This window comes from Pseudomonas sp. KH_046_1 (assembly GCF_057839025.1).
Genome location: NZ_CM174481.1, coordinates 4185476 through 4243146 on the forward strand (window position 1 = coordinate 4185476; position 57671 = coordinate 4243146).

The window sequence follows — 57671 nt, forward strand, 5'->3', positions numbered from 1 at the left end:
CGCACGCCGAAACGGAACTCGCCCTCGCCCACCGGGCGCAGATCGACGTTCAGCGGGAAGTGCACGAAGTTGGCGAAACTCACCTCGTTGCCGGCAATGCGTCCCGGCATCAGGTTGATCGGCGGCTCGGAGAACAGCTCCGCCGCCAGCACCGTTTGCGGCTGGTGATAGACCGAGGCGGACTGACCGCTCTGGATCACCCGGCCTTCGTGAAGAATGGTGGTGGTGCCACCCAGGGCCAGGGCTTCGTTGGGCTCGGTGGTGGCGTAGATCGCAATCGTGTGGCGCGCCTTGAACAGCTCGCGCATTTCCTGGCGCAGTTCTTCGCGCAACTTGTAGTCTAGGTTGACCAGCGGCTCGTCGAACAGGATCAGCTCGGCATCCTTGACCAGCGCCCGGGCCATGGCCGTGCGTTGTTGCTGACCGCCGGAAAGCTCCAGCGGATAGCGCTTGAGAAACTTCTCGATGCGCAGCATCTTCGCGGTTTCCAGCACCTTGTTCTGGATGACTTCGCTGGATACACCGGCCTGACGCAGCGGCGAGGCGATGTTGTCGAACACCGTCATGGTCGGGTAGTTGATGAACTGCTGATAGACCATCGACACATTGCGCAGGCGCACGGGGCGTTGGGTGACGTCGACGCCGTTCATCAGGATGCGGCCGCTGTCGGGCTTGTCCAGACCGGCCATCAGCCGCATCAGGCTGGTCTTGCCGGACAAGGTGCGCCCCAGCAAAACGTTGAAGGAACCGGGTTCAAAACTCAGGTTGGCATCGTCGATCCAGGTCTGGCCCTCGACGGTGCGGCTGACGTGCTCCAGGGTGAGTGACATGGCTCGGCCTTTTTATTATTGGAGTCAAGCGACCGGAGCTACATAGCGACATCCGTGCCAAAAAATTCAAGCTGTTGATTCAGCTTGAAATTCCCGAACAAGACGTAAAAACCGCGTTCGTTGCTGAACACAAATGAACAATCGGAAATGAACAATTGAACAGTTCACCCATTGACAGTGAACAATAGTGAACAACACTCTACGGAGGCTTTTTGCCTTTCACAGAACCTGAAATAAATGCAAAACCTGTGGGAGCGGGCTTGCTCGCGAAGACGGTGTATCAGTCAAATAATTGCTGAATGACACACTGCTTTCGCGAGCAAGCCCGCTCCCACATGGAGTTTGCGGTGCTGCACAAATACCCATAACAACAATAAAAGCTTGTTCAGAGATCGACTGCCATGGCCGCACCCGCATCGCCGTTGTCCCACGACGCCATCATCCAGGACTCCTGGTCCCGTTGCCGCGCGTTCGGCCTCAGTCATCAGAGCGCGCCGGCATTCGACCAATTGCCGGCCGCGGGCATCGCGCAACTGCTGGAGAGCCAGCATTCACTGGTGCAAACCACCCATCAGGAAGTGCTGCCCTACTACGAGAACATCCTGAGCAATTCCAATTGCCTGATCATGCTCGCCGACCACCAGGGCCAGGTGCTCACGTCCTGGGGCACCCAGCGCTTTATCGAACCCAAACTGGCCCGGGGTTTCAGCGCCGGCGCCAGCTGGATGGAACGTTGCACCGGCACCAACGCCATAGGCACCGCCCTGGCCTGCGAACAAGCGGTACACATCGAGCACGATGAACATTTCCTCAAGGCCAACCGCTTCATGACCGGTTCCGCCGCGCCGATTTTCAATGCCGAGCGCAAGGTGATCGCGGTGCTGGACGTTTCCAGCGACAGCTACCTGCCGCCCTCCCACACCCTGGGCATGGTCAAGATGATGAGCCAGACCGTGGAAAACCGGCTGATCCTCAACCTGTTCCATGGCCAGCATTTCCAGCTGACGTTCAACACCGGGCTGAACAACCTCGACAGTCAGTGGGCCGGGTTGCTGATATTCGATGAGACCGGCCAGGTGCTGTCGGCCAATCGCCGGGCCGACAATCTGCTGGGCATCAGCCTGTCGCGGGTCAGTGTCGAAAGCCTGTTCAAGGTCTCGCTGCTGGAGTTGCTCAACCAGCCAGAAGGCCTGCCCTTCGCCCTGCAAACCTCGGGGCGCAACCGCTTTCAGTGCCTGTTGAAGCGGCCGAAACAGGCATCAATTCAACCACGAGTATTCACCGAGCCGGTTGTAACTGCACCCGCGGCCATCAGCCTCAACTCCCTGCATTTCGGCGACAGTCGCGTGGAAAAAGCCGTGCGTCAGGCCGAGCGCTTGCTGGAAAAAGACATTCCGTTGCTGATCCACGGTGAAACCGGGGTCGGCAAGGAAGTGTTCGTCAAAGCCCTGCATCAGGCCAGCTCGCGCAGCAAACAAGCGTTCATCGCCGTCAACTGTGCAGCGATTCCCGCCGAACTGGTGGAGTCCGAGTTGTTCGGATATGAGAAAGGCGCGTTCACCGGCGCCAATCAGAAAGGCAGCATCGGGCTGATCCGCAAGGCTGACAAAGGCACGCTGTTCCTCGACGAAATCGGCGACATGCCGCTGCCGACCCAGGCACGACTGTTGCGGGTGTTGCAGGAGCGTTGCGTGCAGCCAGTGGGCAGCAGCGAGTTGTTCCCGGTGGACTTGCGTATCATTTCCGCAACCAATCGCTCGTTGCGCGAACAGGTACAACTGGGGCGGTTTCGTGAAGACCTGTATTACCGCATCGGCGGCCTGACCCTGGAACTGCCACCGTTAAGAGAGCGCAGCGATAAAGAGGCGCTGTTTAAACGTCTCTGGGAACAGCATCGCGAACCCAGCCAATGGGCTGGACTGAGCCGCGAGGTATTGGAGCTGTTCGACCGTCACCCGTGGCCGGGGAATTTGCGCCAGGTCAGCAGTGTGATGCAGGTGGCATTGGCGATGGCCGAGGAACAGCCAATAAGGCCGGAGCATTTGCCGGATGATTTTTTTGTCGATCTGGAGATGGAGCCGGTCGATACGCCGGAACCGTTGGCCGTGGATCTGAATGATGCCGAGGATTTGAACCGGCAGTTGCAGGCGGCGGGGGGGAATATTTCGTATCTGGCCCGGCGGTTGGGGGTTAGTCGCAATACCCTCTATAAGAGGTTGCGCCAGGCTGAATGACAAGTTGGCTGAACGGGCCTCTTCGCGAGCAAGCCCGCTCCCACATTGGATTTGCGTCGTACACAAAACTCAAACACACCAAAGATCAACTGTGGGAGCGGGCTTGCTCGCGAAGGCGTCAGTTCTGCCACCTCAGAATCAGAAGCCCCCAAAAAAAACAAAAACCCGCACAAGGCGGGTTTTGTTTTTAAGCATTACATCTATCAGTCAGCCAGACGCCAGGTCGTGCCGCCCTTGCCGTCTTCCAGCACCACGCCCATGGCGGTGAGCTGGTCGCGGATGCGGTCGGATTCGGCCCAGTCCTTGCCAGCACGTGCCGCCAGGCGCGCTGCGATCAACGCCTCGACTTCGGCTGCATCCACGCGCCCTTCGGCACCGGCTTGCAGGAAATCATCAGCCTCAAGCTGCAACACACCCAGCACGCTGGCCAGTTCTTTCAAACGGGCTGCCAGACCGGCCGCTGCGTTCAGATCGCTCTCGCGCAGGCGGTTGATCTCACGCACCATCTCGAACAGCACCGCGCAGGCTTCCGGTGTGCCGAAGTCGTCGTTCATCACCTGGGTGAAACGCTCGACGAAAGCTTCGCCGCCAGCAGGTGCAACGTTCGGCAGGCCTTTCAACGCATGGTAGAAACGCTCCAGGGCACCCTTGGCGTCCTTGAGGTTGTCTTCCGAGTAGTTGATCGCGCTGCGGTAGTGGCTCGACACCAGCAGGTAACGCACGACTTCCGGGTGGTACTTGTCGAGCACGTCGCGAATGGTGAAGAAGTTGTTCAAGGACTTGGACATCTTCTCGCCATTGATACGGATCATGCCGCAATGCATCCACGCGTTGGCGTAGGTCTTGCCGGTGGCCGCTTCGCTCTGGGCGATTTCGTTTTCGTGGTGCGGGAACTCGAGGTCGCTGCCGCCGCCATGAATGTCGAAGGTCTCACCGAGGCAGCAGGTGGACATCACCGAGCATTCGATGTGCCAGCCCGGACGCCCGGCGCCCCACGGCGATTCCCAGCTCGGCTCTCCCGGTTTGGTGGCTTTCCACAGTACGAAGTCCAGCGGGTCCTGCTTGGACTCGTCGACTTCGATCCGTGCGCCGATGCGCAGGTCTTCGATCTTCTTGCGCGACAGCTTGCCGTAGCCCATGAACTTGGCGACGCGGTAGTACACGTCGCCATTGCCCGGTGCGTAGGCATAACCTTTGTCGATCAAGGTCTGGATCATGCTCAGCATGCCCGGAATGTGATCGGTGGCACGCGGTTCCATGTCCGGCTTGAGGATGTTGAGGCGTGCCTCGTCCTCATGCATCGCAGTGATCATGCGTTCGGTCAGCGCGTCGAACGGCTCGCCGTTCTCCTTGGCCCGATTGATGATCTTGTCTTCGATGTCGGTGATGTTGCGCACGTAGGTCAGGTTATAACCGCTGAACCGCAACCAGCGGGTCACCAGGTCAAACGCGACCATGCTGCGGCCGTGGCCAATGTGGCAATAGTCGTACACGGTCATGCCGCACACGTACATGCGCACGTTGTTGCCATCCAAAGGCTTGAAGACTTCTTTGCTCTTGGTGAGCGTGTTGTAGATCGTAAGCACGTTAATTCCTTGACGCTAAATCACTGGCCCCACGAATCACGCAGGGTCACGGTACGGTTGAATACCGGCTGACCTGGTTTCGAGTCCTTGAGATCGGCGACGAAGTAACCTTCGCGCTCGAACTGGAAACGGTCTTCCGGCTGTGCGTTGCCCAGCGAGGGTTCAGCACGACAACCGGTGAGTACCTGCAGCGAGTCAGGGTTGATGTTGTCGAGGAAACTGGCGCTATCTTCGGCCTTCTCAGGGTTGGCCGAACGGAACAGACGATCGTACAGACGCACTTCGCACTCGACGCTGGCCGCAGCCGGCACCCAGTGCACCACACCTTTGACTTTGCGGCCTTCCGGGTTCTTGCCCAGGGTGTCCGGATCGTACGAGCAGCGCAGTTCGACGATGTTGCCATCGGCGTCCTTGATCGCTTCGTCGGCGCGGATTACGTAGCTGCCACGCAGACGCACTTCACCGGCCGGTTCCAGGCGCTTGTAGCCCTTCGGCGGCTCTTCCATGAAGTCTTCACGGTCGATGTAGATTTCACGGGCGAACGGCAACGCGCGCACGCCCATGTCCTCTTTCGGGTGGCACGGCAGTTCGAGGTTCTCGACCTGGCCTTCCGGGTAGTTGGTGATCACGACTTTCAGCGGACGCAGTACGCACATGGCGCGCGGGGCGCTGTGGTCGAGGTCGTCACGGATGCTGAATTCGAGCATGCCGAAGTCGACCACGCCGTCGGAACGGTTGGTGCCGATCATTTCGCAGAAGTTGCGGATCGATTTCGGCGTGTAGCCACGGCGGCGGAAACCCGACAGCGTGGACATGCGCGGGTCGTCCCAGCCGTTGACGTGCTTTTCATCGACCAGCTGCTTGAGCTTGCGCTTGCTGGTGATGGTGTAGTTCAGGTTCAGGCGGCTGAACTCGTACTGGCGCGGGTGCGCCGGCACTGGCAGGTTGTCGAGGAACCAGTCGTACAGCGGACGGTGGCTTTCGAACTCCAGGGTGCAGATCGAATGGGTGATGCCTTCGATGGCGTCCGACTGACCGTGGGTGAAGTCGTAGTTCGGGTAGATGCACCACTTGTCACCGGTCTGGTGGTGGTGCGCGTGACGGATGCGATACATGATCGGGTCACGCAGGTTCATGTTCGGCGAGGCCATGTCGATCTTGGCCCGCAGCACCCGTGCGCCGTCCTTGAACTCGCCGGCCTTCATGCGGGCGAACAGGTCCAGGTTCTCTTCGACGCTGCGGTCGCGGAACGGGCTGTTCTTGCCCGGCTCGGTCAGGCTGCCACGGTATTCCTTGGCTTGCTCCGGGGTCAGGTCATCGACGTAGGCATTGCCGGATTTGATCAACTCCACCGCCCAGTCATGCAACTGGTCGAAATACTGCGAGGCGTAGCGCACTTCGCCGGACCATTCGAAGCCCAGCCATTTGACGTCGCTTTCGATCGCGTCGATGTATTCCTGGTCTTCCTTGGCCGGGTTGGTGTCGTCGAAACGCAGGTGCGTGACGCCACCGAACTCCTGGGCCAGGCCGAAGTTCACGCAGATCGACTTGGCGTGGCCGATGTGCAGGTAGCCGTTGGGTTCAGGCGGGAAACGGGTGACGATCTGCGTGTGCTTGCCCGAGTCCAGGTCTGCCTGGATGATCGGCCGCAGGAAGTTGACCGGCACGGCAGGGCCGGTCTTGGCATTCGAGGTAGGGTCGACAGTGGGCTTGCTCATAGGATCCTTGAACGTACAAGTGCGTGGCCGTAATGAAGGCCGGACAAAACAAAGCCGCTATCATAGCCGATGCCGTCAAGTACCTGACAGAGCGCACTCTGTAAACCGTCGCATTTAATAGGCCGCAAATGAAAAAACAGCCTCGAATTTCGCGTCTGGCACGCTAAACTGCGCACCTTGGCCAAAAAGGCTGAACCGGTGGCGGGACGTGATGTTCCAACACCACGAATTCCTTAGATATGCTTCATCTCAAAAGAGTACCGATCATGACCCAAGTCAAACTGACTACCAACCATGGCGACATCGTCCTCGAACTGAACGCCGACAAAGCCCCGATCACCGTGGCCAACTTCGTTGAGTACGTTAAAGCCGGTCACTACGAAAACACCGTTTTCCACCGTGTCATCGGTAACTTCATGATCCAGGGCGGCGGTTTCGAGCCAGGCATGAAAGAAAAGAAAGACAAGCGCCCAAGCATCCAGAACGAAGCTGACAACGGTCTTTCCAACGACAAGTACACCGTCGCCATGGCCCGCACCATGGAGCCGCATTCGGCTTCCGCACAGTTCTTCATCAACGTGGCGGACAACAGCTTCCTGAACCACAGCGGCAAGAACGTTCAGGGCTGGGGCTACGCGGTATTCGGTAAAGTGACCGCCGGCACCGACGTTGTCGACAAGATCAAAGGCGTGGCCACCACTTCCAAGTCCGGCCACCAGGACGTACCAGCAGACGACGTGATCATCGAGAAAGCCGAGATCATTGAGTGATATTGCTGATTTCAGATTTGCATCTGGAAGAGGAGCGCCCGGACATTACCCGGGCGTTTCTGGATTTGCTCGCCGGACGCGCCCGCTCGGCGAGTGCGTTGTACATCCTGGGCGATTTTTTCGAAGTGTGGATTGGCGACGACGCCATGACACCCTTCCAGCGTTCCATCTGCCAGGCCCTGCGCGAGTTAAGCGACAGCGGCACGGTCATTTTCCTGATGCACGGCAATCGCGACTTCCTGCTCGGCAAGGCCTTCTGCAAAGCAGCCGGCTGCACCTTGTTGAAGGATCCGAGTGTCGTGCAGTTCAACGGCGAGCCGGTGCTGCTGATGCACGGCGACAGCCTCTGCACCCGCGACGAAGCCTATATGAAGCTGCGTCGCTACCTGCGCAACCCGATCACCCTGTTCATTCTGCGGCATCTGCCGCTGCGCACCCGGCACAAGCTGGCGCGCAAGCTGCGCAGTGAAAGCCGCGCGCAAACGCGGATGAAGGCCAACGACATCGTCGATGTCACGCCTGAAGAGATCCCGCGGATCATGCAGGAATACGGCGTGAAGACCTTGATCCACGGCCACACCCACCGTCCGGCGATTCACAAGTTGCAGCTTGGCGAGCAAGCGGCCAGGCGCATTGTGCTGGGGGATTGGGATCGCCAGGGATGGGCGTTGCAGGTGGATGAGCAAGGGTTTGCGCTGGCGCCGTTTGATTTCACTCCGCCCCCCCAACTGGCAGCCCCCGCGAACTGAAGGCTGTAGGAGATCCCTGTGGGAGCGAGCTTGCTCGCGATAGCGGATTAACATTCAACATCTTTGTTGACTGATCCACCGCCATCGCGAGCAAGCTCGCTCCTACAGAAGAGCAAAAGCGGTTCGGCGTCCCCCCCCCACACTTTTCACCACTCAACAGGCCGAGCGTTAGCTCGCCTGCAGCTCTTGATCTTGATCCACCCGCCCCCCCCCCGGATGAATGCCGGAGCGAAGGAACCCCGAGCCTTAGCGAGGGGCCGTACGTTCGGGGCGAGTGATTTTTTGCTTACTTTTTTTAGGCGCCTGTAAAAAAGTGACTCGCCGTCAGGGCGAAACCATAAGCCGCCGTTACCGAAGAAACGGATATGTACTCAGTCAACAAAGCAAACGCCGGCTATCAGGCCGCCTGAGCAGGCAAACCGGATTGCCGAACCGCCGCTTGATTGAGAATTAGAAATCCCGCTTGTAGAAGATGTCCAGCGAACTGGCCACGCCGCCGGCGGCTTCGAGGTAGACCTTTTTGCTCAGCTTGTAGCGCAAGGCAATGGTGTTGGCCGGTTCGAACACGCCAACGCCATAGCGCAGGCTGAGCTTCTCGGAAATATTGCCGCTGGCCACCACACTGGTGGCGTCGCCACTGCCCTGGGTGTCGAGCTGAAAGTCCTGGATGCCCAGGTTCTTGGCGATGCCGCTGGTCACACCGGAACTGCCCATCAAGCCCAGACCGAGGGCTGCCTGGGCGAGCATGTTGTTGTCTTCGCCATTGCTGCTCAGCGGACGCCCGAGCACCAGATAGGACAGCGCCTCCTCCTGGCTCATGGCCGGTTCGGAAAAGATCTGTGTGGTCGGCTGTTCGGCGCTGCCACTCAAACGAATGCCGGCGATGATGTCGTTGGTCTTGCGTATGGCCTCGATATCCAGGTACGGCTGATCGATGGGCCCGGCGAACAGCAAACGTGCACGGCGCACCGAAAGCCGCTGGCCGTAAGCGCGATATCGGCCGTCGTTGAGCCACAGCTCGCCACGGGTGTCCATGTTGTCGCCGATGTGCACATGCCCCTGCACATTCGCCGTCAGGCCAAATCCTGCAAAGCTCAGCTTGTCCTCGCCGACCAGCACTTCGATGTCCATCTTCATCGCCAGCGGCGGTTTACCCTCCTCGGTTTGCTGACCAATGATCACCGTGTCATCGGAGACCTTGACCGTCGATGGCGGCAACTCGCGAATGGTGATGTCGCCCCTGGGCACCAGCACTTTGCCGGCGATGGCCAACTCGTCGCCCTTCATCGAGATTTTCAGGTCCGGTGCGACTTCCAGCTTGGCGTATGGCTCGACGGTGACTGGCAACTGCGACCCCTTGAGCGCCAGGTCCACCACCAGCGCCTGGCCCCAGGCGATGTTACCGTTCAGGCTGCCCTGCCCGGCCTTGCCGCTGTTCCAGCCGCCTTTCAGTTCTACGCTTTCACCGGCGATGAGCGCTTGAACGTGCAGGTTTTTCAGCTCCATCGGCAATTCAGGCCCGGAGATCTGACCGTCGCTGAGTTGCAGACTGCCATTGACCAGCGGTGCCAGCAGCCCACCGGAAATCGCGCCGCTGCCATTCAAGCGCCCGGTCAGTTTCTCGACCATCGGCACGAACGGTCGCGCCACCGACAGGTCCAGCCCGCTCAAGCGGAACGAGCCGCTCAACGGTTTGTTTTTCGGCAATGGATTGAGCTGCGCCTGCACCATCAGCTCGCCGAGTTTGCCGCCGACAAAATTGAGCTCGGTGTCGATGCGCTTGGGCGTGAGTTTGCTGGTGAGTTTCAGGGTCTGGTACGGGAAGTCCAGCCACTGGTCCTTGTCCTTGATGCGCAACGTGCCGCCGCCGGCATCGACGCTGACTTGGCCATTCGGGCCACTGGCCGGCAGGTCCAGTTGCAGGTCGGCGTTGAGTCGGCCCTGCCAGGCGAAATCCTTCGGCAACCACTGCGCGAGGCTGTCGATCGGGAATTGCTTGAGGTGATAACGCAGCTTCGGCTCGGGCATCAGGCGCGAGTCCTCACCGCACAGGCTGGCCTGGCCGGATGCCCAGCAATGGGCGCCAAAGTTGATTTTGCCGTCCGCCAGGCGTTCGAGTTTCGCCGGCCCTTGCAGCTTCCAGTCCTGGCCACCGGCCTGGATATCACCGCTGGCCAGGCGTCCGCGCCAATTGCCTTTGTCCAGCGCACCGTCCAGCCCCAGCGCCAGTTTCAGCTTTGGCCCTTGCAGATCGAGGCTCAACTTCTGGTTCTTGATGTCGCCCTGGCCGCTGGCGGTCAGGGTTCCCAGTGAAGTGTCGCCCGCCCGGATGCCGCTGCCCTTGAGGCCGATTTTCGCCCGTTGCGCACTGTCCAGCGTGGCGTCCAGGTTCAGGCTTTGCAGGCGATGGTCCTGGAAAGCCAGTTGCGAGCCTTGCAGGTCAAACTTGCCTTGGGGCGCCTTGAGCGTGCCGGCGACATCCACGCGGCCATTGAGCTGGCCGCGCAGTTGCGGCCAGAGCTGGGCCAGGCGCGGCAGCTTGAGATCGATCTGGCCGGCGAGTTTCTGTTGCAGACTGCCCTTGCCAGTGATGCTGTTATCGCCGAGGCGAACTTGCAGGGCGTTGAGGTTCCATTGCTCACCACGGCCATCGGCCTTGGCCTGGATCACCGCCGGTTGCCCGCGCAGTTTGCCCTTGAGGTCCAGGTCGGCATTGAGGCTGAGCGTGTCATTCTTCATTTCGCCGGTGCTGCGTAACGGCCCGGCCAGTGTGCCCGGCAGCTCCGCGACCCAGTACGCCGGATTTATCGCCGACAAGTCCAGCGCGGTGTCCCAGGCAATGCCATCGGCGAATTGCAGGTTCAGGTGCCCTTCGGCCTTGCCCTGCCCGGCCTGGAGTTGAATCTGTTGCAGGTAGATTTTCGTCAGGTCGCCGGCGAACGGACTGGCCAGGGTGAAAGCGCCGGCTGGGCCATCCGCCGCCGCGTCAAAATGACCGAGGTACTTGCCGTCGGTGTAAGAAACTTCGCCGGTGAACGTGCGAAGCGCTACTTGCGGTTCGTCGATGAGCGGATAGAGCCTGTGCCACGGGAAGTCCAGCCAGTCGATCTTCGCCTCGGCGCTCAGGCCCTTGCTCCAATCCACAAGCCCTGTGAGCTTGAGGCTTTGCTTGTCGTTGGCGATCAGGTCCAGCGCAGCGATCTGTGCGCCATTGGCGTCGACCTTGCCTTGCAGCGCCAGGGCGACTGGCCCTTGCTCGGCGGGCAACGTGGCTTTGCCGAGCAGCGCGTAGCCGTTCTTCAAGTCGCCAGCACCCGTGAGCTCAAGCTGATTGAGTTGCAGGGTATCCGGCAGATCGGCACCGGGCTTGAAGCCGTCGGCGGTGATTCGCACCTTGGCCGGCAGGTTTTCCACCAGCGGTTGCAGTTCGCCGCTCAGTTGCCCGTTGAGGTAACCGCTGCTGTCGGCTTTCAGGCTCAGGGTCTTCAGCAGGTCGCCGTCGATCTTCAATGCCAGCGCCAGGGGTTCAGGCGTCGACAACAGGGTCAGCTTGCCTTCGGCGCTAAGGGGCCAGTCGCCGGAGGGTTGCAGCAGACCGGACAGGTTCAGATTCAGGTCATCGCGCTGTATCGACACCGCGTCGATCTTCAAACCGGCCGTCGTCCAGTGCGCCGCCAGTTGCAAACCCTTGAGTTCTTCACTGCCGTTGAACAACAGGCTGCCGACCTTGATCTCCCCCAGTTCGATGGCCAACGGCAACTTGAGCTCCGGGAGCGTGATCGGGCCGCTGTCTGGCTCTTCGGCACCCGGCGGGAACGTCAGGCTGACCTGATCGGCCTGCAATTGCTCGATGCACAAAGTCATGCGCGTCAGGCACAACGGCGACCAGGCAAAAATCACCTTGCTCAGCTCAACCCGGTTGCTGTCCTGCTGCCACAGCACCCGGTCGGCACTCCACTGCCCGCCCAGCCGGCCCTGGTAGTTTTCCAGGGTCAAACCCGGCACAAAACCCAATGCCCAGCGGCTGCCCGTCGCCGTGGCCAGCACCGTGGCCAGCGTCAGGACAACCACCGCCACCAGCGCCGCCATCGTCAGCAGTGTTGCTTTCAAACCACGCTTCACAGCTCAGGCCCCATGGAAAAGTGCAGTCGAATGCCGCCATCGTCGTCCAGCGCGTGGGCCAGGTCGAGACGGATCGGCCCCACCGGCGATACCCAGCGCACGCCGATACCGACCCCGGTCTTGAGGTTCGGCAGTTCGAGTGTGTTGAAGGAGTTGCCCTGATCGACAAAGGTCGCGATCCGCCATTTTTCGGCGATGGAATACTGATACTCCGCGCTGGCGGCCACCATGTAGCGGCCACCGATGCGCTCACCGTCGGAGTTTTCCGGGGACAGGCTCTGATAGTCGTAACCGCGCACGCTCTGATCGCCACCGGCGAAGAAGCGCAGCGATGGCGGTACTGATTTGAAGCCGTTGGTGGCACTGCCGCCGACCTGCACCCGCCCGAGGAAACGATGGTTGTCAAACACCGTGGTCAGGCCCTTGACCAATGCCGTGCCGTAGAGCAGGTTGCTGTCGGAACCCAGGCCTTCCTTGGCCACTTTGGATTCGAATTGCAGGCGATAGCCGTTATGCGGGTCGATGCGGTTGTCGCTTTTGAGGTACGAATAGCTCACACCTGGCATCAGCAAGGTACTCAGTCCCGAGTCGTCGCCCAGTTGGTAGTCCTCGCGCTGCCACTTCAGCGACACTACCCGTTGCCAGTCACTGGGCAATTTACTGTGCCACTCGGGGCCCAGGGTCAGCAGCTTGCTGCGGCTGTCCTTATCGGCGATTTCTTCATTCTGGTAACCACCGGCAAAACGCAGTTTGTCGGTCAGTGGCGGGTCCAGCGGAATGTCGTAGAACAGCCCGACGTTTTGCCGAGGTGCCGAGACTTCGGTTTCCCAGCCATAACTGTGCCCTTGCGCGTTGACCCAGTGCCGGGTCCAGTTGGCCTTGGCCCGTGGACCGACGTCGGTGGAAAAGCCAAGGCCCAGGCTCATGGTCCGGGGCTTGCGGGTTTCGAGCTTGACGTCCACCGGGATCGCATCGTCCTTGGACGCCGCGGGCGCCGCGTCCACGCGCACGCCTTCGAAGTAGCCGCTCGATTGCAGGTTCTGATTGAGCTCGGCGATCAGTTCCGAGTCATACGGCGTACCGGCCTTGAACGGCACCATGCGTTGCAGCAGCTCGTCATCGAACGGCGTATCGCCCTCGAAACTAACCTTGCCCAAGGTATAACGCGGACCGCTTTCATAGATCAGTTCGATATCGGCGACGCCGGCACGCGGGTCGACCGACAGTTTTGAACGGGTGAACCGGCCGCTGAAAAAGCCATAACGCGAAGCCTGATTCTGGATCAGCCGCTTGGCGTCCTCGTAATGCCCATGATTGAGCACGGCGCCGGGCTTGAGCGCGTCGTTCTTGGGGATTCGAAAGGACTTGAGGGAGGCTGCCGGACCGTCGACACGCACCGTGACGTTGCGCAGGTGCACCGGCTCGCCGGGGTCGACCGTCAGCACCAGGCGCGGCTTTTCGCCGCCCTTCACCTCGCTGTCGATGTGCGGCTGGTAATAACCCAGGGCCTGGGAGGCCTTGCGCGCCTGTTCTTCGGCGCCACGGCTGAAGCGCAGCAACGCTTCTTCATCGCGATCGCCGAGGCTGCCGATATAGCCTTCGATATTGGCTTTCAGCTCGTCATTGGACGGTTTGATCCGTACATCCAATTCACTTTGTGCCAGCGCTGCGCAGCTGGTCATCAGCATCAGCACACCGCTGGTAATTTTTCCTGGAAACTTCATAGGCGCGGATGCTATCACGAGCTTGAGAGCGTGATAGAGCCTGACATGCCCGGAAAGTTCGTCAGTTAAGCCGATGCGGTATGCAACACCTGGGGATTGGGGTGAAAAAATACGTGCTCGCGAATCGGTCCTACGGCGACCTCACCGATTTCCTCGTAGCCCTGACGCTTGTAGAACTCCAGATAACGCGGATTCCCGGTGTCGAGGATCACGCCCTGGGAGTTTTCATCCACCGCGCACCAGTTGTGCACGGCTTGCAGCAACTGCTCGCCGAAATGTTTGCCCTGAAATTGTGGATGCACCCCCAGCAATGGCAGGACGTGCACCGAGTCGTTTGGCACGCAGGCCTCCACGGCAGCGTGATATTCGAGGTAGCGACGGGTGCAGCGAAACCCTGTACTGAGCACCATGCGCAGGCGCCAGGCCCAACTTTCGGTGACGCCAAGGCGACGTTGCGGCGGTGCGATCAGGGCGATGCCGATCAAGCGGTCGTTGACCAGCAGGCCAATGGCCGGCAGATCCTGGAGAAAATGCTGGGTCACCAGCTCACGCACGGTGGCGCGAACCCGCTGTTCGTAACCGGGACGTTCGGCTTCGAACAAATAGCCGAAAGTCGGCTCGTGTCGATAAGCCTGGTACAGCAGCGAACGCGCTTCGCGGGTGTAGCCGCTGTCGAGCATGTGAATATCGGCGATGGCGGTGGAGGTTTCGGGCATGACGGTTGATCTCCCCGGCACAGCTCGGGTGGCTGCGCTCTTGTTGTTACGAGCTTGTCGGCGCTGACACAGTTCCTTACAGATCCGAAATGAGTGTAGGCAATGAAATCGCCTTCGTCGGAACGCCGCCCGGAGCAAGCCCGCTCCCACAGGTGCCGTGGTGTGAGCAAATTCTGTGGACGATACAACCCACTGTGGGAGCGGGCTTGCTCGCGAAGGGGCCAGGACTGCCTACACAGATCTGACAGAACCCAGTAAATCCCCTCACCCCACACTGGCCCGATTCCCACATGTCAGCTAGCATCGCCCTTTTGCCAGGACTGCCGACCATGAAGATCGTCTCCTTCAACATCAACGGGCTGCGCGCCCGTCCCCATCAGCTGGCGGCGCTGATCGAAAAGCACCAGCCCGATGTGATCGGCTTGCAGGAAACCAAGGTCCACGACGATCAGTTCCCGCTGGCCGAGGTGCAGGCCCTGGGTTATCACGTGTACTTCCACGGGCAAAAAGGCCATTACGGCGTCGCCCTGCTCTCGCGCCAGGAGCCACTGGCCCTGCATAAAGGTTTCGCCACCGATGAAGAAGACGCTCAGCGGCGCTTCATCTGGGGCACCTTCGCCGACGCCAACGGCGTGCCGGTGACCATCATGAACGGCTACTTCCCACAGGGCGAAAGCCGCGACCACCCGACCAAATTCCCGGCCAAGGAACGTTTCTACAGCGACTTGCAGCAATTGCTGGAAAGCCAGTTCAAGAACGACCAGCCGCTGGTGGTGATGGGCGATGTGAACATTTCCCCGGAAGACTGCGACATCGGCATCGGCCCGGACAACATGAAGCGCTGGCTGAAAACCGGTAAATGCAGCTTCCTGCCGGAAGAGCGCGAGTGGATGGCCCGCCTGAAGAACTGGGGCCTGGTGGACAGTTTCCGTCACCTGAACCCGGACGTGACCGACACCTTCAGTTGGTTCGATTACCGCAGTCGTGGCTTCGAGGACGAACCCAAGCGTGGCCTGCGTATCGACCTGATCCTCGCCTCCCACGGCTTGCTGCCACGGGTGAAGGCCGCGGGGGTGGACTACGAACTGCGCGGCATGGAAAAACCTTCGGACCATGCGCCGATCTGGCTTGAGTTGAGCTGATCCCTGACGGCTGCATCCCCCCCACATGAGAAAGTGTCATTTTTCGGAAACGTTACTGACTTAATCTCCCGGCACCTCCTTTGGCTATGTAAGGTGCCGGCATGATGCTGCGCGTGTTGTTCCTGTTGATGCTGTGCACGGGCTGGCCGCAGGCGGTCTCGGCCGGCGACTTGCCGACACCCGAACACGGCCCTGTGCTGCGGATTCAGGGCTCCAACACCATCGGCGCGGCATTGGGACCGGCGCTGGTCGAGGGTCTGCTGAGTGAACAGGGCCTGCGCAGGATCCACCGCGAAACCCGGGACACCGCCAACGAACTGCGCATCGTCGGCGAAACCGCTGAGGGCCATCGGGTCGTGGTGGAGGTGGCGGCCCATGGTTCCAGCACCGGTTTCACTGCACTCAAAGCAGGCAGCGCCGATCTTGCCGCCTCGTCACGCCCGATCAAGGACAGCGAACTGGCCAGCCTGCAATCGCTCGGTGACCTGAAAAGCCCGAGCGCCGAACAGGTCATTGCCATCGACGGCCTGGCGATCATCCTTCACCCGGACAATCCGCTGATCCAGCTCGACACCCTGCAACTGGCGCGTATTTTCAGTGGTGAGGTGAAATCCTGGGAAGACATCGGCGGTCGCGGCGGGCCGATTCATCTATATGCGCGGGATGATCAGTCCGGGACCTACGACACCTTCAAGGAACTGGTCCTCAGCGGCCGAGGGAAAACCCTCGACAGCGCGGCGAAACGCTTCGAGTCCAGCGAACAACTCTCTGATGCGGTCAGCGCAGACCCGCAAGGCATCGGTTTTATCGGTTTGCCCTATGTGCGCCAGGCCAGGGCCGTGGCCATTGTCGACGGTCAATCACAAGCCATGCTGCCGCTCAACAGCTTGATTGCCACGGAAGATTATCCGCTGTCCCGTCGGTTGTTCTTCTACCTGCCACCCAACGGGAAAAATCCCTGGGCTGACGCTCTGGTGGCCTTTGCCCAAAGCAGCAACGGCCAGGCCATAGTCGCAGCGAACGGCTTTGTTGCCCAAACCGTCCAGGCCATGGCCGTTACCCCCAATGCGTTGATGCCCGAGGGTTATCAGGCGCTGAGTCGACATGCTCAACGGCTGTCGGTGAATTTTCGCTTCGAGGAAGGCAGTGCCAGCCTGGACAACAAGGCGCGGCAAGACCTGACGCGAGTGCTCGACTATATAAAGCAGCACGGCAAGACCGATGGTCAGGTCACGTTGGTGGGGTTTGGCGATGCCAAGAGCGACCCGGCACGCGCCGATCTGTTGTCGAAGCTGCGGGCCATGGCGGTACGGCGGGAGTTGGTGAAGAGCGGCGTGGTGTTTCGCGAGATTCGCGGATTCGGCGCGCAGATGCCGGTGGCGGCCAATAGCGCCGATGAGGGAAGGATCAAGAATCGGCGGGTTGAGGTTTGGGTGTATTGAACCTGATGTTGGTGCATTGAATGGAATGACGCCTTCGCGAGCAAGCCCGCTCCCACAGGGATCACACTGAACCTGTGGGAGCGGGCTTGCTCGCGAATGGCAGGCGCCGCGGTCTTAATGCCCGCTACGCATCATCTCCTTCGGCACATACTTGCCGATTTCGAACTTGCCGATCGCCGCACGGTGCACTTCGTCCGGGCCGTCGGCCAGGCGCAGGGTGCGCTGCATCGCGTACATGTAAGCCAGCGGGAAATCGTTGGAAACCCCTGCCCCGCCATGGATCTGGATCGCCCGGTCGATCACCCGCAACGCAACGTTCGGCGCCACGACCTTGATCTGCGCGATCTCGCTTTTCGCCACTTTGTTGCCGACGGTGTCCATCATGTACGCCGCTTTCAATGTCAGCAGGCGTGCCATGTCGATTTCCATCCGCGAGTCGGCGATCTTGTCGATGTTGCCGCCCAGGCGTGCCAGCGGCTTGCCGAACGCCGTGCGGCTCACCGAGCGTTTGCACATCAGTTCCAGCGCGCGCTCGGCCATGCCGATCGAACGCATGCAGTGGTGAATCCGGCCAGGGCCGAGGCGACCTTGTGCGATTTCGAAGCCGCGTCCTTCGCCCAACAGGACGTTTTCGTACGGCACCCGCACGTTTTCAAAGTGCACTTCGGCGTGCCCATGGGGTGCATCGTCATAACCGAACACCGGCAGCGGACGCACGATCTTCACACCGGGTGCATCCACCGGCACCAGAATCATCGAGTGCTGGGCATGACGCGGCGCATCCGGATTGCTCAGGCCCATGAAGATCAGGATTTTGCAGCGCGGGTCGCAAGCACCCGACGTCCACCACTTCTTGCCGTTGATCACCCACTCGTCGCCATCGCGCACGGCACGGGCGGCCATGTTGGTGGCGTCGGAGGATGCGACATCCGGTTCGGTCATGGCGAATGCCGAGCGGATCTCGCCGCGCAACAAGGGTTCGAGCCAGCGTTGTTTCTGCTCTTCGTTGGCGTAACGCACCAGCACTTCCATGTTGCCGGTGTCGGGTGCCGAGCAGTTGAACGGCTCTGGTCCCAGCAGCGAGCGGCCCATGATTTCCGCCAGCGGCGCGTATTCGAGGTTGGTCAACCCGGCACCCAGTTCGGACTCAGGCAGAAACAAATTCCACAGGCCTTCGGCCTTGGCCTTGAGTTTGAGTTCTTCCATGATCGCGGTCGGCTGCCAGCGATCGCCTTCGGCGACCTGGCGCTCGAACACGGCTTCGGCGGGATAGACGTAGGTGTCCATGAACGCTGTTACGCGCTCACGCAGTTCCTGAACCTTGGGCGAATAAGCGAAATCCATGAGCGAGATACCTTCTTGGGGGAGGTTGTTTAGGTCATGCAATCGATGCTAGAACAGCGTTGATAATTTACCTAGCCTATTCTCGGCGTGTATAAACATTCATCACCGATATATGATCGGCTGATCATCAAGACCAGCCCGCCCACACAATAAGAGAGCCGCGTAATGAATCTGAGCAAGGTCGATCTCAACCTTTTCATCGTCTTCGACGCGATCTACACCGAAGCCAACCTGACCCGTGCCGGGCAGATTGTGGGCATTACCCAGCCAGCGGTGTCGAACGCTCTGGCCCGGTTGCGCGAGACCTTCAACGACCCGTTGTTCGTGCGCACCGCCCAGGGCATGGTGCCGACGCCCATGGCCCAGAACATCATCGGCCCGGTGCGCAACGCGCTCTCGCTGCTGCGCGTGTCAGTGCAGGAAAGCCGCATTTTCAACCCGCAGCAAGCCGTCAAGACTTACCGCATCAGCATGACCGACCTGACAGAAGCGGTGATCCTGCCGCTACTGTTCCAGCGCCTGCGTCGCCTGGCGCCGGCGGTGATCATCGAAAGCTTCCTGTCCAAACGCCGCGAAACCACCAAGGAGCTAGCGGCCGGTCGCCTCGACTTCGCGGTGGATGCGCCGCTCAACACCGACCCGCAGGTGCGTCACGTCAAGTTGATGGAGGACCGCTACGTGTGCGCCATGCGCAAGGGGCATCCGCTGGCGGGCAAGGAGAAACTCACGCTGGATGATTACCTGGGCCTGACCCACATCCATATTTCCAGCCGTCGCAGCGGCCTCGGCTATGTCGACCTGGCGCTGGGCAAGATGGGCATCCAGCGCAAGATCGCCCTGCGCTCCCAGCATTACCTGATGGCCTCGCAAGTGTTGCAGCAGACCGACATGGTCATGACCGTGCCGGAACGCTTCGCCCGCCGTAACGACCTGCACGCCTTTTATCTGCCGGTCAACGATGTGCCGCCGGTGGAAACCCACCTTTACTGGCACGAAAGTACTGACCAGGACCCGGCGAACCGCTGGATGCGCGAGCAGATGATCGAGTTGTGCCAGCAGGTGACGGCGCAGGAGAAAAAGCTCGAGAAGGTATAGGGCTTGATACCGAGGTGCCCCTATCGCGAGCAGGCTCGCTCCCACAGGGATATTTGTCGTACACAGATATTGAGTTCAATGAAGAACCACTGTGGGAGCGAGCCTGCTCGCGATGAGGCCAGCAAGAGCAGCGAAAATCCATGCCCCTTGACGTAAACGTCAACCTGCCATTAGCTTAGCGCCATGACCTTTTGCGAGCGCGCCCATGAGCAGCCAGACCTACAGCATTTCCGATCTCGCCCGCGAGCTCGACATCACCACCCGCGCCATTCGATTTTATGAAGAGCAAGGCCTGCTCAGCCCGGAGCGCCGTGGCCAGGAACGCATCTACTCGCCCCGCGACAAGGTCAGCCTGAAACTGATCCTGCGGGGCAAGCGCATCGGTTTCTCCCTGGCTGAATGCCGCGAGCTGATCGAGCTCTACGACCCGTCCAGCGGTAACACCAAGCAACTGCACAGCATGCTGGCGAAAATCAGCGAGCGTCGGGAGCAGCTTGAACAGCAGTTGCTGGACATCGAACAGATGAAACTGGAACTCGATACTGCTGAAGAGCGCTGCGTGCAGGCGCTGGAGCAGACGCTCAAAAGCCAGGAATCGATTCAGTAACTCCACACTATCCACTGTGGGAGCGAGCTTGCTCGCGATAGCGGAGTGTCAGTCACCAAAAATGTTGAATGTGATGCCCTCATCGCGAGCAAGCTCGCTCCCACAGGGTTCTCAGTGCATTCAGACAATAACAACAGGTCGAACCCCATGTCCCTCCCCACCCACGTACGCATCGTCGAAGTCGGCCCACGCGATGGCCTGCAAAATGAAGCCCAACCCATCAGTGTTACCGACAAGGTACAACTGGTCGATGCGCTGACCGCAGCCGGGCTCGGCTATATAGAAGTCGGCAGTTTCGTGTCGCCCAAGTGGGTGCCGCAGATGGCCGGCTCCGCCGAGGTCTTCGCGCAGATCCAGCGCAAACCGGGCGTGGTCTACGGCGCGCTCGCCCCCAACCTGCGCGGCTTCGAAGATGCCCTCGCCGCCGGGGTCAAGGAAGTGGCCGTATTCGCCGCGGCATCCGAAGCGTTTTCCCAGCGCAATATCAATTGCTCGATCAGCGAAAGCCTGGAGCGTTTCGGGCCGATCATGGAGGCCGCCAGGCAACATGGTGTGACCGTGCGCGGGTATGTGTCCTGTGTGCTGGGCTGCCCCTATGAAGGTAACGTCACTCCGGAGCAGGTCGCCGTGGTCGCCCGCGAGTTGTATGCCATGGGCTGCTATGAGGTTTCGCTGGGGGACACCATCGGCACCGGCACCGCTGGCGCAACCCGCAGGATGTTTGAGGTGGTATCGAAGGATGTGCCCCGGGAGAAACTCGCAGGGCACTTCCACGACACCTACGGCCAGGCTGTGGCCAACATCTACGCCAGCCTGCTGGAAGGCATCTCGGTGTTCGACAGTTCCATCGCCGGTCTCGGCGGCTGCCCCTATGCCAAGGGTGCCAGCGGTAACGTCGCCACCGAAGACGTGGTTTACCTGCTCAACGGCCTGGGCATCGACACCGGAATCGACCTCGACGCCTTGATGCTCGCCGGTCAGCAGATTTGTACCGTACTGGGTCGCCCTACCGGTTCCCGCGTGGCCAAGGCCCGCAGCGCACAGTGAGTGCGCCGAGTGTGTCCTGGTGTTACCGCTGTGTCTGAAACGTGGGCGTAAGCGAGTAACACGGAAACAAAATGTAGGGTTTTGCCTGAGACGCAAAACCCTACAAATTCGCAAAGCATTGATTTTAAAGGCTTTTCAAAAGTTGGCACGCCTCCTGCTATCTCTATCGCACAACAAGAATAAAAAAATTGCGGCAAACCTAATAAAAACAAGACGTAACGACTCTGACATAACAAAAACAACACGGCAGAGACGCAGCTAACAGATTTTTTTGGAGAAGATGTGCTTTTCAGGGTGCTTTTCGGAGTTACCCGCAATCAGACAGAGAATAATAAAACTACCCTCAGGTAGCTCCCGTACTGGTTGGATCGCTCAGCGAAAAAGTAGATCAGCGCTCAAAAAAATACGTTTGCTCTTGATCCCGGATGGGGATCGCCAAAAACAGCGGTAAAGGGCAACGGTTGCCAAAAACAACAACAGACCGACCCTCAATAATAAAAAAAGAGCACGCGCAACGAAAATTAAAGGGGAGCTTCGGCTCCCCTTTGTGCTGTCTGCGATTCTGAAAACTGTGCAAGACACTGTGGGAGCGAGCTTGCTCGCGATTGCGGTGGTTCAGTCGACAGATCTTCTGAATGTACTTCCGCTATCGCGAGCAAGCTCGCTCCCACAGGGGATTGTGGTCAGCCCCGAGTCCCGCGCAACTCCTCGATACTGATCTCACGCATCCTGAATTTCTGGATCTTGCCAGTCACCGTCATCGGAAACTCCTCGACGAACTTGAAGTAACGCGGCGTCTTGAAGTGCGCGATGCGCTCCTTGCACCAGGTTTGCAGCTCTTGCTCGGTGGCGCTGTGGCCGGGGTGGAACTTGATCCAGGCGACGATCTCTTCGCCGTAGCGCGAGCAAGGAATGCCGATCACCTGCACATCCGCAACAGCCGGGTGAGTGAAGAAAAACTCTTCCAGCTCCCGTGGGTAGATGTTCTCGCCGCCACGAATGATCATGTCCTTGTTGCGCCCGGCAATGCACACGTAACCCTCGTCGTTCATGCTCGCCAGGTCACCGGTGTGCATCCACCCTGCCTGATCGATGGCGTCTGCCGTGCCTTCGGGGTTGTTCCAATAGCCGAGCATCACGCTGTAACCGCGGGTGCACAGCTCGCCGATGGTGCCGCGCGGTACCAGGTTGCCCGCCTCGTCGATAATCTTGCTTTCCAGTTGCGGCTGCGTGCGGCCGACGGTGGTCACGCGCAGCTCCAGGTCGTCTGAAGGACCAGTCTGCAACGACACCGGACTGGTTTCCGTCATGCCGTAGGCAATCTGCACTTCGCTCATGTGCATTTCGCTGATGACCCGGCGCATCACCTCGATAGGACAGGTTGCGCCCGCCATGATCCCGGTGCGCAGGCTCGACAGGTCGAACTGGGCACGCTGAGGTTGATCGAGCATGGCAATGAACATGGTCGGTACGCCGTACAGCGCCGTGGCCTTTTCTTCGGCCACGGTGCCGAGGGTCAGCAACGGATCGAATGCGTCGTTCGGGTAAATCATCGTACTGCCATGGGTGATGCAGCCAAGATTGCCCATGACCATGCCGAAGCAGTGATACAGCGGCACCGGGATCACCAGGCGATCCGCGGCGGTCAGGCCCAGGCTTTCGCCGACCATGTAGCCGTTGTTGAGAATGTTGTAGTGACTGAGGGTCGCGCCTTTGGGGAAACCAGTGGTGCCGGAGGTGTACTGGATATTCACCGGCTGATCGAAATGCAGGCTGTCCTGGCGTTCATGCAGTCGCTCGACCGTCACGCTGCCCGCCAGATCGGCCAGTTGCGACCAGGGCAGGAACCCCGACGGTGGCTGCGCATCCAGGCTGATGACGCCACGCAACTCCGGCAACCGCTCACTCTGCAACTTGCCGATGGATTGCCCGGCCAGTTCCGGTACCAGGCCTTGCAGCATCGCGTGATAGTTCGAGGACTTGAAGGCACCGGCACACACAAGCCATTGGCAGCCAGACTGCTTCAACACGTATTCGAGTTCGGAACTGCGATACGCGGGATTGATGTTGACCAGGATCACGCCGATTTTCGCAGTGGCAATCTGGCTGATGCACCACTGCGCACAGTTCGGCGCCCAGATGCCGAGGCGGTCCCCGGCTTGCAGCCCCAACGCCAGCAGTGCTCTGGCGTGCAGGTCCGCGGCCTCGGCCAATTGCCGCCAGGTGTAACGCAACTGTTGATGGCGCACCACCAGCGCCTCCCCGTCCGGGTACTGCGCAACCGTGTTGTCGAATGCCTGGCCAATGGTCATCGCCAGCAAGGCTTTGTCCTGGGAACCACGGGTGTAACTGCGTTGCGGGCTTGCACTGGGTTGATCCATGACGACCCCTATTGTCTTTATTTATGGGCTACCGGCGGTCCCACAGGATGGGTCCGCGTTCTATCTTGAACTGCCTCTACTCTCGCTCATGTTGACGTTAACGTAAAGGGTGATTGACAGCCATTCGTCACAGGCTTACGTTAACGTAAAGGTGAGAACCCATTGACAGTCTCACCAACCGACAAAAAAGCCAAAAGGTGACCCATGAGCTATCCATCCCTGAACTTTGCCCTCGGTGAAACCATCGACATGCTGCGCGATCAGGTCCAGTCCTTCGTCGCCAAGGAGATCGCCCCGCGCGCCGCTCAGATCGACATCGACAACCTGTTCCCCGCCGACCTGTGGCGCAAGTTCGGCGACATGGGCCTGCTGGGCATTACCGTGCAGGAAGAGTACGGCGGTGCAGGCCTGGGTTATCTGGCCCACGTGGTGGCCATGGAAGAAATCAGCCGTGGCTCGGCCTCGGTGGCGCTGTCCTACGGCGCTCACTCCAACCTCTGCGTCAACCAGATCAACCGCAACGGCAACCACGAACAGAAATCCAAGTACCTGCCCAAGCTGATCAGCGGCGAGCACATCGGCGCCCTGGCCATGAGCGAGCCGAATGCCGGTTCCGACGTGGTGTCGATGAAACTGCGCGCCGACAAACGCGGCGACAAGTACGTGCTCAACGGCAGCAAGACCTGGATCACCAACGGTCCGGACGCCAACACCTACGTGATCTACGCCAAGACCGACCTGGAAAAGGGCCCCCACGGCATCACCGCCTTCATCGTCGAGCGCGACTGGAAAGGCTTCAGCCGCAGCAACAAGTTCGACAAGCTCGGCATGCGTGGTTCGAACACCTGCGAGCTGTTCTTCGATGACGTCGAAGTGCCGGAAGAAAACATCCTCGGCGTGCTCAACGGCGGTGTGAAAGTGCTGATGAGCGGCCTCGACTACGAGCGCGTCGTTCTTTCGGGTGGCCCGACCGGGATCATGCAGGCGTGCATGGACCTGATCGTGCCGTACATCCACGACCGCAAGCAGTTCGGCCAAAGCATCGGCGAATTCCAGCTGATCCAGGGCAAGGTCGCCGACATGTACACCCAACTCAACGCCAGCCGCGCCTACCTGTACGCCGTGGCCCAGGCCTGCGAGCGCGGCGAAACCACACGCAAGGACGCTGCTGGCGTGATCCTCTACAGCGCCGAACGCGCCACGCAAATGGCCCTCGACGCGATCCAGATTCTCGGTGGTAACGGTTACATCAACGAATTCCCCGCCGGCCGTCTGTTGCGTGACGCCAAGCTGTACGAAATCGGCGCGGGCACCAGTGAGATCCGTCGCATGCTGATCGGTCGCGAACTGTTCAACGAAACCCGCTAAACGGAGCTGTCCATGGCTACCCTGCATACCCAGCTCAACCCCCGTTCAGCGGAGTTCGCCACCAACAGCGCGGCGATGCTCAAGCAGGTCGACGCGTTGCACACCCTGCTCGCCCAAGTGGCGCAAGGTGGCGGCCCGAAGGCTCAAGAACGCCACACCTCGCGGGGCAAACTGCTGCCTCGCGAGCGCATCAACCGCCTGCTCGATCCGGGTTCGCCGTTTCTGGAGATCAGCCAACTGGCGGCGTACGAGGTGTATGGCGAGGACGTCCCCGCCGCTGGCGTGATTGCCGGGATCGGCCGTGTGGAAGGCGTCGAGTGCATGATCGTCGCCAACGACGCCACGGTAAAAGGTGGCTCGTATTACCCGCTGACCGTGAAAAAACACCTGCGCGCCCAGACCATCGCCCAGCAGAATCGCCTGCCGTGCATCTATCTGGTGGATTCGGGCGGCGCCAACCTGCCGCGCCAGGATGAAGTGTTTCCGGACCGCGAGCACTTCGGGCGGATCTTCTTCAACCAGGCCAACATGAGCGCCATGGGCATTCCGCAGATTGCCGTGGTCATGGGTTCCTGCACCGCTGGCGGCGCCTATGTACCGGCGATGGCCGACGAAGCAATCATGGTCCGCGAGCAAGCGACCATCTTCCTCGCCGGCCCGCCGCTGGTGAAAGCCGCGACCGGTGAAGTGGTCAGTGCCGAGGATCTCGGCGGGGCCGATGTGCACTGCAAGATTTCCGGTGTGGCCGACCATTACGCCGAGAGCGATGAACACGCTCTGGCACTGGCACGCCGCAGCATCGCCAACCTCAACTGGCGCAAGCAAGGTGAGGTTCAGCAACGCACGCCGATCGCCCCGCTCTACAGCAGCGACGAGTTGTACGGCGTGGTCCCGGCCGACGCCAAGCAACCGTTTGACGTGCGCGAAGTGATTGCGCGGCTGGTGGATGGTTCGGTGTTCGACGAGTTCAAGGCGCTGTTCGGGACGACGCTGGTCTGCGGTTTTGCCTACCTGCACGGTTACCCGATCGCGATCCTCGCCAACAACGGCATCCTGTTCGCTGAAGCTGCGCAGAAAGGCGCGCACTTCATCGAACTGGCGTGCCAGCGCGGCATCCCGCTGCTGTTCCTGCAGAACATCACCGGCTTCATGGTCGGCCAGAAATACGAGGCCGGCGGCATCGCCAAGCACGGCGCAAAACTGGTGACCGCCGTGGCCTGCGCCAAGGTGCCGAAGTTCACCGTGATCATCGGCGGCAGCTTCGGCGCCGGTAACTACGGCATGTGCGGTCGCGCCTACGATCCGCGTTTTCTGTGGATGTGGCCGAATGCGCGCATCGGCGTGATGGGCGCCGAACAGGCGGCCGGCGTGCTGGTGCAGGTCAAGCGCGAACAGGCTGAACGCAGCGGCCAGGGTTTCAGCGCCGAACAGGAAGCCGAGATCAAGCAACCGATCCTCGACCAGTACGAAGAACAGGGTCACCCCTACTATTCCAGCGCGCGCCTGTGGGACGACGGTGTCATCGACCCGGCCCAGACCCGCGATGTACTGGCACTGGCCTTGTCCGCGTCGTTGAACGCGCCAATCGAACCGAGCCGCTTCGGCGTGTTCCGGATGTGATTTTCTGTGGGAGCGGGCTTGCTCGCGAAGGATTCGCCGCGGTTCATCTGATGCACCGCGTTATCGTTCTTCGCGAGCAAGCCCGCTCCCACAAGGACCGTGGAGACGGACGAATATGAGCGACTTCAACACCCTCGAACTGCTGACCGACCCCCGTGGTTTTGCCACGCTGTGGCTCAGCCGTGAAGAAAAGAACAACGCCTTCAACGCCGAAATGATCCGCGAGCTGATCCTCGCCCTCGACAAAGTCGCGAGTGACGCCAGCCTTCGGTTTCTGATCGTGCGCGGTCGCGGCAAGCATTTCAGCGCCGGCGCCGACCTGGCCTGGATGCAGCAATCGGCCGAGCTCGATTACGCCACCAACCTTGATGACGCCCGGGAACTGGCGGAGTTGATGTACAACCTGGCCAAACTGAAAATTCCGACCCTGGCGGTGGTGCAAGGCGCAGCCTTTGGTGGCGCGCTGGGCCTGATCAGTTGCTGCGACATGGCCATCGGCGCCGATGACGCACAGTTCTGCCTGTCGGAAGTGCGCATCGGCCTGGCGCCGGCGGTCATCAGCCCGTTCGTGGTGCAAGCCATTGGCGAGCGCGCGACCCGTCGCTATGCCTTGACCGCTGAGCGCTTCGGCGGGCAACGGGCGCGGGAAATCGGTTTGTTGTCGGAGAGCTATGCAAGTGCCGAACTGGAACAGAAAGTCGAGCAGTGGATCGACAATCTGCTGCTCAACAGTCCGGCCGCGATGCGCGCCAGCAAGGACCTGTTGCGCGAAGTCGGCGACGGCTCACTGACCCCGGCATTGCGCCGCTACACCGAAAACGCCATCGCCCGCATCCGCGTCAGCCCCGAAGGCCAGGAAGGCCTGCGCGCCTTCCTGCAAAAACGTCCGCCGAACTGGCAAGCACAAACCACCAAGGAGCCCCGTTGATGAGCGCACCTGTCCTCACCACCCTGCTGGTGGCCAACCGTGGCGAAATCGCTTGCCGGGTGATGCGTACCGCCAAGGCCCTGGGCCTGACCACCGTGGCCGTGCACAGCGCCACCGACCGTGACGCCCGGCACAGCCGCGAAGCTGACATTCGGGTCGACCTCGGTGGCAGCAAAGCCGCCGACAGCTATCTGCAGATCGACAAACTGATCGCCGCCGCCAAGGCCAGCGGTGCCCAGGCGATTCACCCCGGCTATGGCTTTTTATCCGAGAACGCCGGGTTCGCCCGCGCCATCGAAAACGCCGGCCTGATATTCCTCGGCCCGCCCGCCTCGGCCATCGACGCCATGGGCAGCAAGTCCGCCGCCAAAGCCTTGATGGAAACCGCTGGCGTGCCACTGGTGCCCGGTTATCACGGCGAAGCCCAGGACCTGGAAACCTTCCGCGCCGCCTGCGAACGCATCGGCTACCCGGTGCTGCTCAAGGCCACCGCGGGTGGTGGCGGCAAAGGCATGAAAGTGGTCGAGGACGTCAGCCAACTGGCCGAAGCCCTGGCCTCGGCCCAGCGTGAGGCGCAATCGTCGTTCGGCGACTCGCGGATGCTGGTGGAAAAGTACCTGCTCAAGCCACGTCACGTGGAAATCCAGGTGTTCGCCGACCAGCACGGCAACTGCCTGTACCTCAACGAACGTGACTGCTCGATTCAGCGCCGCCACCAGAAAGTCGTCGAAGAAGCCCCGGCGCCAGGCCTGAGCCCGGAGCTGCGTCGGGCCATGGGTGAGGCTGCCGTGCGTTCGGCCCAGGCCATCGGTTACGTCGGTGCCGGCACCGTGGAATTTTTGCTGGATGCGCGCGGCGAATTCTTCTTCATGGAGATGAACACCCGCCTGCAAGTGGAACACCCGGTCACCGAAGCCATCACCGGCCTCGACCTGGTGGCCTGGCAGATTCGCGTGGCTCGTGGCGAAGCCTTGCCGATGACTCAGGACCAGGTGCCGCTGGTGGGTCACGCGATCGAAGTGCGGCTGTATGCCGAAGACCCGGGCAATGATTTCCTGCCGGCGACCGGTCGTCTGGAGTTGTATCGCGAATCCGCCCAGGGGCCGGGACGACGAGTGGACAGCGGCGTTGAAGAAGGCGATGAAATTTCGCCCTTCTACGACCCGATGCTCGGCAAGTTGATTGCCTGGGGTGAGGATCGTGAACAAGCGCGTTTACGCCTGCTGAGCATGCTCGACGAATTCGCCATTGGCGGGTTGAAGACCAACATTAATTTCCTGCGGCGCATCATCGGCCACCCGGCGTTTGCCGCCGCCGAACTGGATACCGGCTTCATTCCGCGCTATCAGGAGCAGTTGCTGCCGGCCCCAGCGGAACTCAGCGATGATTTCTGGCAAGCCGCCGCCCAGGCGTTTGCCCAGAGCCAGCCGCCTGCCACCCGATCCGATGACCCGAGTTCGCCATGGGCGGCGGGTAACGGGCTGCGCGCTGGATTGCCGAGAGAGATCACCCTGCACCTGAGTTGTGAAGGCCAGGACCGGGCGCTGACGCTGGGCGACATCAATGCCCACAGCGCTCGGCTCACGGGCGAGCATCTGCTGACCGAGCAGGCTGGCGTGCGCCGTCAACACCGCGCAATACGCCGTGGCGAACATGTGTACTTGCAGTGGGATGGCGAGTTGCACCGCATCGAGGCTTACGACCCGATCAGCGCCGTCGAGGCCAGCCACAGCCATCACGGCGGGCTGACCGCACCCATGAACGGCAGCATCGTCCGGGTGTTGGTGGAGGCCGGGCAATCGGTCGAAGCCGGGGCGCAATTGGTGGTACTTGAGGCCATGAAGATGGAGCACAGCATCCGCGCGCCCCACGCCGGGGTGATCAAGGCGCTGTATTGCCAGGAAGGCGAGATGGTCAGTGAAGGCAGTGCGCTGGTCGAACTGGAAGAGGCGTGAAATGAAGATCGGTCCTACGCATCGCGAGGACCGATCTGATCAAAACCTGGCTGTTGCCTGAACCACTACGCCGATGATTCGACATTCTTCGGTGTACAAGGCTTTCGGATACGTCGGATTGAGCGGGACCAGATAACGCTGCCCGCCCTCTTCGATGAGCTTGCGGAACGTGGCTTCGGTGCTGCCCGGCCACTGGGCAATGACCAGTTTGCCAGGCTCGGCGTCCACCGCCGGGTCCACCAGAATCAGCATGCCTTCCGGGATGCTGATGCCACTGGGTGCGGTCATCGCATCGCCTGCCACTCTCAACCAGAATGCCGGCCCCCGGGCGTGGTAATCGGACAGTTCAAAGTGCCCTTTTCCGTACGCAGGGACCTCGCCGTCGCGCACTTCGGCAGGTTCGCGCCAGTCACTGACCGGGTAGCGAAAGTACGGGTTGTACTTCTGCGTCAGGGGGATTTCGTCATCCGTTGACGCCTGCGGTTCCCGGATCACCAGCGCCACTTCGAGAAACTCAAGGCCCAGCGCCCGCAGCACACGGTTCATGTCTTCGATGCCGGGTTCACGACGTTTGTTGAGCCAGTGGCCAATGCCGCCCTGGGACATCCCGAGGCGCTCGGCGAGTATCTCTTGAGTGATTTTGAGTTCACTCATCTTGGCCTTGACCAATTCAATCCATTTATCCATGTGCGGCACGATACGTGGGCGACTCCGGCCATCAAAACACAAAATGTAGTATTTAAATTATCGTCACAAATACAGTTCGTATTAGGATCGATTCACGGATCTGAATCTAACACGGAGCTTGCCATCGCCATGAACCAACCCACCAATGACCTGTCGGACATGCAAATCGACACCACTTTCACTTCGCCCCTGGGCTCAGCGGCGGCACAACGCGCGCTGGACTATTACTTGAAACCAGCTATTTCAGAGGAAGTGGCCGAGCCGCGTTTTTTTGATGTGAACCGCAATATCAGCGGCGAAGAGGCGCTGGTCCATGCTTTGGACCTGTTGCGCTGTGCTGCCGCCACCGCGTACGAGTCAGCCAATCACCTGCAAGGCGCGAATCGCGACCTGGCGTTTTCGACGGTGCACATGATCGACATGGCCAAGGCGATGGTCGATCGATCACTGGAGAAGTATGAAAACGGTTGAGGTAAGAAGGTAAATCGAGAGGACAGGAAAGAATTTTCCTGTCGGGCAGGTAAAAACGCTTGACCTGCAAACGAGAATGATTATTATTGCACCAACTGATCGCGAGATCAGTCGATGGACCAGGTGACCTTAGGTCGGTCTCCCGGACTATCTCCTCATCAGGCTAATCACGGTTTTTGACCCGGCTTTTTGCCGGGTCTTTTTTTTGGTGCGCCAGGCATGGCGCGTTGCGCGAAGCGCAACCAGCTTGGCTGTGGTGGCCTCGCTGGTGACTTGGAGGTGTAAGTCCTCTACACACCCGGCAAGGGGAAGTGTTAGCCAGAGGCAAGGGTGTCGCGGGCGACTGCGAATCTGAAGGAAGCCCGAGGCAAAATGCTGGCCTGACGAACAGGAAGCGGATAGAGGCGGCGCAGCGGGGTAAGAAGGCCAATATCTTCAAAGCCCAATACTTGCACGGAACGCTGTGACGTAGATCCGACAGGCATAAGCAGGAAGGTCGCGCGAATTACCCTGGGAGATCTGTGGGTTTGCCACTGTGCTACCGAGCGTCGAGAGGCGACGGGATGAGCCCACAGAAGTCAGCTGAGGCCGTAGTAAGTGGCGGATTACCGCGTCACCAAGGGCCGAACAGGTTATGCCGCCAGTAGGCGTCAGAGTCTCGTCGAATGTTGAAACGCAGAATATTCTCCAAGAGAAAACTGTTACCCCAGGTCCTGGACGGTATCCGAGGATGAAGGCTGACAGGGCGCAAACATCGACGGCGTCTGTGGCGTGGACGAACGCGGAGCCGGACACGCTGATGGTGCGGGTGCTTGCACCCGCCAACCTCAAGCGTGCGTATCAACGCGTGGTCAGCAACAAGGGCGCACCGGGTGCCGATGGCATGACGGTCGACCAGCTGGCGGGCTACGTGAAACAGTATTGGCCGATCCTCAAGACTCGGCTGTTGGCCGGCGAATACCACCCGCAAGGTGTACGCGCCGTCGATATCCCCAAACCCAAAGGCGGTACAAGACAGCTGGGTATCCCCAGCGTCGTGGATCGCCTGATCCAGCAGGCGCTGCTGCAACAGCTCACGCCAATCTTCGATCCGCTGTTTTCGGACTACAGCTACGGCTTTCGTCCGGGCAGAAGCGCTCATCAAGCCATCGAAACCGCCCGCGCCCATGTGGCGGCGGGCCACCGCTGGTGCGTGGAACTCGATCTGGAGAAGTTCTTTGATCGGGTCAACCACGATGTATTGATGGCCTACATCGAGCGTCAAATCGAAGATAAACGTGTGCTTATGCTGATCCGTCGTTATCTCGAGGCGGGAATGATGTCGGGCGGGATCGCCAGCCGACGGCAGGAAGGGACGCCGCAAGGCGGCCCGCTCTCACCGTTGTTGTCGAACATCCTGCTCAATGAACTCGACCGCGAACTGGAACGGCGGGGCCATCGTTTTGTACGCTATGCCGACGACGCCAACATTTATGTGCGCAGTCGTCGTGCTGGCGAGCGAGTGCTGGTCAGGGTTGAGCGCTTCCTGAATCAACGCCTGAAACTGACGTTGAATCAAGAAAAGAGCCGAGTAGCACGGCCGTGGGCGTGTGATTACTTGGGTTACGGGATGAGCCTGCATAAACAGCCGAGGCTGAAAGTAGCTACGATGAGCCTGAATCGCTTGCGCGATCGGCTCAGAGAACTGCTGCGCGGAGCGCGGGGCCACAAGATGGCAAGCGTCATTGAACGGATTAACCCGGTGCTACGTGGTTGGGCGGGTTACTTCAAGCTCAGCCAGAGCAACCGCCCCCTTGAGGAGTTGGATGGCTGGATGCGCCGTAAACTTCGCTGTGTCATTTGGCGTCAATGGAAGCAGCGCCCAACGAGGGCGCGCAACCTGATACGTCTGGGGATCAGCGAAGCACGCGCCTGCAAATCAGCGTTCAACGGGCGCGGGCCATGGTGGAATTCGGGAGCGTCACATATGAATCACGCGCTGCCGAAGAAGCTGTGGGACAGCCTGGGGCTGGTCCCAATACTGGATACGATAAAACGGCTTAACCGCATAACCTGAACCGCCGTATACGGACCCGTACGTACGGTGGTGTGAGAGGACGGCGGCTGTGAAGCCGCCTCCTACTCGATCCAGTTTTCTGGCTTTGGCTTCAGGCTAATGAAGTCTTTGGGTACCGCAAATTCGATGCGCGCGGATGATATCAAAAGAATGCCAGTTGGCAAGAGAAGCCCGGCATCATGGGTTGAAACCAGCGACAGATAGCACTTGAGAATCAATCGCACAGTCTCTAAGCTGCGACGGCGTCAAGGAAGACGCCCCCCACCTCTGCACCCCGCAATTTCCCTCGGTTTCACCCCACTCTTGCGTGTAAAGTAGCCGCCATAATAATCATATTCAGGACCCGATTATGGCCGTGGCTAAATCCTCTTTCGACATCAGTGCCAACTTCGACAGCGGCAACATCCAAGTCATCGACATCAGCGATCCGCTCAAACCGCTTCTGGCCATTCGCCCGGACACCCGCAGTGCGCATTTCCAGTGGTTCCACTTCAAGGCCAGCGGCCTGCACGTCGGTCAGGAGCACTGGTTTCGCCTGAACAATGCCAGCCAATCCTCCTATAACAAGGCCTGGACCGGTTATCAGGCGGTGGCGTCCTACGATCACGTCAACTGGTTCCGCGTACCGACCATTTTTGAAGGCGACTGCCTGCGCTTCAGCCTCGAAGCCGAACAGACTCACGCCTGGTTTGCCTACTTCGAACCCTACAGCCGTGGCCGCCACGACTGGCTGATCGAGCAGGCGCTGAGCAAGGCCGGTACCGAGTTGTTGGCCACCGGCAAAAGTGTCGAAGGCCGCGACATCCAGTTGTTGCGCAAAGGCACCGGGGTCGAAGGTCGACGCAAGGTGTGGATGATTGCCCAGCAACATCCGGGCGAACACATGGCCGAGTGGTTCATGGAAGGCGTGATCGAACGTCTGGAAAAACACGACGACCCTGTGCTGAATAAACTGCTGTCCAGCGCCGACCTGTACCTGGTGCCAAACATGAACCCGGATGGTGCTTTCCACGGCCACCTGCGCACCAACGCCATGGGCCAGGACCTCAATCGCGCCTGGCAGAACGCCAGCCAGGAGACCAGCCCGGAAGTCCTTTTCGTACAGCAGCAAATGGAAAAGTACGGCGTCGATATGTTCCTCGACGTGCATGGTGACGAGGAAATTCCCCACGTGTTCACCGCTGCGTGCGAAGGCAATCCGGGTTACACACCGCGGATCGAAAAGCTTGAAGAGCACTTCCGCAGCCACCTGAAGCACACCACCAAAGACTTCCAGACCAAGTACGGGTACACCCGCGACGAACCGGGTCAGGCCAACATGACGCTGGCCTGCAACAGCGTGGGGCAGAAGTACGACTGCCTGTCGCTGACCCTGGAAATGCCGTTCAAGGATCACGACGACCATCCGAACGCGGAAACCGGTTGGTCGGGCAAGCGTTCGAAGCAGTTGGGCAAGGATGTGTTGACCACGCTTGCCGATATGGTCGATACCCTGCGCTGACAAACCTCACAGGTGCTGCAGCCGGTGCAACTGTGGCGAGGGGGCTTGCCCCCGTCCGGCTGCGCAGCAGACGTAAACCGATCCGGCGCGGTATACCTGACTCACCGCGTCATCTGATTTCAGGGCTGCTGCGCACCCCAACGGGGGCAAGCCCCCTCGCCACAATGGCTAGCCAGCATCCTCTCACCCTCTATCCTTACCCCGCAACATGCTGTCCAGCACCTCATCGCGACGCACCCAGCCGTGAAACAACGCTGCCGCCAAATGCAGTAACACGGTCAGAAACAGCAAATACGCCAGATACCCATGCGCCTTGCGCAAAAACGCAAACACCTGTGCATTGGCCGGCACAATCGACGGTAATTGCAGCGAGCTGCTGAGCATCACCGGTTCGCCAGAGGCCGAAATCATCGCCCAGCCCAGCAGCGGCAAAACCAGCATCAATGCATACAACAAGACATGCGAGGCCTTGGCCGCGAGTACTTGCACACCCGGCATGTCCGCCGGCAGAGGTGGTTGCGTGGTGGAGAAACGCACCACCAAGCGCACGATCACCAACAGCAAGATCGCGACGCCCAAGGGTTTGTGCAGATGAATCAGCCATTCATGCCGTTCGGACACCGAGGCGACCATACCCGCGCCGATAAACAGCATGGCGATAATCATCAGCGCCATCAGCCAGTGCAGCAGGCGCGCCAGCGGGGCGAAGTGGTTCGGTTGAGTGCTCATTGCTGGGCCTCCTGTTTGGCGGCGGGCAACTGGCTGACTTCGCTGGTGCGACGCAGGTAGGAATTGGCGTAACCGGCTGAACGAGCGGCGAGCAGCGGGTCTTCGGAACCTTCGATCCCTGCAGGCAACACCAGCGGATCGTAATTGATGTCACGGCATTCGCCGTTGAGTTGCGGCTGGGTTTTTTCCAGTACCAGCGTGCCCGCGTTCAACACTTTGCGCCCTTCAGGCCAGGCTTTGCTGGCGTCGTTCACTGGATCGCCGGGATTGGCCAGGATGATGTTCAACTGCCAACGTAACGGCCCTGCGGCTATACGCTGAACCAGGTCTTTCTCCAGAAAGTCGGCCCCCTCCGGCGCCGCTGCACCCGGCGTATCTTGAGCCACTGGCACCATGCTCCAGCGCACGGCCTGGCGTTGTCCGGCGGCGCTCACCAGATAAAACGCGTTGACGCTGTTATAGGTCTCCGTGACGTAACTGGCTGACGGCTTGGCGGTCTTGATCCAGGCCAGGAACGGTGCAGCTTCCGGATGCGCACCGAAAAACGCCGGAACCGCGGTCGGGTTTGGCTTGCCGGTAGCCGGGTCCGGCGACTGCGCCTGCTGCAATTGATAGAACGCCTCGGGCGTGCCCACCGGGAACACCGGCATGCTGTTCATCCCGGTGCGCCACTGCTGGCCGTTGGCCTGAGTGAAGCGCAAGGCCATGCTGCGGATCGGCACGGCACTGTCCGGCGCGTAAGGGTTGCCGGACCCCAAGGCGAAACGCCCCACCACCGGTGTCCGTGCTTCGTTGAACACTTGAGCGGTGGAATAGCTGCGCGCATCAAGGCTGCTCTCGAAATGCCCGATCACGCACACACCTTTGGAATGGTTGCGACGGAAACCCGGATGCACGCCGTTGTTGGTTTCCAGCACATTGATCAGTTTCTTCGGGGTCAGGCGCTGTGGGTCAAAGGTGCCGTTGACGTAGGCAAACGCCCCCGCCACGGCAGCAACGACCACGGCGATGCCAGCCAGACGCAACGTCAGGCTCGCCGCACTCAAGGGTGGCCGGGTTGGCGGTGATGATCGATCTACCATGAAAGACTCCAGGGCCATCGGCCACAAATGAGAAGAATCAAGCAGACGAACCGCACGCAGGTTTATTCCCACATGCGGTGTTTATTTTTTCTGACGTGGAATAACCTCCGGTACCGGACGTCTTCCTAGTCCCAAGCGTAGCGACTAGTCAGAACTTCATGAACGATATCGACGAACAACTGAGGGAAATCATTCCAAGATTGCGACGGTTTGCCGTGTCGTTGACGCGCAACACCAGCAGCGCTGACGACCTGGTGCAGGCGAGCCTGGAGCGGGCATTGTCGAGTTGGGCTGGCAAACGCGCCGAGGGCGACTTGCGCGCCTGGCTGTTCTCGATTGTCTATCGGCAGTTTCTCGATGCGCACCGCCGCTCCCGGCGCTATGCGCGCATGCTTGAATTCTTCACCGGGCGTGACGATGCCCAACCCTCGGTGGAGCGCACCGTTATCGCTCAATCGACCCTCAGCGCTTTCGATCAACTGCCCACCGAGCAACGCGCGCTGCTGCTCTGGGTGTCGGTGGAAGGCCTGAGCTACAAAGAGGTCGCCGGGATTCTCGACGTACCCACCGGCACCGTGATGTCCCGCCTGTCCCGGGCTCGCCAGGCCCTGCGCCAACTCAGCGATGGCGAAATCAACCGCCCATCCCTGCGGAGACTCAAATGATCAGCATGCCCCCCAGCGAACGAGACCTGCACGCCTACGTCGACCACCAACTGAGCGACGCCGACCGACGCCTGGTCGAAACTTTTCTGGCCGCTGAACCGGAGGTGGCCGCGCAAGTGCGCGCCTGGCAGCAGGATGCCCAGACACTGCGCGCAGCCCTGAGTGGTGCCTTGCAACAACCCTCGAACCCGGACCTGGATCCGGCCGTGATTCGCCAGCGCCTCAAACGCCAATCCCGTCGACACCTGGCCAGCGCCGCGGTGTTGCTCGTTGCCGTCAGCGTTGGCGGTTTCAGCGGTTGGCAAGCGCGGGAGATGACACTGGCGCCCCCCCAGCTTCCAATGACCGATGCCCTGCAGGCGTATCGCCTGATTGCCCAGCAAGGCATCCTGCCGGCGGATTATAAAGTCGGCGACGACGGCGACATGCAGGGTTGGCTCGACCGCTACTTCACCCAGGCCAATCGCCTGCCCGACCTCTCGGGTGCCGGATTCAAGCCGGCCAGCGGGCGTTTGCTGAGTACCGAACAAGGCCCTGCGGCGATGGTGATTTACGAGAACCAGAGCGGGCAGAAAATCAGCTTCTACGTGCGCCCGCCAGGGCCGAAAAACTTCCTGCTGCCCAGGGGCAGTCGCAGTGATGGCGAGTTGCAGGCCGAGTACTGGTCCGGAAGTGGCTACAACTATGCGATGGTCAGCCCGGCGGATACGCCGGCGGCGCGGATGCTCAAACAGACCACTCAGTTCTGATCACACCCCCTGTGGGTGCAAGCTTGCTCGCGATGACGGCCTGACAATCACTGAGATGGTGCCTGACAGACCGCTATCGCGAGCAAGCTCGCTCCCACACTGGATTTGTGTCGGATACAGAATTTGTGATCTACACCGATCAAATGTGGGAGCGAGCCTGCTCGCGAAGGCGACCTGACAGTCGCCACATCTTTCCCGCTATCATGTCGCCCATTTCCAGGGCTCCGCGCCCTCCCCTTGGTTAATGGCGAATCTGTTCATGCATACCCTTGCTCAATTGCGCGCCGGCGAGTTGTCGGGCATCACGCGGCTGGATCTGGCAGAAGGCCTGACCGAGTTTCCCCAGGAGATCTTCGATCTGGCGGACTCGCTGGAAGTGCTCAACCTCAGCGGCAATGCTCTGAGCGCGCTGCCAGAGGATTTGCATCGCCTGACCCGTTTGCGCGTGCTGTTCTGTTCCGATAACCGCTTCACCGAGCTTCCGGCCTGCCTGGGCCAATGCGCTGCACTGACGATGATCGGCTTCAAGGCCAACCGTATCGCCCACGTGCCCGCAGCGGCACTCCCACCGCTGCTGCGCTGGCTGATCCTGACCGACAACTGCATCGAGACGCTGCCGAGCGAGTTGGGAGAGCGGCCATACCTGCAAAAGCTCATGCTTGCCGGTAACCGCCTGCGGGCATTGCCGGAGTCGATGCGCAATTGTCATCGACTGGAACTGATCCGCATCGCCGCCAACCAGCTCACCGACTTGCCACAATGGCTGCTGACGCTGCCGAGCCTGACCTGGCTGGCCTACGCCGGTAATCCGCTGGAAACCGAAACCGATGCCGCCGCCCTCGACGCCACGCCGCGCATTGACTGGTCGGCCTTGCACCTGGAGAAAAAACTCGGCGAAGGGGCGTCCGGGGTGATTCATCAGGCCGTCTGGCAACCGGCTGACCAGCCGCCCATGGCTATTGCGGTTAAGCTCTACAAGGGCGAAATGACCAGCGATGGCTCGCCACTGCACGAGATGAACGCCTGCATCACCGCCGGCCTGCACCCGAACCTGATTCGCGTCGAAGGGCGGATTGTCGATCACCCGCAGCAAACCGCCGGGCTGGTCATGCAGTTGATCCCGCCGAGTTTCCTCAACCTCGCCAGCCTGCCGAGCCTGGCATCATGCAGCCGCGACATTTACCCCGACGACTTGCGTTTCAGTGCGGCGGTAGCGCTGCGCATTGCCTCGGGCATTGCCTCGGTGGCCGAACACTTGCACGGCCATGGCATCACCCACGGCGATCTCTACGGGCACAATATTCTGTGGAATGAACAGGGTGACTGCTTGCTGGGGGATTTTGGCGCGGCGTCGTTCCACAGGATTTCCGACAGCCTTGAAAGCCGTGCCTTGCAGCGGATCGAGGTGCGGGCGTTCGGGGTGTTGTTGGGGGAATTGCTGGAGCGGGTTGATTCGGGGTTGAGCGCTGAACAGCGTGGGGTGCTGGAGGAACTGGAGCGGCGTTGCTGTCAGCCGCAGGTGCTGGAGCGGCCGGGGTTTCGCGAAGTCGTGGAGCAACTGAAAAATCTGTGACCGCTGCGCGGTCATTTTCGCGAGCAAGCCCGCTCCCACAGTTAATCGAGTTGCCCGGCCAGGCGCGATCTAATGTGGGAGCGGGCTTGCTCGCGAAGACGGTGTCACTGGCGAATCAGGTCAACCCGCCAAGCCGACAAACATATCCTGCACGTCGTCATGGTTATCGAGGCCTTCGAGGAACGCTTCGACTTCCGCCATCTGCTCATCGCTCAGGCCGCTGACCGGGTTTTTCGGCTGGTAGCCCAGTTTGGCCGACAGCACGGTGAAGCCTTGTTCCGGCAGGGCTTTCTGTACCGCGTCGAGGTCGGTCGGCTCGGTCAGGAACAGGGTTGCACCCTCTTCACCCGGCTCGAAATCCTGTGCACCGGCTTCGATGGCGGCCATTTCCGGATCGGCGTCCGGGGTGTCGGGCGACGCTTCGATCATGCCGACGTGGTTGAAGTCCCAGGCCACCGAACCGGATGCCCCCAGCTGGCCCTTGCGGAACGCCACGCGGATCTCGGCGACGGTGCGGTTGATGTTGTCGGTCACGCACTCAACGATCAACGGTACCTGATGCGGGGCGAACCCTTCATAGGTCACGCGATGGTATTGCACGGTTTCGCCCAGCAGGCCCGCGCCCTTCTTGATGGCGCGATCCAGTGTTTCCTTGGGCATCGAAGCTTTCTTGGCCTGTTCAACCACCAGGCGCAAGTGCGCGTTGGTAGCAATATCAGCGCCATTGCGCGCAGCAATGGTGATTTCTTTCACCAGTTTGCCGAAGATCTTGCCCTTGGCATTGGCTGCCGCTTCTTTGTGTTTAACCTTCCACTGTGCGCCCATTTCTCACTCTCTTATCTGTGGCATCTGTGGCGCCGAGACATCTTTTGGCCGACGCTTTGCACAAGTTTATACGGCCTAAAGTTGGCAATCGACCAAAAAATCCCGACTTGCATCGACATCTTCACCAGCGGTTGTAGGGCGATTCTGAAATGTCGATTTGCGATGCCCGCAAAGCGCTGGGGTTTCGTACGCTTTGCGCCCTAATTCCACGGCAGCAGCGTGTTCGATGCACAACGACAAGGAAAGTCCTACCACCCTGACGCTTCTCGACGACGACCTGAGTTTTCAGGTGGTCCGGTTCAGTGGTCATGAAGCACTCAACCAGCCCTATCGATTCGACATCGAGGTTATCGGGCTGGCACCGGCCCTGAACCTTGAACAATTACTGCAACAACCGGCGTTCCTCGAATTCGGCCACGACCAAGGCATTCATGGCGTGCTGCACAGCGCCAGTTGTGAACATCGAAGCGCGTACCGGGTCGCTTACAGACTGGTGCTGGTGCCCCGTGTCCAGTCGCTGGAACAGCAACGATGCCGACGTATTTTCCAGCGTGCCAGCGTGCCCATGATCCTGCGCCAGTTGCTGGAGGAGCATGGGTTGACCGCCGGCAGCTATCGCTTTGAACTGGCAACCGGGCACTATCCCCTGCGACCTTTTTGCATTCAGTACGAAGAAACCGACCTGGCGCTGCTGCAACGGCTGTGCGAGGAAGAAGGCATCCACTATCACTTCGAGCATCAACGCGACGGCCATGTGCTGGTGCTGGCCGATGACAGCCTGAGTTTTCCCCAGGAACCACTGCTCATGTCGATGAGCAGCGACGCCCTCGGCGAACACCGGGAACCTGTGATCAGCGAACTGTTCCAGCGCCATGATGCCCCGCTCTCACCTGTGCGCCCAGGCGCCAGGAATCCGGGTGCAGCGGACATCAGCGAAGGCGCAGCCAATCACTCGTTCGCCACGGCGAGGCACTGTCTCGCTGGCGAACAACAACATCGCGACCAGCTCAGCCGTCGACAACTGGAACGCCTGCGCTGTCGACACCTGCAGATCCACGGTCAAAGCAACCAGGGGGCATTACGCAGTGGCTGGATCCTGCAGGTGGCCGAGCACCCGCTGGCGAATTTCAATGATCAATGGCTGGTCACCGAAATCCGCCATCAGGGTCGTCATTCATCCATTCTGCTCGACGACACACCCGACATGGCCCCGGGTTACCGCAATCAATTCAGCGCCATCCCCTGGTCGACCGTGTTCAGGCCAGCGCTCAAACAACCCAGGCCGAGTATCCCCGGGTATCAGCCCGGCCAGGTGTGCGGCCCGATCGGGCAACCGGCGACAGTGGACGAGGATGGCCGGGTTCAGGTGAACCTCTGGCCCGCCACACCATCAGCCGCAGAGGCGTCCGACGGCCTGTGGCTACCGCTGGCGCTGACCACCGCCGAGGACTGGATCAATCCGGCCCGCTTGCCCGTGGCTGGCAGCGAGGTACTGGTGATTTTCCTCGACAGTGACCCGGACCGCCCGGTGCTCTGTACGGCCATGGGCCCTCGGCCACAACCTCGCCGCCCTCGTCCGCATGAACCCCGTGGCGATACCCGCCTACTGTTCGACTGGCTGCTCACCCGCTCGGACTTTGCGCCCTGACGCTCAGCCCTTGTCAGCCTTGCCGGCCGCCGCGGCGAATTTCGCCAGGCGCACGTCCAGATGCCGTGGCCGACGCCCGTGATCCTCCGCGCGCTCCTTGCGGCGGATGGCGTTGCGCACCATCAGCGAGCCAATGTAGCGAATCGGCTCCGGCGGGAAAAAGCCCAGCGGTCCGTTGACCAGCGGCGAACGGGTCCATGGGTTGTCCAGGCCCTGGACCATCGATGCCAGAATCTGCCCGCCCATGTGGCAGGGCCCGACGCCGCTGCCGGAGTAGCCGAAACCGTAGAAAACATTGCCACTGGCGCTCATCTGTCCGAAAAACGGCAGCCCGGTCACCGAACGGTCCGACGGACCATTCCAGGTCGCTTCGACCTTGACGTCGGCAAACGCCGGGAAGAAATCCGCCAGGCTGTTCTGCAACAAACCGGCGTAAGGCGAAGGTTGATCGAACACCGGCAGCATGCGCCCGCCATAGGCGAAGGTATTGCCGCCCTTGCCCAGCATGATCCGGCCGTCCGGGGTGTTGTGGTAGTAGTGCACGAAAATCCGCGAATCGAGCACCGTGACGCCGCTGGTCAAGCCGATTTCGTTGAGCAGGTCCGGTCGAGGCTCGGTGATCAGCATGTCGCTGGAAACGATCGCCACGCTGCGTTCGAACTGCGGGAACGCCCGGGCCATCCAGGCGTTCATCGCCAGCACCACGCGGTCGGCACGAATGGTGCCGTTGCGGGTTTGAATACCCGCCGGCCGGCCCTCCTCCAACCCGGTCATCGCGGTGTTTTCATGAATCTTCACCCCCAGTTGCAGGGCTACCCGGCGCAAGCCACGCACCAGTTTGCCCGGCTGCACACTGGCCGCGGCCGGGGAAAACCAGCCTTCCTGGTGCTTGCTGGAACCGGCCATGCGCTGCACATCGGCCACCGGCCGCTGGGTGAACGAGTTGATGCCGTTGCGCTCCAGCGCCGCGATCACAGCGTCGGTCGAGCCGACCTGAGCGCGGTTGGTCGCGGTGTAGAGGGTGCCATCGAGACGGTAATCGGCGTCCACCGCATACTGTTCGCAGAAGGCGCCGATGGCATGGATGCTGCGCTCGGACTCCTTGACCAGGCGCACGGCTTCTTCGACGCCAAACAAACGCTCAAGGGTGAAATACTTGGCCGACCACGACAACGCACAACCGCCATTGCGTCCACTGGCCCCGGCACCGCAGATGTCCGCTTCGATCAGCAACACATCCAGCTCGGGGTTCTGTTCCTTGAGCATGATCGCGGTCCACAACCCGGTGTAACCACCGCCGACGATACACACGTCGACGCGGGTGTCGCCTTCCAATGGCGGACAGGTTTCGGATGCATCAGCCTTCAAGGCCTGGTCCAGCCAAAAGGGTCTCATGGGGTCAATCTCCGGTCAGTGGCCCACACGCCGGCCTGCCGCAGGTGCAGCAGGCGACGAGGGACAGGATTCAGGTACGCAGGGGTTTGATGGTCATCGCTTTATTGGGTACGTAGGCGAAGTGAGTACCCAGGCCACCGGGGCGGCTGTTCCAGTGCGGGATCAACACCAGCGCCGAGAACATGGCGCAGCCGGCGAAGACGATGAACACGGTAACGGTGTCGAAGTAGCCCGGCAGCAGCCCGCCGAGAATCGCCCCGACCGAGCCGCAGCCGTTGACGAAACCGGCTGCCGTGGCGCCGGCCTTGGCGGTGCCGAAGTCGATGGCGGCCGCGCCGCTGATCATCGAGTCCGGCCCGTAGAGGGTCAGGCCCATGACGAACAGCAGTGCCACCACCAGCAGCACGCTGCCGGTATGCAGGGCGCCCATGAAAAACGCCAGGGACACCGTCAGCGCCAACAGGCTGATCACGCAGGCCGGCATGCGCCGGGCGCCGAACAGTTTGTCCGAGGCCAGGCCAATCAGGATCGGCCCGAGCAACCCGGCCAGTTCAAACGCGGTCGGAATGATCGCCGCGCCGACCTTGCCCACCGAGGGCATCTGCTCGAAGACGATCACCGGCCCCCACAGCAGAATCGCGTAACGCGCCGGCTTGAGCATGAAGTACGCCAACCCCAGCACCAGCACGGTGCGGTTGCGCAGGATTTCCTTCAACGGCTCCCACATGCTGATTTTGCTTTGCGCGTCGGCCTGTTCGGCGGTCAGCTCAGGCTCCGGCTCCACCGCCGGCAAGCCGACGTCTTCCGGTTTGTTGCGTTGGAAAATAAAAAACAGCACGGCGACCAGCCCAACCACCGCCGCACTGGAAATGAACGCCGCATGCCAGCTGCCGATGAGCGTGTACGCCCACCAACCGGCAAACGGCGAGGCTACCAGACCGCCAAAGGCGTAGCAGGAACTCCACAGGCCCAATACCCGTCCGCGTTGTTCGGAGGGAAAGAAGCTGCCGAGGTTCTTGCACAGCCCCGACCAACCGGTGGACTGCGCCAGGCCTTGTATCAGCATGCAGGTAGCGAAAATCGGTATCGTTGCAAAGTTGCCCATCACCAGCGCCGCGGCGGCGGAAATCACCAACCCGCCGAGCACCACCACCCGCGGCCCGAAGCGGTCGGCCAGGATGCCCCAGGTGAATTGGCCGAAGGCGTAAGCCGTCAGGTAGATGGCGTCGAGGTTGGCCATGGTCATTTTGTCGAGCATGAAGGTCGGGTCTTCGCCAATACCGAGTTTGGCGACCGAGAAGGCTTTGCGGGTGAAGTAGAACGCGGCGTAGGCGAGCCAGGTGATCGCGAAGATCTGCACGCGCCAACGCTTGATGGTGCCGATGTGCTTGTTCATTGTGGTTCTGACCTCAGGGTGTGAGTGTGCCGGCAGAATTGGAAGAAAACGCCTGTGTTTTTATTGTTGAGCACTGCGATATCGCCCTGTCCCTACGGCGGATACCGGTCAGATGAGTCCTGTTGTTGCACGCACAGGCTCATGGCACCCGCTGCTGTTCGACTGACCAGTCAGCGGGGCTGAGGTGGATAAAAACAATTACTGATTAATAAGTGAAATCGATTTATCGTATTTCAAATATAAGCTCAGCTTGTTACTGGAGATTCCCATGTCGGTGTCCCACGCCCAGCTCAAAGCTTTCCATGCCGTAGCGGTGCATGGAAGCTTTACCAAGGCCGCCGAGCGCCTGTTTCTGACGCAACCGGCGATTTCCGACCAGGTGCGCAAACTCGAAGAGCGCTACGGGGTTTTGCTGTTTCACCGCAACAAGCGTTCCGTGCGCCTGACTGATCTGGGCGAGCGCCTGCTCGGCGTGACGCAGAAATTGTTTGTCATCGAAGCCGAGGCCCAGGAACTGCTTCAGGATTCCCAGGCCCTGCAGACCGGCAGCCTGATTCTGGCGGTGGATGCACCGATCCACGTGCTGCCGCAGATCGCCCGATTCTGCGAACGCTACCCGGGGATCAGCGTGAAGATCGAAACCGGCAACACCGATGAATCGCTGTTCCGACTGTTCAACTATCAGGCCGACCTGGCGTTGCTGGGGCGTGACGTCAGCGATGAACGCCTGATATCCCTGCCCCTGCGTAACGACCCGATGGTGGCGTTCGTGTCGCGCAATCATCCGTGGGCTGAGCGCGAATCCATCACCCTCGCGGACCTCGATGACACGCCACTGGTGTTGCGGGAAATCGGTTCGGTGACCCGGCAGACGCTGGAGGAGGAAATGGCCGGTGCCGGGTTCCGCATTCGCCCGGCAATTCAGGTTGAAGGTCGGGAGGCGGCGCGAGAGGCGGTGGTGGTCGGGATTGGAGTGGGCGTGGTGTCGGCTGCCGAGTTTGGTGCGGATTCGCGGGTGTGTGCGTTGCCGATTACTGATTGCAAACGCAGGCTGACTGAAACCCTGGTGTGTTTGCGCGAGCAGAGTTCGCGGCGGGTGGTGGCGACTTTTCTGGAGATGGTGCGCGAGAGTCTTGTATAAGCAGGCCCGGCCCCATCGCTAGCAGGCTAGCTCCCACAGGAGATTTGCGTTGACCACAGATTATGCAGGCAACACAGGACCACTGTGGGAGCTAGCCTGCTAGCGATGCAGGCGACTCGATCTACCTGGCAGGCGCCAACCCGAAAAATGCCTGAATCAACCGCAAATCCCGTCGCCGCTCCATGCACCCGATCATGTGCCGATTCACCAACCCCTCGCCAATGATCGGTACCGCCGCCACCCGTGGATCGTGACTGACCTCCACCGACGACACCACCCCCACCCCCAGTTCGGCGGCCACCGCCTCGGTCACCGCTTCGCGGCTGTCCAGTTCCAGCAACACCCGTGGATTGACCCTGGCCTGGGCGCACGCCTCATCGAAGGTGCGCCGGGTAATCGAACTCGGTTCCCGCAGCACCATGATCACCTGATCCAGCTCCTTGAGCTGCACGCCTTTGGTTTTCTGCGCCCAAGGATGCCCATCGGGCACCAGCGCGCAAATCCGTGATTCGTTCAGCGCCTGCAGATGCAAGCCCTTGCGCGGCTCGACTTCGGTCAGCACCGCCACGTCGGCATGTTCGGACAACAACGCCGCCAGGGTTTCCTGGGCGTTGCCCAGGCGCAGGTTCACCGTGATCCCTGGATAACGCGCCCGCAGGCTGGCGAGCATCGGCATGACCATGTGCGGACCGTCCGCCGCCACCTCCAGGCGCCCGGTCAGCAATTGCCGGTTGGCTTCGAGCATCACCTGCGCCTCTTCGGCCAGGCCGAACATCGCCCGGGTGATTGCCGCCAGTTTGGTGCCCTCCTCTGTCAGTTCCACGCGTCGGGCGGTGCGGCGCAGCAGGGTGATCTGGTAGTGCTCCTCAAGGGCCTTGATGTGCCCGGTAACCGCCGGCTGGCTGATGAACAGCCGCGCCGCCGCCCGGGTAAAGCTGCCTTCCCGGGCCACGGCATCGAAGGCGCGCAGCTGAAACAGGTTCATGAATAACCCTCACTGATGGCTGGCATAACAATAAACAATTTGATTGATAACACGGCAAATTGCAATTTAGGCACCAACGCTTCATCCCATCGATTGCGAGGACACGAGAATGAGTACTGCCGAACCCATCCTGCTCACCCCCGGCCCGTTGACCACGTCGGCCCGCACCCGTCAGGCAATGATGGTTGACTGGGGTTCATGGGATGACCGCTTCAATCAACTGACCGCCAGCCTCTGCGAGCAACTGTTGGCAATCATCAACGGCGCCGCCACCCACCACTGTGTGCCTTTGCAAGGCAGCGGCACCTTCGCGGTCGAGGCAGCGATCGGCACGCTGGTGCCTCGGGATGGCAAGATTCTGGTACTGATCAACGGCGCCTATGGCAAACGCCTGGCGAAAATCTGCGAAGTACTGGGCCGCTCCTTCAGCACGTTCGAAACCGCCGAAGACGAGCCGACCACCGCCGCCGACGTCGATCGCCTGCTGCGCGCCGATCAAGACATCACTCACGTCGCCCTGATTCACTGCGAAACCAGCACCGGCATCCTCAATCCACTGCCAGAGATTGCCCAGGTTGTTGCGCAACACGGCAAGCGCCTGATCATCGACGCCATGAGCTCCTTCGGCGCGCTGCCGGTGGACGCGCAACAGGTGCCCTTCGACGCACTGATCGCCGCCTCGGGCAAATGCCTGGAGGGCGTACCGGGCATGGGTTTTGTCTTCGCTCGCAAAGAATCCCTGGCCAGCGCCGCCGGTAACTCGCATTCGCTGGCGATGGACCTGCAGGACCAGCACGCCTACATGGCCAAGACCGGCCAATGGCGCTTCACCCCGCCGACCCATGTGGTCGCCGCGCTGCACGAAGCCCTGCTGCAATACAACGAAGAAGGTGGCTTGCCCGCGCGGCACGAACGCTACGCCGCCAACTGCCAGGCATTGATGCAAGAGATGGCCAAACTGGGGCTGCGCAGCTTCCTGCCAGCGGCTATCCAGGCGCCGATCATCGCCACCTTCCACGCCCCGAAAGATCCGCGCTACCAGTTCAAGGAGTTCTACGAGCGGGTCAAGGCCAAGGGTTACATCCTCTACCCCGGCAAACTGACCCAGGTCGAAACCTTCCGCGTCGGCTGCATCGGCCATGTCCAACCCGCCGAAATGCGCGAAGCGGTGGCGGCGATTGCTGAAGTGTTGCGTGAGATGGAAGTGCTGGAAATCTGATCCACACCGCAATCCCCCTGTAGGAGCGAGCCTGCTCGCGATAAGGCCAGGTCAGTCGACACACATGCTGGATGAAAGACCGCCATCGCGAGCAAGCTCGCTCCCACAGTAAAAGCTGCTCTCCAATAGTCAGTTTCTACAGGAATTTAATTGCCATGAACTACTCCAACCCAACCAAACTGCAAGCCGCCATCCTCGACTGGGCCGGCACCGTGGTCGACTTCGGCTCCTTCGCTCCGACGCAGATTTTCGTCGAGGCCTTCGCCGAGTTCGACGTCCAGGTGTCCATCGAAGAGGCCCGTGGCCCGATGGGCATGGGCAAGTGGGACCACATCCGCACCCTGTGCGATCAGCCGCAAGTTGCCGAACGCTATCGCGCAGTGTTCGGCCGCACGCCGACCGACGATGACGTCACGGCGATTTACCAACGCTTCATGCCGCTGCAGATCGAAAAAATCGCCGAACACTCGGCGCTGATTCCGGGGGCGCTGGAGACCATCGCCAACCTGCGCCAGCAAGGGATCAAGATCGGCTCCTGCTCCGGTTACCCGAAGCAGGTCATGGACAAAGTGGTCGAACTGGCCGCCACCAACGGCTACGTCGCCGATCACGTGGTCGCCACCGACGAAGTCCCGAATGGCCGCCCATGGCCCGCCCAGGCGCTGGCCAACGTCATCGCCCTGGGCATTGACGATGTCGCCGCGTGCGTGAAGATCGATGACACCGTGCCGGGCATTCTCGAGGGTCGCCGCGCCGGCATGTGGACCGTCGCGCTGATCTGCTCGGGCAACGCCCTGGGCCTGGACTACGAAGGTTATCGCGCCCTGGGGAGCGACCAATTGGACAGCGAGCGCAAGCGCATCCACGCAATGTTCGAAGGTTCGCGCCCGCACTACATGATCGACACCATCACTGATCTGTCGGAAGTGATCGCCGACATCAACAAGCGCCTGGCCAACGGTGAAATGCCGCAGTCGAGCTAAAAAACGCAACTCCCAGTAGGAGCGAGCTTGCTCGCTCCTACTGGGTTTTTCTGTGTATTACCCGAACCAGAGCATCCAGCGACCAATCGCCTCAGGCAAACCCGGTGAAACAGGATTACAGTTAGAGCACACCGTCGGACAAGAACGGTGGCTTTAAACCGGACCTCTGAGGAACACCGTATGCCGTGGAAAAACTCCGAGTCGCGCTACAGCACCGTATCGATCGCGCTGCATTGGTTGATGCTGGTCCTGCTGGTGCTGGTTTACGCCTGTATCGAGTTTCGCGGGTTCTTTCCCAAGGGCAGTGGCGGGCGCACGCTGATCGTCGAATCACACTTCATGCTCGGCCTGACCGTATTCGTTCTGGTCTGGCTGCGATTGTTCGCCCGCAGTCTCGGCCCGGCGCCGCAGATCTTCCCGGCCTCGCCGCACTGGCAAACGACGCTGGCCAGGCTGATGCACTGGGCGCTGTACATTTTCATGATCGTCACACCGATTCTCGGGTGGCTGGTCACCAGCGCCAAAGGCAATCAGGTGATGTTCTACGGTGTCGACCTGCCGATGCTGGTCGCGGAAAACAAAGACCTGGCCAAACAACTCCAGGGCTGGCACGAACTCGGCGGCACTATCGGCTATTGGCTGATCGGCCTGCATGCCGTGGCCGGGCTGTATCACCATTATGTGGTGGGCGATAACACCTTGCTGCGGATGATGCCCAAGCGGGTGAACCGCGATACCTGAGACCAATGAATTCCAATGTGGGAGCGAGCCTGCTCGCGATGAGGGTGTTGCATTCGGCGCATTTGTCGACTGATACACCGCCATCGTCGGAACGCCGCCCGGAGCAAGCTCGCTCCCACATTGGTTTTCGGTGACTTTCAGACTTGTGAGTTGAACCCCCGCCGCCCTTGCAAGCCGCCCGTGTGGACGAATATCAGCCGAGTGCCCCGGGCGAACTTCCCCGCCTCGACTTGTTGCTTGAGGGCCATGAGTGCCTTGCCGGTATACAGCGGCTCCAGTGGAATATTTCCCGCCTGCTCTGTCTGTTCGATAAAGTCGAGCAGCAGCGGATCAACCTTGGCAAACCCGCCGCGACTGGCCTCAAACAGCTCATACACCGCATCGACCACACCCGCTTCCTGCACGATTCTCTCGACCTGCTGCGCTACCCCGTGGTCATCAGGCACTGCCAGGGCGCCGTACACCGGATGATCCCCCTCTTCACCCAGCACCAGGCCGGCCAGCGTCGTGCCAGTCCCGCAGGCCAGCCACCAGCCATCGTAGTCGTTCCAGCCCAAGCCCTCCAATTGCGTGCAAACGCTGGCCCGCAATTGCGTGCAACCCAGGGCGCCAGGCAAACCACCGCCCCCTTCAGGCACCGGATGCAACGTCGGATAGCGGGTTTGCCAGGGTTGCCAGAAGCCCGCTTCATGCCTCGCTCGATAGCCTGCGTAACCCAGCCAGTGCAACTGCATGCCAAATACCTGCAAGTCTTTGACCGTCGGGGTTTCCTGAGGATGCCCGCGCAACAGGCCGACGGTGGAAAAGCCGAAACGCTTGCCCGCTGCCGCCAACGCGTGGAGATGATTGGAGTGCGCGCCACCGAGACTGATGATGCCTTCGGCCCCCAGGCGGTCGGCGGTTTTCAGGTGTTCGATGAGCTTGAACCATTTGTTGCCGCTGATCAGCGGGTCGATCCGGTCCAGACGCAGGATCGCCACTTCGATGCCGGCTTGAGTCAGCCAGTCGAGGTAAAGGGGGTCGAGGGGGGCTTGAAGAAGCCAATTGTCTGGAGGAGAAAGCATGATGCCGGATCTATGGAAAGATCCGGCATCTTAACAGCCGACTTGTGGTGTGAACCCAAACGATGTGGATTACAACTGCGCCGCCAAACGCGAACCCTGATTGATCGCCCGCTTGGCATCCAGCTCTGCCGCAACGTCCGCACCGCCGATCAGATGCACGCTCTGCCCCGCCGCCACCAGACCGTCATGCAACTCGCGCAGCGGATCCTGCCCGGCGCAAATCACGATGTTGTCCACTGGCAGCACCTGAGCTTCGCCGGTTTCGCCGATGCGGATGTGCAGGCCTTCGTCGTCGATCTTCAGGTATTCGACGCTGTTGAGCATCTGCACCTGCTTGTTCTTCAGACCCGTGCGATGAATCCAGCCGGTGGTCTTGCCCAAGCCATCACCGACCTTGGATTTCTTGCGTTGCAGCAGGAACACCTCGCGGGCCGGGGCATGGGGCGTGGCCTTGATACCAGCGACACCACCGCGCGCTTCAAGGTGCGTATCGATGCCCCATTCCTTCCAGAACGCGGCGCGATCCTGACTGGTGGCGACGCCTTCATGCACAAGGAACTCGGAGACGTCGAAACCGATACCACCGGCACCAATCACCGCGACGCGCTTGCCGACCGTTTTCCGCTCCAGGATCACGTCCAGGTAGCTCAGCACCTTGGCGTTTTCCACCCCTGGAATGGCCGGCACGCGCGGCGCAATGCCAGTGGCCAGAATGATCTCGTCGTAGCCGCCCTCGACCAGCCCGGCTACGTCGACTCGGGTGTTCAGGCACACCTCGACGTTGGTGGTCTGCAACTTGCGGTTGAAGTAGCGAATGGTCTCAAAGAACTCTTCCTTGCCCGGAACGCGCTTGGCGATGTTGAACTGACCGCCGATTTCGCTGGCCGAATCGAACAGCGTCACCTGATGGCCACGCTCGGCGGCCACGGTCGCGGCGGATAAACCGGCCGGGCCGGCACCGACCACGGCGATTTTCTTCAGTTGCTGCACCGGCAGATAGTTGAGTTCGGTTTCGTGGCAGGCACGCGGGTTGACCAGGCAACTGGTCAGCTTGCCGCCGAAGGTGTGATCGAGGCAGGCCTGGTTGCAACCGATGCAGGTGTTGATTTCATCGGCGCGACCTTCAGCGGCCTTGTTGACGAAATCCGGGTCGGCGAGGAACGGCCGCGCCATGGACACCATGTCGGCATCGCCCTCGGCCAGGATCTGCTCGGCCACTTCCGGGGTGTTGATACGGTTGGTGGTGATCAGCGGAATATTGACCGAACCCCGCAGTTTGGCCGTGACCTTGCTGAAGGCCGCGCGCGGCACTTTGGTGGCGATGGTCGGAATCCGCGCTTCGTGCCAGCCGATGCCGGTGTTGATGATGGTCGCACCGGCCTGCTCGATGGCCTTGGCCAATTGCACGATCTCTTCCCAGGTACTGCCGCCCTCGACCAGGTCGAGCATCGACAGGCGGAAAATGATGATGAAGTTCGGGCCTACCGCTTCACGCACGCGACGAACGATTTCCACCGGCAGGCGCATACGGTTTTCGTAGCTGCCACCCCAGCGGTCGGTACGGTGGTTGGTGTGGGCGGCGAGGAACTGGTTAATGAAATAACCTTCCGAGCCCATGATTTCCACGCCGTCGTACTCGGCGGTTTGTGCCAGTACCGAGCAGGTGACGAAATCGCTGATCTGCTTCTCGATGCCTTCCTCGTCCAGCTCCTTGGGCTTGAACGGGTTGATTGGCGCCTGAATTGCGCTGGGTGCAACCTGTTTCGGGCTGTAGGCATAACGACCGGCATGGAGGATCTGCATGCAGATCTTGCCGCCCGCGTCATGCACGGCACGGGTGACGATACGGTGCTTGAGCGCCTCTTCTTCGGTCGTCAGCTTGGCCGCACCGGAATACACGCCACCCTCGTCGTTCGGGCCGATACCGCCGGTGACCATCAGGCCGACACCGCCACGGGCACGCTCGGCAAAGTACGCCGCCATGCGCTCGAAGCCGCCCGGTTTCTCTTCAAGGCCAGTGTGCATCGACCCCATCAGGGTGCGATTGCGCAGCGTGGTGAAACCCAGGTCCAGCGGAGCCAACAGGTGCGGGTATTGAGCGGCGGTCATCGGTAACTCCACATCGAGCGATCACGGAAAGTGCGGAAGCTCTACGGCCCCCATCAGTCATGTTCGACAGACTAAGAGTCACGACGCTGTCGCTCAATGACCATAACTGACAACTTAATGATCGAAGTGAGCAGCTACAACTCAAAACTGAAACGACCTTCCGGTGCAGGTCCGGGTTGAACCCTGCTCCAGGAAGGTCGCTACCTTTCGGACTCTGGACAAGCCCGCAAGGTTTACATGCAGAACCGGCTTAACATGCGCTTGCTACGGTCCGCGCAGGCGCAACGTAGTCGTCCTGTTGTTTCGCTCGCTGGGTCAACACCAGCATCGTCAGGAACCCCAGCGCAATCAGTACCGGATAAGCCATCAACAGTTCGGAAAGGGAATACTTCCAGGCCAAAGGACGTCCGACACCCAGCATGGCGGCATACATCCAGGACACTGCCGATAACGAGCCGCAGGCCAACGCCAGCATTCGTGCACTGAACCCGAGATTGAGCAAGGAGCCTGCCTTATGCAGTGCTGGCAGTACCATGCGATGCAACAGGACGCCGTTGTAACTCAGCAACGCGACAATAATGACTTTGGCTTGAAGCTTTGGATTCAAAAAGTAATCGAGACCTTTGTCCAGGTAATCAATACCGACGACAGCGACACCCGTTACCCACAGAGCTATCAGTGCAACAATGACAGACTTTTGAAGACTTTCCATGTGAGCATTATCATGCTCAACGAATACTTTTCGCCTTAACAGGTCTCTAACCATAGCGACATCACTGGTCAACACCAAACCGATGGCCACACAACACGCCACCAAATGAACGTAAATAACGCCCAGACGCAAAAACTCCAGGAATTCTTTATTTTCCAGCAGACTCATAATGGTATTTATCGCCACGGTATTTTCTCCACCTTATTCGAGAGTACGGATCGACCACCTGACAGAATCTTTAATTATTAAAAACCCTGTACGACCTTACTTCTAAAAGATAAGCCAAATCATGGACTCGGCACTGTTAACCTCATTGACTCGTCTGGCAAATCAATGACCGGCTGGTTTATCACCTCCATGAGTTTCAGATCCCCCCATGTGCATTGACTGCACTTGAGATTCAACTTCCACTTCTTTTTTTCAACTGCAGGGGCAGGTCATGACTGACGTGCTTAGGAATCAGAGGCCACAGACGTTCCAATGTTCATTTCTTGAGCAAACCACCGACAAACGGTGCGTAGCGCAAGTGCGCCTGAAGCGACAGTAATGAGCCAACTTTCACTCTATGCCCCACCAAAACTGGCCTGCTTGACTACATGCACTTTTACAACTGCATATTGGATCCGCTAGTTATTATACATCCCATAACATGCACAATAGCGAGCGACTCTCATCCAGAGCCAGCTCCAACTGCGTATTCCGCGGTAATCCGGCCACCACTTCAAGCAGGCCGCAACGCAGGATCATTTGAATCAATCAGGGCGTGAATCAAGTTACTTAATCGTCATCTGTGGTCATGCCCAAAATCCAAAGTAAGCAAACGCCATAGTTGCAGCTAAACCCCACGCGGCCAATGCCATAACCGTTGAATTGTGCGGTAACCGGGATTCACTCAATCGCTGCCAACCGGACTTCGAAAACCTGGTGTGGTCATAACGGCAATACAGGATTGCCCGGTAAGTGTGTCGGATGCCTAGCACCAGAAACAGGGTAATCAGGCCAAGGACAAGTCCACGCGTAATAGCCGGATTAACCAATAGCGCAAGGTGATCCTCCTCGCAGGCAGCGCTATCGATTTCTTCAACGGTAATTCGCTGATCATCCGCCGAAGAGCGCTTTTGACCAATCTGGATCGCCGCCTGTTGCTCTAGATCCAACGCCTGATACTTCCAGAGCGTTGACGATCCGTCTCGGCAGAAGGTAAACGCAGCAGGACTTGAGACGGCGATAATACAAGCGTCGTTGATGTCCAGTTTTTTCAGTGTTTCCGTGGCTGATCTGGTGAAATCCAGGTCGAAGAGTGGAGTAACCCCACTAGCAAAAGCCGCGACCGAAACCAATAGACTGCTCAAGACGCAGATGGCTGAAATGTTCAAGGCCGGGTTTCCTTTTTCCATTGTTTCTTTGATTTCGCAGTTCGGTTCCAACCTGCTTTGATGAGTTCCAGTACGCTGCTGGCACCCCGATAGCCAATGGGCAATTGAATGGAAGGAGAAAGGGAGGGCATCCATTGCCCTCCCCTCCGCTGTCCACGCTCCTTGCGACAGTACTGACCAGGACCTCAAGTGGCCAGAATGAAGTCCGTCTGATCAACGGCCGCGCTGTTGACGCCGACAAGGTGAATCGTGTCCGCCCCGATCCCTACCACCGTGTCCGCCCCGTTAGCCGTTATGGTCACGTTGGCAGCGAACGTCGCGCTGTTGATCCCCAGCGCCGTGATATTGAGCAAGTCCTGCCCGGCCGGATTGGCTTCGAAGTTCAGGATCGTATCGTTGCCGAAACCCGCGGCAGCAAACACGAACGTATCGTTGCCGGCGACGCCGCCACTCATCACGTCGTTACCGCCACCGCCGGTGAGAACGTCGTTACCCGCACCACCCACGATCCTGTTGGCCAGCGCGTTGCCGCTGCCCGCAAAGTTGCCGCTGCCGCCGAAAAACAGGTTTTCGACGTCGGCACCCAGGGTGTAGCTCGCAAGCGAGGTCCAGACCGAGTCGCTGCCGGCACCGGTGAGCTCGATCACCACGTCCCCAAGGTCGGCGACTTCATAGATATCGTCGCCACCGCCACCGGCCATCGCGTCGGCACCTGCGCCACCGATGATGACGTCGTTACCTGAGCCACTGCTGAGGCCGTCGTTACCGGCGCCCCCCACGATCCTGTTGGCGAGCTCGTTGCCGCTGCCCACAAAGTTGCCGCTGCCGCCGAAAAACAGATTTTCGACGTCAGCACCCAGGGTGTAGCTCGCGAGCGAGGTCCAGACCGAGTCGCTGCCGGCACCGGCGAGCTCGGTCACCACGTCCCCGAGTTCGGTAACTTCATAGGTATCGCTGCCGACACCGCCGGCCATCGTGTCGGCACCTGCGCGACCCATGATGAGGTCATTACCTGCGCCGCCGCTGAGGACGTCGTTACCCGCACCACCCACGATCGTATTGTCGAGCGCGTTGCCGCTGCCCGCAAAGTTGCCGGTGCCGCCGAAATACAGATTTTCGACGTTGGCACCCAGGGTGTAGCTCGCGAGCGAGGTCCAGACCGTGTCGCTGCCGGCACCGGCGAGCTCGCTCACCACGTCCCCAAGGTCGGTGACTTCGTAGATATCGCTGCCGACACCGCCGACCATCGTGTCGGCACCTGCGCCACCGATGAGGACGTCACTACCCGCACCACCCACGAGCGTGTTGGCGAGCGCGTTGCCGCGGCCCGCGAAGTTGCCGCTGCCGCCGAAATACAGATTGTCGACGTTGGCACCCAGGGTGTAGCTCGCGAGCGAGGTCCAGACCGTATCGATGCCGGCACCGGCGAGCTCTGTCACCACGTCCCCAAGGTCGGTGACTTCAAAGGTATCGTCACCGAGACCTCCAGCCATGGTATCGGCACCCAAACCCCCGATGAGAATGTCATCGCCCGCGTCACCATTGAGGATGTCGTTGCCGCCCAGCCCGTTCAGGATGTCGTTGCCATCACCTCCGCTGGCCACGTCGTCACCTTGCGTGCCGACAAAAATGTCGACACCGGGAGTACCGACAAACACTACACCGACGGTCACCGGGGCCGTGGCGTCGGACGCAATGCTTTCGGCCACACCGAAGTCATCCACGTAGCTGACCACCACGCGCACTTGATCACCGACCTGATCCTGGCCAAGCGTGAGCGTGCTGCCGGTGGCTCCGGCGATGTCGACGAAGGTGACCCCGTTGGTCTCCTGCCACTGGAAGGTGAACTGCGGATTGCTGAGGCCATCGACGTCGACGATGGTCGACAGGTCCGCGGTCAACACCTGGTTCAGAAACGCAAACCCGAGGATGCCCGGCCCAGCGGTCGGTGCGTTGTTCCCCGACGAGTCGACGATCTCCAGCGTACTGCTGCCATCCTGATACACCGCCCGAACGCGGATGTTCAGGCCGGCGACATCGTCCGCCACCTGGTAGGTGGCACCCGTCACCCGCGATGCCTCGCCGGCGGCGAGAATGGTGATGTCATCATAGATGCCCGAACCGGCAATGGTTTCGACCTGCCAGTAGTAAGACACCGGACCGAAAATCGCGCCGGTCGGATTGGCCGCACTCGCGCTGTTGGCGTCGCGTATCGACTGAGAGCTGACGCGCAACAGTTGGCCGGCGACAGGTGCATCGCTACGCGCACCGGTGGCAGCATCGAGGATTGCCAGACGTCCCACGGGACCGCTGTTCAAGACGGTGCCAACACCGGACGACTGCGCCAGGTCAGCGAACTGCAGGCGCTCGATGCCCGTCAGGCGATCGACGCCATCACGGCCCGCCACCAGGTCGGTCACAACGACAGCGTTGCCATCGACAGCGACTGTGTACTCCGACGCATTACCGGAGTACACCGCGGTGTCGAAGCTGTCAGTGCCGGTCAGAATCTCCCGCACGATGACCAGCTGGCCCGGGTTGTAGGTACCGTTGAGCATGAACGGCACCAACGGCTCCATGCTGTCGAACGTGGCGATTTCCGCGCCGGTGCCATCAGCGTTTGCCCGTACGCTGATGCGTACGTTCAACCACTTGTCACCGTCGATGATGTCGTCACCGCCGCGACCTTCGATGAGGTCGCTGCCGCTGCCACCGAGGATGATGTTGCCGCCGTCGAAGAACGTAGCTCCGGCTGCCAGCAAATCAGACAGACCGTTGATCAGGCTGATGTTGGTCAGCACACTGCCGGTTGCACCCGCGGTGGGCAGCGATGTCGCATCTGTGCTGTCACCGCGCAGGAAGTCACCGTGGGATGAACCCGACAGGCCTTCCATGATGTCGAAGCGTACCAGCGCCGAGGCACCTGAACCCGGCATCGGTGGTACATCGAAGAAGCGGTCGCTGAAATCGATGCTCACGCCTTGGGCCAGCCCCTTGAAGGTCGCCCAGTCATAGCCGGAGCCGCCGATATAGCGGTCACCGAAGCCGAGACTGCCGACCATGATGTCGTCGCCGCCTTCGCCGTTGAACTTATCGTTCTCGCTGGCGCCGATGTAGACATCGTGGCCGATCACAGTGTCGTTGCCGAGCGGGTCGAAGTTGTCGCCAGGTGCACCGTCCGAAGTA

Annotated in this window: 43 protein-coding genes (2 of these 43 running past the window's edge); 23 read left to right on the forward strand and 20 right to left on the reverse strand. The window is 60.4% G+C overall.

The window, feature by feature from the left end; genetic code table 11:
- Positions 1-830, reverse strand: partial view of an ABC transporter ATP-binding protein gene (locus tag AC3IT9_RS19295; protein WP_150725922.1) — the 5' portion only. 265 nt of this gene lie to the left of the window's left edge; 830 of the gene's 1095 nt are visible here — the first part of the coding sequence; the start codon lies at positions 828-830; its stop codon lies beyond the left edge, outside the window.
- A 401-nt stretch (positions 831-1231) separates the two neighbouring features.
- On the opposite strand from AC3IT9_RS19295, the gene AC3IT9_RS19300 reads away from it, so the two are divergent.
- A complete protein-coding gene (locus AC3IT9_RS19300; protein ID WP_489270739.1) occupies positions 1232-3064 on the forward strand; it encodes a sigma-54-dependent Fis family transcriptional regulator in 1833 nt (610 codons plus the stop codon).
- A gap of 203 nt (positions 3065-3267) precedes the next feature.
- On the opposite strand, the gene cysS is transcribed toward AC3IT9_RS19300, so the two are convergent.
- Together cysS and AC3IT9_RS19310 are read right to left on the reverse strand one after the other, a co-directional pair.
- Positions 3268-4650 carry a cysteine--tRNA ligase gene (cysS, locus tag AC3IT9_RS19305; protein WP_489270741.1) on the reverse strand — a complete coding sequence of 461 codons (1383 nt, stop codon included), beginning with the start codon at positions 4648-4650 and terminating at the stop codon, positions 3268-3270.
- A gap of 20 nt (positions 4651-4670) precedes the next feature.
- Entirely contained in the window at positions 4671-6368 is a 1698-nt protein-coding gene (locus AC3IT9_RS19310) for a glutamine--tRNA ligase/YqeY domain fusion protein (protein ID WP_150725919.1), read from the reverse strand.
- A gap of 266 nt (positions 6369-6634) precedes the next feature.
- Here AC3IT9_RS19310 and AC3IT9_RS19315 point away from each other — a divergent pair, with 266 nt between their 5' ends.
- Positions 6635-7138 (forward strand): peptidylprolyl isomerase, encoded by a 504-nt coding sequence (locus AC3IT9_RS19315; protein WP_046037821.1) that lies wholly within the window; start codon positions 6635-6637, stop codon positions 7136-7138.
- The gene (lpxH, locus tag AC3IT9_RS19320; protein WP_489270742.1) at positions 7135-7887 is read left to right on the forward strand and encodes a UDP-2,3-diacylglucosamine diphosphatase; all 753 of its coding nucleotides are present in this window, start codon (positions 7135-7137) and stop codon (positions 7885-7887) included. The genes AC3IT9_RS19315 and lpxH overlap by 4 nt, the downstream gene beginning before the upstream one ends.
- Positions 7888-8337: 450 nt before the next feature.
- Here the strand turns inward: lpxH and AC3IT9_RS19325 are convergent, their stop codons facing one another.
- The 3 genes from AC3IT9_RS19325 to AC3IT9_RS19335 all read right to left on the reverse strand — a co-directional run bounded on the left by AC3IT9_RS19325 (position 8338) and on the right by AC3IT9_RS19335 (position 14449).
- Positions 8338-12009 carry a translocation/assembly module TamB domain-containing protein gene (locus tag AC3IT9_RS19325; protein ID WP_489270744.1) on the reverse strand — a complete coding sequence of 1224 codons (3672 nt, stop codon included), beginning with the start codon at positions 12007-12009 and terminating at the stop codon, positions 8338-8340.
- Positions 12006-13733 carry an autotransporter assembly complex protein TamA gene (locus AC3IT9_RS19330; RefSeq protein WP_489270745.1) on the reverse strand — a complete coding sequence of 576 codons (1728 nt, stop codon included), beginning with the start codon at positions 13731-13733 and terminating at the stop codon, positions 12006-12008. Before AC3IT9_RS19330 ends, AC3IT9_RS19325 begins: the two co-directional genes overlap by 4 nt.
- 65 nt (positions 13734-13798) lie before the next feature.
- Complete coding sequence (locus AC3IT9_RS19335) at positions 13799-14449, reverse strand: GNAT family N-acetyltransferase (protein ID WP_150725914.1); 651 nt, start codon at positions 14447-14449, stop codon at positions 13799-13801.
- Positions 14450-14778: 329 nt separating this feature from the next.
- Between AC3IT9_RS19335 and xthA the strand changes: the two genes are divergently transcribed.
- Both xthA and AC3IT9_RS19345 read left to right on the forward strand, forming a co-directional pair.
- Positions 14779-15591, forward strand: coding sequence for an exodeoxyribonuclease III (gene xthA / locus AC3IT9_RS19340; RefSeq protein WP_489270746.1), 813 nt, complete (start codon positions 14779-14781; stop codon positions 15589-15591).
- Positions 15592-15692: 101 nt separating this feature from the next.
- Positions 15693-17033: a substrate-binding domain-containing protein gene (locus tag AC3IT9_RS19345; protein ID WP_423503297.1), complete on the forward strand. Its 1341-nt coding sequence runs from the start codon at positions 15693-15695 to the stop codon at positions 17031-17033.
- 114 nt (positions 17034-17147) lie between these two features.
- Here the strand turns inward: AC3IT9_RS19345 and AC3IT9_RS19350 are convergent, their stop codons facing one another.
- The gene (locus AC3IT9_RS19350; RefSeq protein ID WP_008053616.1) at positions 17148-18377 is read right to left on the reverse strand and encodes an acyl-CoA dehydrogenase; all 1230 of its coding nucleotides are present in this window, start codon (positions 18375-18377) and stop codon (positions 17148-17150) included.
- 165 nt (positions 18378-18542) lie between these two features.
- Between AC3IT9_RS19350 and AC3IT9_RS19355 the strand changes: the two genes are divergently transcribed.
- The 3 genes from AC3IT9_RS19355 to AC3IT9_RS19365 all read left to right on the forward strand — a co-directional run bounded on the left by AC3IT9_RS19355 (position 18543) and on the right by AC3IT9_RS19365 (position 21126).
- A complete protein-coding gene (locus AC3IT9_RS19355; protein WP_150725911.1) occupies positions 18543-19472 on the forward strand; it encodes a LysR family transcriptional regulator in 930 nt (309 codons plus the stop codon).
- A 205-nt stretch (positions 19473-19677) separates the two neighbouring features.
- Positions 19678-20079 (forward strand): MerR family transcriptional regulator, encoded by a 402-nt coding sequence (locus tag AC3IT9_RS19360; protein WP_007980992.1) that lies wholly within the window; start codon positions 19678-19680, stop codon positions 20077-20079.
- Between the two features lie 147 nt (positions 20080-20226).
- On the forward strand, positions 20227-21126 hold the full coding sequence (locus AC3IT9_RS19365; protein WP_489270747.1) for a hydroxymethylglutaryl-CoA lyase: 900 nt from the start codon (positions 20227-20229) through the stop codon (positions 21124-21126).
- A gap of 683 nt (positions 21127-21809) precedes the next feature.
- Here AC3IT9_RS19365 and AC3IT9_RS19370 read toward each other — a convergent pair.
- Entirely contained in the window at positions 21810-23507 is a 1698-nt protein-coding gene (locus AC3IT9_RS19370) for an AMP-binding protein (RefSeq protein WP_489270749.1), read from the reverse strand.
- Between the two features lie 204 nt (positions 23508-23711).
- Here AC3IT9_RS19370 and AC3IT9_RS19375 point away from each other — a divergent pair, with 204 nt between their 5' ends.
- From AC3IT9_RS19375 to AC3IT9_RS19390, 4 genes are all read left to right on the forward strand, one after another.
- Entirely contained in the window at positions 23712-24875 is a 1164-nt protein-coding gene (locus AC3IT9_RS19375) for an isovaleryl-CoA dehydrogenase (RefSeq protein ID WP_489270751.1), read from the forward strand.
- 12 nt (positions 24876-24887) lie between these two features.
- Positions 24888-26495, forward strand: a complete 1608-nt coding sequence (locus AC3IT9_RS19380; RefSeq protein ID WP_150753009.1) for a carboxyl transferase domain-containing protein — start codon at positions 24888-24890, stop codon at positions 26493-26495.
- A 115-nt stretch (positions 26496-26610) separates the two neighbouring features.
- Positions 26611-27423: a gamma-carboxygeranoyl-CoA hydratase gene (locus AC3IT9_RS19385; protein ID WP_150758942.1), complete on the forward strand. Its 813-nt coding sequence runs from the start codon at positions 26611-26613 to the stop codon at positions 27421-27423.
- Entirely contained in the window at positions 27423-29378 is a 1956-nt protein-coding gene (locus AC3IT9_RS19390) for an acetyl/propionyl/methylcrotonyl-CoA carboxylase subunit alpha (RefSeq protein WP_150725906.1), read from the forward strand. Before AC3IT9_RS19385 ends, AC3IT9_RS19390 begins: the two co-directional genes overlap by 1 nt.
- Positions 29379-29417: 39 nt before the next feature.
- Here the strand turns inward: AC3IT9_RS19390 and AC3IT9_RS19395 are convergent, their stop codons facing one another.
- Positions 29418-30065, reverse strand: a complete 648-nt coding sequence (locus AC3IT9_RS19395; RefSeq protein WP_489270752.1) for a LexA family protein — start codon at positions 30063-30065, stop codon at positions 29418-29420.
- A gap of 129 nt (positions 30066-30194) precedes the next feature.
- Between AC3IT9_RS19395 and AC3IT9_RS19400 the strand changes: the two genes are divergently transcribed.
- The 3 genes from AC3IT9_RS19400 to AC3IT9_RS19410 all read left to right on the forward strand — a co-directional run bounded on the left by AC3IT9_RS19400 (position 30195) and on the right by AC3IT9_RS19410 (position 34093).
- On the forward strand, positions 30195-30536 hold the full coding sequence (locus AC3IT9_RS19400) for a DUF6124 family protein (protein WP_151214455.1): 342 nt from the start codon (positions 30195-30197) through the stop codon (positions 30534-30536).
- A gap of 634 nt (positions 30537-31170) precedes the next feature.
- Positions 31171-32592, forward strand: a complete 1422-nt coding sequence (gene ltrA / locus AC3IT9_RS19405; RefSeq protein ID WP_151213490.1) for a group II intron reverse transcriptase/maturase — start codon at positions 31171-31173, stop codon at positions 32590-32592.
- 349 nt (positions 32593-32941) lie between these two features.
- The gene (locus AC3IT9_RS19410; RefSeq protein WP_489270753.1) at positions 32942-34093 is read left to right on the forward strand and encodes a M14 family metallopeptidase; all 1152 of its coding nucleotides are present in this window, start codon (positions 32942-32944) and stop codon (positions 34091-34093) included.
- Between the two features lie 183 nt (positions 34094-34276).
- Here AC3IT9_RS19410 and AC3IT9_RS19415 read toward each other — a convergent pair whose 3' ends face one another.
- On the reverse strand, positions 34277-34822 hold the full coding sequence (locus AC3IT9_RS19415) for a cytochrome b (RefSeq protein ID WP_150753014.1): 546 nt from the start codon (positions 34820-34822) through the stop codon (positions 34277-34279).
- On the reverse strand, positions 34819-35904 hold the full coding sequence (locus AC3IT9_RS19420; protein WP_150725900.1) for a catalase family peroxidase: 1086 nt from the start codon (positions 35902-35904) through the stop codon (positions 34819-34821). Before AC3IT9_RS19420 ends, AC3IT9_RS19415 begins: the two co-directional genes overlap by 4 nt.
- Before the next feature lie 158 nt (positions 35905-36062).
- On the opposite strand from AC3IT9_RS19420, the gene AC3IT9_RS19425 reads away from it, so the two are divergent.
- The 3 genes from AC3IT9_RS19425 (at position 36063) to AC3IT9_RS19435 (ending at position 38891) form a co-directional block, all read left to right on the forward strand.
- Positions 36063-36569 (forward strand): RNA polymerase sigma factor, encoded by a 507-nt coding sequence (locus AC3IT9_RS19425; protein WP_150753016.1) that lies wholly within the window; start codon positions 36063-36065, stop codon positions 36567-36569.
- Positions 36566-37318 carry an anti-sigma factor family protein gene (locus AC3IT9_RS19430; protein ID WP_489270754.1) on the forward strand — a complete coding sequence of 251 codons (753 nt, stop codon included), beginning with the start codon at positions 36566-36568 and terminating at the stop codon, positions 37316-37318. The genes AC3IT9_RS19425 and AC3IT9_RS19430 overlap by 4 nt, the downstream gene beginning before the upstream one ends.
- Positions 37319-37577: 259 nt before the next feature.
- Entirely contained in the window at positions 37578-38891 is a 1314-nt protein-coding gene (locus AC3IT9_RS19435) for a leucine-rich repeat-containing protein kinase family protein (RefSeq protein WP_489270756.1), read from the forward strand.
- Positions 38892-39011: 120 nt separating this feature from the next.
- Here the strand turns inward: AC3IT9_RS19435 and AC3IT9_RS19440 are convergent, their stop codons facing one another.
- Positions 39012-39716, reverse strand: coding sequence for a YebC/PmpR family DNA-binding transcriptional regulator (locus AC3IT9_RS19440; protein ID WP_008051121.1), 705 nt, complete (start codon positions 39714-39716; stop codon positions 39012-39014).
- A 226-nt stretch (positions 39717-39942) separates the two neighbouring features.
- On the opposite strand from AC3IT9_RS19440, the gene AC3IT9_RS19445 reads away from it, so the two are divergent.
- A complete protein-coding gene (locus AC3IT9_RS19445; protein ID WP_489270757.1) occupies positions 39943-41364 on the forward strand; it encodes a type VI secretion system Vgr family protein in 1422 nt (473 codons plus the stop codon).
- Positions 41365-41367: 3 nt separating this feature from the next.
- Here AC3IT9_RS19445 and AC3IT9_RS19450 read toward each other — a convergent pair whose 3' ends face one another.
- Complete coding sequence (locus AC3IT9_RS19450) at positions 41368-42759, reverse strand: FAD-dependent oxidoreductase (protein WP_489270758.1); 1392 nt, start codon at positions 42757-42759, stop codon at positions 41368-41370.
- 70 nt (positions 42760-42829) lie between these two features.
- A complete protein-coding gene (locus tag AC3IT9_RS19455; RefSeq protein ID WP_150725894.1) occupies positions 42830-44155 on the reverse strand; it encodes an MFS transporter in 1326 nt (441 codons plus the stop codon).
- A gap of 268 nt (positions 44156-44423) precedes the next feature.
- Between AC3IT9_RS19455 and AC3IT9_RS19460 the strand changes: the two genes are divergently transcribed.
- The gene (locus tag AC3IT9_RS19460; protein WP_150758954.1) at positions 44424-45296 is read left to right on the forward strand and encodes a LysR family transcriptional regulator; all 873 of its coding nucleotides are present in this window, start codon (positions 44424-44426) and stop codon (positions 45294-45296) included.
- A gap of 121 nt (positions 45297-45417) precedes the next feature.
- On the opposite strand, the gene AC3IT9_RS19465 is transcribed toward AC3IT9_RS19460, so the two are convergent.
- Positions 45418-46281 carry a LysR substrate-binding domain-containing protein gene (locus tag AC3IT9_RS19465; RefSeq protein WP_489270759.1) on the reverse strand — a complete coding sequence of 288 codons (864 nt, stop codon included), beginning with the start codon at positions 46279-46281 and terminating at the stop codon, positions 45418-45420.
- A gap of 109 nt (positions 46282-46390) precedes the next feature.
- Between AC3IT9_RS19465 and AC3IT9_RS19470 the strand changes: the two genes are divergently transcribed.
- From AC3IT9_RS19470 to AC3IT9_RS19480, 3 genes are all read left to right on the forward strand, one after another.
- On the forward strand, positions 46391-47500 hold the full coding sequence (locus tag AC3IT9_RS19470) for a 2-aminoethylphosphonate--pyruvate transaminase (protein ID WP_489270760.1): 1110 nt from the start codon (positions 46391-46393) through the stop codon (positions 47498-47500).
- 155 nt (positions 47501-47655) lie between these two features.
- Positions 47656-48483 carry a phosphonoacetaldehyde hydrolase gene (gene phnX / locus AC3IT9_RS19475; protein ID WP_489270761.1) on the forward strand — a complete coding sequence of 276 codons (828 nt, stop codon included), beginning with the start codon at positions 47656-47658 and terminating at the stop codon, positions 48481-48483.
- A 180-nt stretch (positions 48484-48663) separates the two neighbouring features.
- Positions 48664-49224 (forward strand): cytochrome b, encoded by a 561-nt coding sequence (locus tag AC3IT9_RS19480; protein WP_489270762.1) that lies wholly within the window; start codon positions 48664-48666, stop codon positions 49222-49224.
- A 137-nt stretch (positions 49225-49361) separates the two neighbouring features.
- On the opposite strand, the gene AC3IT9_RS19485 is transcribed toward AC3IT9_RS19480, so the two are convergent.
- The 5 genes from AC3IT9_RS19485 to AC3IT9_RS19505 form a co-directional block, all read right to left on the reverse strand.
- The gene (locus tag AC3IT9_RS19485; protein ID WP_489270763.1) at positions 49362-50288 is read right to left on the reverse strand and encodes a 1-aminocyclopropane-1-carboxylate deaminase/D-cysteine desulfhydrase; all 927 of its coding nucleotides are present in this window, start codon (positions 50286-50288) and stop codon (positions 49362-49364) included.
- Positions 50289-50357: 69 nt separating this feature from the next.
- Complete coding sequence (locus AC3IT9_RS19490) at positions 50358-52397, reverse strand: oxidoreductase (protein WP_150725887.1); 2040 nt, start codon at positions 52395-52397, stop codon at positions 50358-50360.
- Positions 52398-52647: 250 nt separating this feature from the next.
- The gene (locus tag AC3IT9_RS19495) at positions 52648-53295 is read right to left on the reverse strand and encodes a hypothetical protein (protein ID WP_489270764.1); all 648 of its coding nucleotides are present in this window, start codon (positions 53293-53295) and stop codon (positions 52648-52650) included.
- Between the two features lie 608 nt (positions 53296-53903).
- Positions 53904-54620: a hypothetical protein gene (locus AC3IT9_RS19500; protein WP_489270765.1), complete on the reverse strand. Its 717-nt coding sequence runs from the start codon at positions 54618-54620 to the stop codon at positions 53904-53906.
- Positions 54621-54670: 50 nt separating this feature from the next.
- Positions 54671-57671, reverse strand: partial view of a peroxidase family protein gene (locus AC3IT9_RS19505; RefSeq protein ID WP_489270766.1) — the 3' end only. It continues 7700 nt past the right edge of the window; the window shows 3001 of its 10701 coding nt (coding positions 7701-10701); the start codon falls outside the window, past its right edge — the gene reads right to left on this strand; its stop codon occupies positions 54671-54673.

Coding starts and splice junctions, on each gene's coding strand:
- AC3IT9_RS19300 (WP_489270739.1), top strand. CDS start 1,232: ATGGCCGCACCCGCATCGCCGTTGTCCCACGACGCCATCATCCAGGAC.
- AC3IT9_RS19310 (WP_150725919.1), bottom strand. CDS start 6,368: ATGAGCAAGCCCACTGTCGACCCTACCTCGAATGCCAAGACCGGCCCT.
- AC3IT9_RS19315 (WP_046037821.1), top strand. CDS start 6,635: ATGACCCAAGTCAAACTGACTACCAACCATGGCGACATCGTCCTCGAA.
- AC3IT9_RS19330 (WP_489270745.1), bottom strand. CDS start 13,733: ATGAAGTTTCCAGGAAAAATTACCAGCGGTGTGCTGATGCTGATGACC.
- AC3IT9_RS19335 (WP_150725914.1), bottom strand. CDS start 14,449: ATGCCCGAAACCTCCACCGCCATCGCCGATATTCACATGCTCGACAGC.
- xthA (WP_489270746.1), top strand. CDS start 14,779: ATGAAGATCGTCTCCTTCAACATCAACGGGCTGCGCGCCCGTCCCCAT.
- AC3IT9_RS19345 (WP_423503297.1), top strand. CDS start 15,693: ATGATGCTGCGCGTGTTGTTCCTGTTGATGCTGTGCACGGGCTGGCCG.
- AC3IT9_RS19350 (WP_008053616.1), bottom strand. CDS start 18,377: ATGGATTTCGCTTATTCGCCCAAGGTTCAGGAACTGCGTGAGCGCGTA.
- AC3IT9_RS19355 (WP_150725911.1), top strand. CDS start 18,543: ATGAATCTGAGCAAGGTCGATCTCAACCTTTTCATCGTCTTCGACGCG.
- AC3IT9_RS19360 (WP_007980992.1), top strand. CDS start 19,678: ATGAGCAGCCAGACCTACAGCATTTCCGATCTCGCCCGCGAGCTCGAC.
- AC3IT9_RS19365 (WP_489270747.1), top strand. CDS start 20,227: ATGTCCCTCCCCACCCACGTACGCATCGTCGAAGTCGGCCCACGCGAT.
- AC3IT9_RS19370 (WP_489270749.1), bottom strand. CDS start 23,507: ATGGATCAACCCAGTGCAAGCCCGCAACGCAGTTACACCCGTGGTTCC.
- AC3IT9_RS19375 (WP_489270751.1), top strand. CDS start 23,712: ATGAGCTATCCATCCCTGAACTTTGCCCTCGGTGAAACCATCGACATG.
- AC3IT9_RS19380 (WP_150753009.1), top strand. CDS start 24,888: ATGGCTACCCTGCATACCCAGCTCAACCCCCGTTCAGCGGAGTTCGCC.
- AC3IT9_RS19385 (WP_150758942.1), top strand. CDS start 26,611: ATGAGCGACTTCAACACCCTCGAACTGCTGACCGACCCCCGTGGTTTT.
- AC3IT9_RS19390 (WP_150725906.1), top strand. CDS start 27,423: ATGAGCGCACCTGTCCTCACCACCCTGCTGGTGGCCAACCGTGGCGAA.
- AC3IT9_RS19395 (WP_489270752.1), bottom strand. CDS start 30,065: ATGGATAAATGGATTGAATTGGTCAAGGCCAAGATGAGTGAACTCAAA.
- AC3IT9_RS19400 (WP_151214455.1), top strand. CDS start 30,195: ATGAACCAACCCACCAATGACCTGTCGGACATGCAAATCGACACCACT.
- ltrA (WP_151213490.1), top strand. CDS start 31,171: ATGCCGCCAGTAGGCGTCAGAGTCTCGTCGAATGTTGAAACGCAGAAT.
- AC3IT9_RS19410 (WP_489270753.1), top strand. CDS start 32,942: ATGGCCGTGGCTAAATCCTCTTTCGACATCAGTGCCAACTTCGACAGC.
- AC3IT9_RS19415 (WP_150753014.1), bottom strand. CDS start 34,822: ATGAGCACTCAACCGAACCACTTCGCCCCGCTGGCGCGCCTGCTGCAC.
- AC3IT9_RS19420 (WP_150725900.1), bottom strand. CDS start 35,904: ATGGTAGATCGATCATCACCGCCAACCCGGCCACCCTTGAGTGCGGCG.
- AC3IT9_RS19425 (WP_150753016.1), top strand. CDS start 36,063: ATGAACGATATCGACGAACAACTGAGGGAAATCATTCCAAGATTGCGA.
- AC3IT9_RS19430 (WP_489270754.1), top strand. CDS start 36,566: ATGATCAGCATGCCCCCCAGCGAACGAGACCTGCACGCCTACGTCGAC.
- AC3IT9_RS19435 (WP_489270756.1), top strand. CDS start 37,578: ATGCATACCCTTGCTCAATTGCGCGCCGGCGAGTTGTCGGGCATCACG.
- AC3IT9_RS19440 (WP_008051121.1), bottom strand. CDS start 39,716: ATGGGCGCACAGTGGAAGGTTAAACACAAAGAAGCGGCAGCCAATGCC.
- AC3IT9_RS19445 (WP_489270757.1), top strand. CDS start 39,943: ATGCACAACGACAAGGAAAGTCCTACCACCCTGACGCTTCTCGACGAC.
- AC3IT9_RS19450 (WP_489270758.1), bottom strand. CDS start 42,759: ATGAGACCCTTTTGGCTGGACCAGGCCTTGAAGGCTGATGCATCCGAA.
- AC3IT9_RS19455 (WP_150725894.1), bottom strand. CDS start 44,155: ATGAACAAGCACATCGGCACCATCAAGCGTTGGCGCGTGCAGATCTTC.
- AC3IT9_RS19460 (WP_150758954.1), top strand. CDS start 44,424: ATGTCGGTGTCCCACGCCCAGCTCAAAGCTTTCCATGCCGTAGCGGTG.
- AC3IT9_RS19465 (WP_489270759.1), bottom strand. CDS start 46,281: ATGAACCTGTTTCAGCTGCGCGCCTTCGATGCCGTGGCCCGGGAAGGC.
- AC3IT9_RS19470 (WP_489270760.1), top strand. CDS start 46,391: ATGAGTACTGCCGAACCCATCCTGCTCACCCCCGGCCCGTTGACCACG.
- phnX (WP_489270761.1), top strand. CDS start 47,656: ATGAACTACTCCAACCCAACCAAACTGCAAGCCGCCATCCTCGACTGG.
- AC3IT9_RS19480 (WP_489270762.1), top strand. CDS start 48,664: ATGCCGTGGAAAAACTCCGAGTCGCGCTACAGCACCGTATCGATCGCG.
- AC3IT9_RS19485 (WP_489270763.1), bottom strand. CDS start 50,288: ATGCTTTCTCCTCCAGACAATTGGCTTCTTCAAGCCCCCCTCGACCCC.
- AC3IT9_RS19490 (WP_150725887.1), bottom strand. CDS start 52,397: ATGACCGCCGCTCAATACCCGCACCTGTTGGCTCCGCTGGACCTGGGT.
- AC3IT9_RS19500 (WP_489270765.1), bottom strand. CDS start 54,620: ATGGATGCCCTCCCTTTCTCCTTCCATTCAATTGCCCATTGGCTATCG.